Origin of the sequence: Planktothricoides raciborskii GIHE-MW2 (assembly GCF_040564635.1) — a bacterium.
In the GTDB taxonomy this organism is placed as follows: domain Bacteria; phylum Cyanobacteriota; class Cyanobacteriia; order Cyanobacteriales; family Laspinemataceae; genus Planktothricoides; species Planktothricoides raciborskii.
In genome coordinates, this window is sequence record NZ_CP159837.1 from 2126789 (window position 1) to 2184459 (window position 57671).

The window sequence follows — 57671 nt, forward strand, 5'->3', positions numbered from 1 at the left end:
CGCTTTTCAGTCCTTGATTTACTGTTTAGCCTGGGCAATGCCTTGGTTATACAGCCTTGAGCAAGCTGAAAAGTCTTGTTTGCCGATACTGTTCATTATCATAATGCCCTGGAAGCCAATCATGGTTAAAACCGCTTGTTGCTGTCATGCAATGATGAATCAGAGGATGTTTCTGGGGGCGGGGGAGCGGGGGGATGACTCGGCTTCGGGGAATTATGGCAAATCCGGCAAAGAGGTATTTTCCTTGACAGAGGTTGACTCCCCTCGGCAGCGAGTAGCTGAAACCCTTGTCTAGCGAAGAATCCAGCATTTACACAACTCAGCGAAACCAATAAAATACAAAAAACATTTACAGACGTATTGCAAATGTTTTTAAATTCATGTATAGTTCGATTTACAGATTGACAAGCACCTTGTCGCCCCAATGTACTGTCTAGAAACTGGAGGCCATCACCCTGAGCAAGGGGCGGCTGCTGGAGGTGATTTCGGTGGCGAATATGCGGCGATCGCAGCAAGATTCCCTGTACATCGAAGCTGGTGAAGAGGTAGGGAGTGGCGGGTAGGCAATTAGAAGTGAAAAGAAAAGTTGAAATTCAGTAGATACACACCAGTAGACAAACACAGGAGTCTCAAGACAATGTTTAAGCAACTGCGGATCTGGAAAATACAGATCGTTTCCTTTATTGTCGCGGCGCTGGCCGTGGTGACGCTGCCCGGACTGGTGCATCCCAGTCAGGCGGCCACGACGATTGATTTTGTTACTCCCCAGTGGGTGGCGGAGCATTCCCAGGATGCCAACCTGCGGATTTTGGATGTGCGGATTAATCCACTGGAATACATCAATGCCCACGTTCCGGGGGCGGTGAACATTGCCGACAATACCTTCCGTGGCCCCAACGGTCGCCTGCCGGTGCAGTTTTGGGAACAGCAGAAGATTGAATCCCTGTTCCAAGATGCCGGGGTGAACAACAACAGCCATCTGGTGATTTATTCCGACGGCAACAGCATCCTGGGCAGCACCCAGGTGGCCTACCTGCTGGAGCGGGTTGGTCATTCCGGTCAGGTCTCTATCTTGAATGGCGGATTCAAAGCCTACCGAGATGCCAACCTACCCGTGACCAAAGAGTTCCCGCAGTACCAGCGAGGCAACTTTACCCTACGCGACAACTCCGCCATCCGGGTTTCCCTAGACGAAGTGCGATCGATTGTGAATAACCGTAGCGCCCAAGTCACCTTCATTGATCCTCGTCCTGCCGCCCTGTTTGCCGGAGAAGAGAATCTGTTCATCCGCAATGGCCACATCCCTGGCGCGAAGAATATCCCCTGGCCTACCTTCACCTTGGGTGAAGACAACTTCCACCAAATCAAGACCCTGGATGAAATCCGCGCCCTGCTCGCCCGCCGCAATGTTACCCCCAACGACACGATCATTATGACGTGCAGCACCGGGCGGGAAGCTTCTCTGCAATATGTGGTGCTCAAGCACGTGCTGGGTTATCCCAACGTGCGACTGTATGAAGGCTCATGGACAGAGTATTCGTCCCAGCCCGATCTGCCCGTGGCCACCGGACGCGATCCTAACGTCTAGGCCAGCTAGACCTTAGAGGGGGTAGGCTGGTTGACTGACAAAAGTCTATCGCCCTCACCCCCAACATCTCTCCCAGAGGGAAAGGACTTTTGAGGATCTGGCTAACAAGTTTTGCCAGTCAATCCGCCAATCGGGTAAGTGAGGTCTGGGTGATGTCAAGGGTTATTCAACAGTTCGCTAAGTGGATACCGTGTTTGACGTTGAAACCTGAAAATCACCTACCCGCTCCCCATTGAATGCCATATCTCTGTTCCGCTTCCAAAAAAAATGAATAACGAAGATATCATCTAAGCCTTTCTCACTTCCCTGGAACAACAGCAGAACCCTCTTACCCCAGAAGAGCAAAGCAAAATCAAATAGGCAAAATTTTACAAAAAAACGCCGATTTTGGTTTAGAAAAACTCGACAAATTCGCCCGTAAATCTTCACTCCTCCAAACCATCTATATAGCAGTCCGTGCAGGATTTATGAAGCTGCTCCCCTCTTCCATTTTGGGCAGGCGTCGGTTGGGGGTGAGGGTCAATTCCACAACTTATATAGGATTGCTATAGTAAGTAGTTATTCTAATACAGAAAAACATGATTAATTCACCATACAAAATTAACGAAGAAGAAATTAGAAAAATTCCCAAAAGACCGCCTAGATTTTTAACCAGAAGAGAGTTTTTGTATGAAGATAACAACTTTTTTTGGTTAATCCAAAAAGGAGTTGTTCGTACTATAAGTTATGCAGATGACAATACAGTTGTCTGCACAGGTATTTGGCTGGTTGATGATATTGTTGGTAAACCTTTATCGCGAATTTCTCCCTATTTAATAGAAGCATTAACTCCAGTTCAAATGATGCCAATTCCGAAAATTTATTGGCAACCTTCATCTGAATTAATTTTAAACTACTGGCAAAATACTGAGGATTTACTTATGGCTCGTGGCAATCACAGCGCTTGGTTTATTTTGCTGAATGTTCTCAACTGGTTATCTCAGCGTTTTGCACATCGTGTCAGTGAGGGATATTTAATTGATGTGTCGTTGACCCATCAAGATTTAGCCGAATTATGCGGAATGACTCGAGTGACAGTTACTCGTTTACTCAAACAATTTGAATCGGAAGGATTAATTTCTAGAAATTCTAAAAGAATTGTCCTCAAAGAGGACTACAGCACTTGGTACTATCAAATTTGATTGGTATATAGCAATTGTCATAGTTATGAAGTACAAAAAAACCTGTCATTCCCGCCTTCGCGGGAATCCAGAAAACCTCTGTAATTCCGACAATAACCGCTATAACCTCAAGTTTTTAGGACTTACGCAACGAATCTATATCTGGGGTATTGGTGCGTTACCGCTCGGAACAACACCCTACCAATAGCGTTTTGCGTAAGTTCTGGTTTTGTTGAATATTTGAGCGGAGCGCTTTTGGGTCAGGAAGAAGCGTTTTTGGTGTCACCGGCCCGACAAATTCTCGGAGAGGGAGGTATTTTCCTTGACAGAGGTTGACTTTCCACAGCAGCGAGTAGCTGAAACCCTTGTATAGCAAAGAATATAGCGGTTACACAACTCGAAAAACACAAAATACTAAAAAAAACATGAATGTATTGCAAATGTTTTTTAATTCGTGTATAGTACATTTACAGATTGAAAAGCACGTTGTCGCCCTAATTTTAGACCTGGCGCAACATCAGTCCCGAAATCCATAATCAGGAGTCTTGAATATGGTGAAATGGTTTTTAGACAACAGTCTCGCCATCGGTAGGACTCCCCTAGTCCTTTTAAACCGTGTAGTCGGTGATAGTAGGGCGACTGTTCTGGCTAAAATTGAAGGCCGTAACCCAGCCTATTCGGTTAAATGCCGCATTGGTGCGTCGATGATTTGGGATGCAGAACGACGAGGCTTATTAGGACCCGGTAAAGAAATAGTTGAACCCACCAGTGGTAATACAGGAATTGCCTTAGCTTTTGTGGCTGCGGCTAAAAAAATTCCCATTACCTTAACAATGCCTGAAACGATGAGTTTGGAACGACGGAAATTGCTGCGGGCTTATGGAGCAAATCTAATTTTAACCGAAGGCTCAAAAGGCATGGTGGGGGCAGTAGAAAAAGCTGAGGAAATTGCCGCTTCTAATCCCGATCGCTATGTTTTATTGCAACAGTTTCGTAACCCAGCAAATCCCCGGATCCATGAGCAGACCACGGGGCCAGAAATCTGGGAAGAAACCGCAGGAGCGATCGATATTCTGGTTTCAGGAGTAGGTACAGGCGGAACAATTACCGGCGTATCCCGATATATTAAACACACTCAAGGTAAGCCCATATTATCCGTAGCAGTAGAACCCGAAGCCAGCCCAGTTATATCCCAAACCCTTGCCGGAATTCCAGTTAAACCAGGCCCGCATAAAATCCAGGGCATTGGTGCAGGTTTTGTCCCAGAAGTGCTGGATTTATCAATAATTGATGCCGTAGAAACTGTGACGAATGAAGAAGCAATTCTCTACGCTCAACGGTTAGCTAGAGAAGAAGGAATTTTATCAGGTATTTCCTGCGGAGCAGCGACAGCAGTGGCAGCCAGACTTGCTAAAAGACCAGAAAATCAGGACAAAACTATTGTGGTTATTTTGCCTGACTCTGGTGAACGTTATCTCAGTACCCCCCTGTTCCAAGGAGTATTTAACGAGGAAGGTTTAGCAGTCTGATTTGCTTTCAGATATCCCAAGATTTACCCCAGTCGTCGCTGAGAAGAAACAATGACCAATGATAGCTATATTGCCCTAACTTATAGCCCCATTAGCAAAACCGCATGGGATATTGATCCGGTGATTACAGCCTTATCCCAGCCTCGAAAGCAGGCTTTTCAGACTTGTTCACAAGAGCGAAATTACGTTCCTTTGCCATCCCGAAAAATCTTATTTCGGATGGTCGATAAACTCAGGGCGGCTTTATTTCCCTTCCACTTTGGCAATCCCGATCTCCGAGAAACTTCTATTCGTTATTTTATCGGTCATACTCTCAATGAAGCTTTGCAATTACTCGAACATCAAATCCACCGCGAGCAGTGGTTAATTGCTTCAGAAAATCAGGTAGAAGAATCTAAAATTCGGGTCAAAGCTAGGTCAATAGTTCAGGCTTTTGCCGAGCAAATAACAGAAATAAAAACACTGCTAGAAACTGATGTTGTTGCTGCTTATGATGGCGATCCAGCGGCGAAAAATTTAGACGAAGTGCTGTTTTGCTATCCTGGGATTACGGCAATTACTTATCATAGAATCGCTCATGCTTTGTATCGTCTTGAATCGCCTTTATTAGCGAGAATTATTGCTGAAATAGGTCATTCAGAAACGGGAATAGATATTCATCCTGGGGCTACTATTGGCAATAGTTTCTTTATCGATCACGGTACAGGAGTAGTAATTGGTGAAACGACTATAATTGGCGATCGCGTCAGGATTTATCAAGCCGTTACTTTGGGGGCAAAAAGTTTTCCTCGCGACGAATCTGGCAGTTTAATCAAAGGCAATCCCCGTCATCCAATTATCGAAGACGATGTAGTGATTTATTCCGGGGCAACAATTCTCGGTCGAGTCACCATAGGTCAAGGAGCAACCATAGGCGGCAATGTTTGGCTAACCCGTAGTGTACCAGCCGGAGCGTTTGTCTCCCAAGCTCAATTACGGGAGGAAATTTTTGCGGCAGGGGCAGGCATTTAACTCCCCTCTCAAGTTACCCGCCAGATCATATAGCGGTTATTGTCCCTTCGGAAGTACAGAGGTTTTCTGGATTCCCGCCTGCGCGGGAATGACAGGTTTTTTTGTACTTCATAAGTATGACAATTGCTATATAGCTATAAAGAGGAAATCTATAAAGAGGAAATAAGATATCCCCGCCTATAAACCCTCGTGAAATCACTGCAAAACCCTGCGAAATCTTCAGGTTTTTATTTAGACCCGAAATAACCAGAAGAAACCTGGTTTCTTTGTTGCTTCCCACAGATGCACTGTGATATCGACAGCAGAAACCCGGTTTCTAGAGAGTGATTTGAGCGAGAGATTTAACCTCATTCATTTAATCAATCGGAGTTACAATCGATGACTAGCACCAATAACCCTGAACTGCAATTAGCGGTTAATGATGTCGCAGCGCGTCAGTTGGCTAATGCCACAAAAACAGTTCCTCAATTAGACACAATTAGTCCCCGTTGGTTTGTGCGTCTGCTGCACTGGACTCCTGTTGAAGCCGGGATCTATCGTCTGAACAAAGTCAAAAATCCTTCTCAAGTCGAAGTGGCTTGCTCAGAACGAGATGAGCGAGAGTTGCCTGAAACCTTTGTGGATTATCAAGAACAGCCGCGAGAATATTTTCTCAGCGCTGTTAATACGGTTGTCGATGTTCACACTCGTGTTTCTAACCTTTATAGCAGTCCCCACGATCAGATCCATGAACAGTTGCGCTTGACGATTGAAATTTTGAAAGAACGTCAAGAAAATGAACTGATTAATAATGCTGAATACGGGTTGCTCAATAACATTGTTGACAGTCAAAAAGTACAGCCCCGAGGTCTAGCCCCTACTCCAGACGATCTTGATGAGTTATTGGTGAAAGTGTGGAAAGAACCCGCCTTTTTCCTGGCTCATCCTAAAGCGATCGCTGCCTTTGGTCGGGAAGCTACCCGCCGTGGCGTTCCCCCCGCTACCGTTTCTTTATTTGGTTCTCAATTCATCACCTGGCGCGGAGTGCCCTTAATTCCTTCCGATAAACTCGCGGTGAATAATGAGGGCAAAACCAATATTTTACTGCTGCGGGTCGGCGAAAGTCGTCAAGGAGTGGTTGGCTTGTATCAACCGAATTTGCCCGGTCAACAGGGACCCGGACTGTCCGTGCGCTTTATGGGAATTAGCCGCAAAGCGATCGCCTCTTATCTCGTCTCCCTGTACTGCTCTTTAGCCGTCCTGACCGACGATGCGGCTGCCGTTCTTCAGAACGTTGATGTCAACCAGTACCACACCTACTAATGACTACCCCCAATCTTTACCCGGAAAATTCCCTGACAGAAGGGCCTGCGAAACCCAACCCTAGTCCTTCTGTCGCTAATGTTGGGGGAGATGGCATCAACCCCTTATTTAAAGCGGACACTTTTGAGCAACTGGCGAATGCTTTTATTCAAGAAGTGAAGCGCAGCGGCATTGATGTGCAATTACCCGACGCCCTAAATATCCCTCAATCGGTTCAGGATATTAGTGGTCCGGGCTCCAATATTCATCAACAAAATCTCGATGGGAAATTACCGTCAGTATCCACACCTCACTTACCTGTTGGGGAGCCGCAATTCTATTTTAGCGATCCCGGTGTTGATCTGCCCCACCCCCCCCATTCCGTAGAGGAAGTACGCGCTGCTGCATCCCATATTCCCAAAAAAATTCCCCAGGCGATCGCGACTCCCGCAACTCCTACAGTTCCGAATCTATCCTTAGCATCGGTTCCCACACCATCTATCCCAACTGTCACCCCCAACTTCTATTTTTTAGAACATTTAAGTCAAGGGGTAGAAAGACAAAAACCGGATCAGAACATCCCTAAAACTGTTGAGGATTATTCCCCACAGAATTACAGGCAAAATTCACCGATTGACCCATTTTTTGTGCCTCTGGCGGCGGTGACAAAACAGGATATTTTCGATGTCGAAACCATCCGCCGTGATTTTCCCATTTTGCAAGAAAAAGTCAACGGTAAACCCCTGATCTGGTTTGATAATGCGGCAACGACTCAAAAACCTCAAGCCGTCATCGATCGCCTAGTTCATTATTACTCCCATGAAAACTCCAACATTCACCGCGCCGCCCATGAATTAGCAGCCCGGTCAACAGATGCCTACGAAGCCTCTAGGGAGACAGTGCGCCATTTTATCAATGCCTCCTCGGTCAACGAAATTATCTTTGTACGAGGAACCACAGAAGCCATAAACTTGGTGGCGAAAAGTTGGGGAGAACAAAACATCAAAGCTGGGGATGAAATTGTTCTAAGTCATTTAGAACACCATGCTAATATTGTGCCTTGGCAACAGTTAGCAACTCGGACCGGAGCCAAGTTGCGTATTGCACCCGTAGACGATCGCGGACAAATTTTGTTGGAAGAGTATCAACAACTGCTCAATCCTCGCACAAAATTGGTAGCTTTTTCCCAAGTTTCTAATGCTTTGGGAACCATTACTCCGGCGGCAAAAATGATTGCCCTGGCTCACCAAGTTGGTGCCAAAGTGTTATTAGATGGCGCTCAGTCCGTCTCTCATATTCCCATTGACGTGCAACAACTCGGTTGCGACTGGTTTGTTTTTTCCGGTCATAAAATCTTCGGACCCACTGGCATTGGGGTGGTTTATGGTCACGAAGACTTATTAAACGCCAGTCCCCCCTGGCAGAGTGGCGGCAACATGATTGTTGATGTCACTTTCGAGCGCACTGTTTATCAAAATAGTCCAGCCCGATTTGAAGCTGGGACGGGGAATATTGCTGATGCGGTGGGATTAGCCACAGCCCTTGATTATGTTCAACAGATTGGTTTACCAAATATTGCCCGTTATGAGCATGAATTGCTCGAATATGCGACCACGGGTTTAAATACTATTCCCGGTCTGCATTTAATTGGTACTGCCCCAGAAAAAGCTGCTGTCCTTTCCTTTGTTTTGGATGGGTTCTCGGCGGAAACTGTAGGACAAGCACTCAACCAAGAAGGCATCGCGGTGCGTGCGGGTCATCATTGCGCCCAACCAATTTTGCGACGGTTTGGTTTAGAGGCAACTGTGCGTCCGTCCTTGGCTTTTTATAATACTAAATCTGAGGTAGATGCGCTGGTTCATGCTTTGGAACGAATCCGACAAAAACAATTAGGCTAATTAGCAAAGATCCCAGGTTTCTTCATTAGTCAATTTTTTTGATAGAAACCTGGTTTCTTTTCTCCGGTTTTTTTGAAGCTGCTTAAATTACATCAAGTCCATGGATTTTTTGATGATCCACACAGCGCTGTCATTCCCGCGAAAGCGGGAATCCATCTTAACGAGATAGGATTGTTTTTATAACCGATCGCAGGGACTTGATATCAGAAAATAATTTGCTTTAAACAGGGGGATCAATATGATTTCAGATGCTTCTCTTACCGTGGCTATTGTCGGCGCGGGATTTAGTGGAACAATGGTGGCTGTCCACTTGTTAAAAAATACTGATAGACCTCTGACAATAAAGCTAATAGATTCTAACGATATTGGCAAAGGAGTTGCTTATAGTACCACAAGCAATAGCCATTTACTCAATGTTCCGGCAGCAGGAATGAGTGCTTTTCCTGATGATTCAAGTCATCTACTCCGTTGGCTCAAGTTTAATTATCATACCCTAAAAGATTCGCTGCCAACTCCACCGAATCCGAGTCTTTTTATTCCTCGTCGAGTTTATGGACTATATATTCAGTCGGTTTTAGAAGAAGCCGAAGCCACCGCCTCAAGTTATGTCAAACTCGAACGGATTATTGATGAAGTTGTCGGGATACAGCCTCAAAATAGGGGAGCAATTGTTTACCTCAAAAATCAAGATAATTTTGCCGCTGATAAAATAGTTTTAGCGATCGGTAATGGGGCAACTCCTCGTCCTTTTTCTTTAGGTAAGTTTCAGCCTGATGCAACCAATATTTCACTACAACCACCCTATATACGCAATGCTTGGTCAAAGGATGCGTTAACCGGGCTAGAGGTGGATGATTCTGTATTATTGATTGGTACAGGATTAACAATGGTGGATATGGTGATGTCTCTGCGCGATCGCCATCACCAAAGTAAAATTTATGCCGTTTCCCGTCATGGTTTATTGCCTTTGTCTCATCAGCCTAGCCAACCCTACCCGACTTTTTTAACTAGAAATACGGCACCCAAAACAATTAGGGGTTTATTAAAGTGTATTCGTTCTGAGATTAAAACAGCCACAGAAATAGGTTATAATTGGCACTCTGTCATCGATTCGCTTCGTCCGGTGACTCAGGAATTGTGGCAACAATTACCAACCGTTGAAAAGCAAAGATTTTTGCGTCATGTCACCCGTTACTGGGATATTCATCGCCATCGATTTTCTTCGGAAATTGGCGAAATTATTGAAAATTTAATTACGGAAAAAAAACTAATTTTAAAAACTGGAAAAATTTGTGATTGTCGCGAGACAATTAACGGTATATATGTGACTATTTCTCGGCAACAGCATAAGTCAATCATAGAGGTTAAAAGATTAATTAATTGTACAGGAATACAAGTAGATTATTCAGCCGCAAAACAACCCTTGATTGCTCATTTAAGAAGTCAAGGATTAATCTGTCCTAATCCTCTGGGGGGACTATATACTTTACCTAATGGGGCTATATTAGATGCCCAAGGTCAAGGTTCTAGTTTACTTTATACCCTTGGACCTCCCCGGAAAGGAGATTTATGGGAAACTACAGCTATCAGGGAAATACGGCAACAAGCCCAATTATTAGCAACAACTATATTAAATTCTCTACCTTTATAGATGCGGATTGGCGCGAATTTATCTACATCTAATCAGAAAAAAAATACCAGTAAATTAACTTGATTTAATTGCGGCGTTGCACAATTATCGAATCCGTGGGGTCAATTTCCACAGATATCAGCGCTCTTAAACAAGCAGAAATTGCCTTAAAAGAAGCGAAAGAAGCCGCCGAAAGTGCTAACCGGGCAAAAAGTGAATTTTTGGCCAATATCAGTGACTAAATTCGCACTCCTCTGAATGCTATTCTGGCATTTACGGACTTACTGCCAAGAAAAATAACCGGATCAGAATATCGCAATTATTTAAACAGTATTACTAGCAGCGGCAAAATGTTGCTGGCGTTAATTAATGATATTCTAGACTTGGTCAAAATTGAAGCAAATCAACTATAAATTTAGCCATAATTCTTGGATATCCGCCAATTAATCCAAGAAATTCAGCAGATATTTAAACCCATCGCTGAACAAAAAAACGTTTTTATGTGGAGATTGCCGAGTCAGTTCCTCTAGGTATTTTATTTGATGAAGTGCGGCTGCGGCAAATTCTGTTTAATGTAGTAGGTAATGGGTTGAAATTTACTGACGGGCGATCGCTATGCGAGTAAACGCTAAAAACCTGGTAAATCCGGGTAATTATCTGAATCAAATTACTTTAGAAATCCAGATAGCAGATACGGGAATTGGTATCGCCCTAGATCAGCAAGAGCGAATTTTTGAAGCTTTCATTCAAAGTGATGGTCAAAGCACCCGAAAATATGGCGGCACAGGCTTAGGTTTAGCCATTACCAAACCCCTGACCCATCTATTAGGCGACAGGGCAGCATTCACCTCACCAGTGAATTAGGCAAAGGCAGCACATTTTCTTTCTGTTTTCCCCAAGTCACCGTGTTGAGTAATTCACGGGATATCTTGCCAGTTAAAGTAATCAAGCCAGTAATCAAGCCAGTAATCAAGCCAGTAATCAAGCCATAAATTAAGCCAGATTTAGATCGGTTAGATCCGTTAGATCCGTTTCACAAAGCAAAAGTTTTAGTCCTCGATGATAGCCAGTCTAATCTAAAATCAATTGCCAGATATTTTAGGGACACTAAACATTAACTTATTTTGGTCACCAATGGCCAAGAAGCTATTCATCAAGTTAACTTAAACCCTCCGGATCTAATTTTATTAGACCTGTGGATGCCAGACATGAACGGGCTAGAAGTTGCAGGGGTGATAAGAAATTATCCCGGATGTCAGCATATTCCGATTATTTTTATCACTGAGGATTATACTCAACCAGATGAATTATTAATCGACCAAAAAACTTATGGGTTGATTCGCCAACCCGTCAGCATTGAGCAATTAATCCTAAATTTTTAGATATTTTGGCAGTCGGATAATTATGCTGAATTTATTCCCGAAGCCAGCGACGAAGAAACCGGGTAATCGCCGGTTAATTATGTATTAATTGAATCTTCATATGCTACCGAAAAACCTTGAATGGATGTTTCAGAATTACTCGAAACTATCAAAAGTATGGGAAATTTTTTTGGCCATAACTCTGCCGTAATCAAAAGAAACGAGATATTAAAGCTAAAGCTTTTGTGTCTAATTTATAATATTTAGCCAAAAATAATAAAAAATAAAAAAAATAAATAGCTTAGCCAATAAATTAGCAAAAAAACGCTAAAATTGCCTGAAAATAAATGCATAAACCTTGCATAAAAATTTAAATATGTTCAAGTTAAATTATTTGAAAAAACTTTTATAAAAATATAAAAATAGTAATTTTAACGCAAAATAATACATTTAATTTCTGGTAGTAGGGGCTGTTCGCTTTAACGCCCCTATATAATTGTATTAATTTTAATTTAAATAACGAATATTATATATATTTGCTTCTACTTTAGCAGTTAATAATATAGCTTTTAAAATATTTTTTGCTCTTTTTTTGCCAAAGCATATCGGCAAAATATCGGTAATTAAAACCATAGAAAAAAAATCAAGATGCAACAATACGCGAGTTGAGCAACGTTTTTTAATTTTATCGGTGGCAACATTTTAGGCCGGTGTGTCGATTCTGATTTATACCGAAATATCCGACCCGGGCTGGCAGTTTTTTCGGTTTTATCTGGGGGATGTGGTGGCGGTGATGTTTTTATTTTTTCTGCTGAGGGTTTTTTTGGGGCGGATCAATGGTTCTCCGAGGGACGATTGTGGGCGCGATTCCCTCCCCTCGCCTGAGCTTTCGCCCGATCGCACTGTTGATCGAATTCGCCCAATTATTTGGGCTAACTCCGCAAAATCAGCATTGGATCGCCCAAATTGCCTTGGGGTCGCCCGCTCGAACTCTGGGACTTGGTGGCTTATGTGGTGGGATTAGCTGTGGCTATGGCGATCGAGTGGCAGATACTCAAATATCATCCGTAAATTTTGCCAAAATATTTGCCAAAATATTTGCCAGGATAAAACCCGATACGGCGATCGCCATCAAGCGGGAAAAGGGTAAGATGAATTATCAGACAAAATATCAGGAGGTGCGATCGATACAAAACCTTACGGTTTAGGCACAGCTTAAAATATCTGGTAAACTAGAAATTACTACACTTGTGAGCAAAAATGCGCGACTATGACGGCGATTCATCGTGATGAAATTTATATGCCATAAAATGCAGCCTAAAGCACTAATGAAACCATCATGGAACCCGCCAAATCCCTCCAAATAAACTGTCTTTGACTGCCGACTAAGCCCCCAAAAGAGAAGGAACCCACAGAACCATGATCAATTTGTATCGCCACTCGGCCACCATTGAAGCCCCGAACTTGCCTGTTTCTTATGGAGATGTGCAAGACGCCGCCCGTTATTTAATGGTGCAAGCAAAGCACACTCCGGTAATGATCTCACGCACGGTCAATAAGATGACTCAAAGTGAGGTGTTTTTTAAGTGTGAAAACTTCCAACGGACTGGATCGTTTAAGTTTCGCGGCGCTTATAATGCCCTAGTGCAGCTATCTTATGAGCAAAAGCATCGGGGAGTGTTGACCTATTCTTCGGGGAATCATGCCCAAGCGTTGGCTTTGGCAGGGCAGTTGTTAGGCATTCGCCCCGTGATTGTGATGCCAGAGGATGCCCCAGATGTGAAAAAAATGGCTACCCAAGGATATGGGGCTGAGGTGATTTTCTATAATCCACAGAAAACGACTCGCGAAGAGTTTGCCCAAGAAATTGCCGAAGCCCGAGGTTTGACGATTATTCCTCCTTATGATGATAAAGCGGTGATTGCGGGTCAGGGGACGGTGGCCAAAGAGTTGATCGAACAAGTCGGTCAGTTAGATATTTTATTAGTGTGCTGTGGCGGTGGGGGGCTACTTTCCGGCTGCGCGATCGCCGCCCATACCCTCTCCCCTTCTTGCCGAGTGATTGGCGTAGAACCGGCAAAAGCTGATGATGCTACCCGGTCGTTTTATAGCAAAACATTGCAGACGGTACGCAACCCAGAGACGATAGCCGATGGCGCCCGGACTCCCTCTTTGGGCAAGCTGACGTTTCCCTTGGTTCAGCATTATGTCGATGAAATGATTACGGTTTCTGAATCCGCGATCGCCCGGGCAATGTTTTTCCTCTGGGAACGGATGAAGTTAGTGGTAGAACCTACCGGGGCGATCGCCACTGCGGCTTTATTAGAGGGAATGATTTCTTCCCCTGAAGAACGCATTGGGGTGATTATCAGTGGCGGCAATGTGGACTTAGCCAAAATTCAGTCATACCGTCAACTGATCGATGAACCAGATCCTTTCCTGGGCGATTTCATCTAAAAAACTTCTCAAAAATTACTTAGCAGCCTCACATAGCCGAAAAAATAAAATCCCTCCAGGGGATGAATGGAGGGATCGGGGCTAGAAGATGTCAAACACTTTCAGTCTACTTTTATTCTCTTTGATATTTGATTTTTTTGCTAGAGGGCAATTACACATGAGGGGTCTAACCCCTCACTTGTCCCCAACTAAACTAAGATAGACAAAACCCAAACAAAAAACCGGGTTGCGGCGATTCTTTTGGCTTCGGCGGCCAAGATTTTCTCCAGAAACCCGGTTTCTGTACCATCTCGGTAGATATGGCTATAAACTTTGAATGGTTTGTCAATTAGTTTAGTTTTTATGACTTATTGCTTAGGTATCATCACTCGTGCTGGATTGGTCATCGCGTCTGACTCTCGCACCAATGCGGGAGTAGACTATATTTCTACTTATCAGAAATTGTTTGATTTTTCTGTCCCTGGGGAACGAGTATTGATTTTGTGTTCTTCCGGGAATCTGTCGATTACTCAGGGGATCATCACGATTTTGGAAAAAGACATTCAGGGAAACGAGGCGAACAATCTCCACAATATTCCCACGATGTACGAAGTGGCTCGATATATTGGCAGTAAATTGAGAGAAATTCAAAATGAAGACCGCCCTTGGTTAGAAAAAGATCGAATTGATTTTAGTTGCTCGCTCTTATTAGGGGGGCAAATTAAAGGACAACCACCAGAACTCTATTTAATTTATAGTCAAGGGAATTGTATTCACGCCACGCGAGATACGACATTTCTGCAAATTGGGGAAACAAAATACGGCAAACCGATTCTCGATCGCACCCTGACCTTTGAGACGGATTTAGCAGCGGCAGCCAAATGTGCCTTATTGTCCATTGATTCTACGATGAAATCTAATATTTCTGTGGGGCCGCCCATTGATTTAATCATGTATCAAACGGATTCATTTGTGATTAAACATCAGTTACGATTAGCATTAGGAGATCCCTATTTAGCTAAAATTCGCAAGTTATGGGAAAACTCGGTCAAAGAAGCCTTCGATCGGATGCCCGATATTGAATGGCAATATAAACGGGAGAGTGACGAAAATATTTTGATAGATTAAACTTGCTAAAGCGGAAATAATTAGGCAGAGGCGATCGCTTTTATTCAGGGTGGGCATTGCCCACCACCAACCATCGGTTAATGGGATCTCATACTTCAAAGCAGGGCATTACCCATCCTAATTTTTTTATAACTAATATCAATTACGGCAAAATACTCCTGAATCATCAGATAGAATCACCTAAGAATTTTTTTAGGGCTTTTAGGTTTATTTTTGCTTGGGGTTGAATATGTTCAATATCCAGTCCGCCTAATCAATCATAAACTTGAGGATTGACACAATTGGGCAAGCGATCGCCTTGGAGTCCGGCGATTAAATTTGCAGCGGCCATCATCGCCATTTTCTCTCTGGTGGGACGGGATGCACTGCCAATATGGGGCGTAATAATTAAATTATCCAAAGTTAATAATGGACTATCGTTCGGAATCGGCTCTGGTTCCGTCACATCGATCGCCGCCCCAGCAATTGTCCCCTGAACCAAGGCGCGATAAAGAGCATCAGAATCGACAATCTGCCCGCGAGCAGTATTAATTAAAATTGCCGATGATTTCATTAATTGAAATTGGCGATCGCTCAATAAATGATAAGTTTGGTCAGACAAAGAAGTATGCAAGCTGACAAAATCTGAAGCTTGCAACAAGTCTTCTAACTCCACAAATTCCACCCCGAGAGATCGCTCCAACTCTGGGTCTTGGCGATGGCGACTAGAATACAAAATTCGCATCTCAAAGCCCTTGGCTCGCCGCGCCATTGCTTGACCAATGCGTCCTAAACCAATAATCCCCAAGGTCGCCCCAGAGACATCAGGGCCAAGTAATAACTGAGGTTCCCAAGTTTGCCAACCCCCCGACCGAGTAAAGCGATCGCCCTCCACCACTCTTCGGGCAGCGGCCATCAATAACGCCCAAGCAAAATCAGCGGTGGCATCGGTCAACACCCCTGGGGTATAGCCCACGGGAATTTTTCGCGCCGTCGCGGTGGGAATATGGATATTGTCGTAACCCACTGCCATGAGACTAATCACTTTTAGCATAAGACCGGCATCGATCAGGGGTTGATCGATGCGATCGGTCAGCAAACATAGAAGCCCATCAACTTGGGGAATTTTGGCTTGTAACACCGAATAAGAAGGAGGCAGAGTTTCTGGCCAAACCTCCAAATCAGCGATCGCCTCCAATGGGGGGAGAGCAACTTTAGGAATGCGGCGAGTCACAAAAACTTTGAATTTTGGCATAGTTAGTCAAGACTCATCAAGGGATTCTTAGGGATTATTCGGGAAATTCTCCTCAGTAAAATCTTTCAGATTTTCCTGAAAATCGTTATGATTTAAAATTTCCCTCAATTCTAACGCAGCTTTTTGAATCACTCCTAAATATTTAAGCTTTTTCTCATCAGACCATTGTTGATATGACAACTCCATCAACTCCGCACAAGACAGAATTTTAGTTAACGGGGTGCGTAACTCATGGGATACCTGAGACATAAAGCGCTTTTGCAGTGCCTGAATATCTTGGAATTGCTGGTTTCCACACTGACTATTTTTACCGCTGCACATAACCTAAAGTTCCTTACTGAAAGTTCCTTCATCATCCTCACTTCGATCGTAAGAGACTCCTCTGGATAAAGCAGTGAGGTTCGTCTTGCGGAATCGTGAATATGATCGATCTTCAGGGTGACGGGGTGGCAAGCGATTGGGTGAGGTAACCGGACTAAATTCTGTGACTGATGTCACGGTTTCACCCAGGTATTTGTACGGAACACTCGATTAAATAGACTGGGTAAACTCCCAACGGCAGCATCCCCAGCATGGTCATCTTCGGGATGATATAGTCCCAAATTCTTCTATGGTCTAGGTTGTAGAGGGGTGAGGATGGCAAACTGTGTCGGGAAAAATCAGCTTTTAGATTCAGGAGATAACCTCCTGGAGGCAGCTATACCCATCAGGGATGCGATCGATCTTCAGGGTGACGGGGTAGCAACCCACTAAGTGAGGGCAGCAGACGAAATCTTGTGATTGATATCACAGGCATAATGGCAAAATCGGGATGCGCCCCCAGGCATTCGCAATAAACTCAGATCCGTAGACATAAACAAAAAGAGAAGAGAACTTAAGTTCTCTTCTCTGGATTTTGAGCTTGATTTTGATTGGGGGGTTTCCCCCTGCAACTTTTTCCGAAGCATTTGCCGTTGTTTTTTCAGTTGCCGCTGCCGGGCACTACCGCCTTTACCTTTGGAGTTTCTCCCTTGATAGCGAGGAGACTCCCAACTTTTTAGCCTTTGAGCCATGTTTCACCTCTCACCTATTAGAATATTGGGTTTATGTATTTTATATATATTTATTTATATATATTGATTAATATTGATCAATTAAATATTATCAATTAAATATATTTAAATATATATTAAATAGCCCTAGATAATTAACCAACTAATTAGCCAACTAATTTAATCTATAACTAACCTATAAACAATAATAAACCGTCTATTGCTTATTTGTCAAGGAATTACCCAGGTGTTTGAGGTTTCTTTTTAGTTTTGCCTCCGGGAGAAACTTTGCTGGAGACGTTGCCAGAACCAGAGATATCTATGTAGGGGCGGCGTTGCATTCCGGCAGTTACTTATGGTGAAAAGCAAAAACCTATTACCGGAATGCAACGCCCCTACAAAAAATATCAATTGCCCATCCATTAACCGATCCGTTGCCCCATCCGCTGCCCATCCATTAACCCATCCGTTGCCCATCCATTAACCCATCCGTTGCCCCATCCGTTGCCACATCCATTAACCCATTATCGGTGCGTTACGACTACTATTAAAACTAACTAAAACGAGAAACCGCAATGCGGAAACCTCTAACCGGGCTGCGATAACCCGGACTGAGATAGAGTCGTAGTGCAGAGCGACAATACCCCGGAGAACTGTACCAAAATCCACCGCGCAACACCTTAGAATTCTTGTGTCCCAGAATTTTTTTCAGCCAAGCTAACCAACCATTAGCTGAATTGTAATTATCGCCGTCATTTAGCCACGGTCGGCCATCATTTGGGGCACCATTGTAGCTATCATGCCAGTCATCTAGGCACCATTCCCAGACATTTCCGTGCATATCGTATAAACCCCAGGAATTTGCCACATTTAAACTGCCCACCGCCGTAGTTTCTCCGCGATAAACTCCGGTTTTTCCTTGACCGTAAATATAATTGCCGTCATAATTAGCCAATTCTGAAGAAATAGTTTCACCAAAATGGAACGGCGTAGTAGTTCCAGCCCGACAAGCATATTCCCATTCCGCTTCACTAGGGAGACGGTAATGTTTCCCGGTTTTCTCGCTTAACCGGGCACAAAATTCGATGCATTCATACCAACTGACTCGTTCTACTGGGCGGCGATCGCCTTTGAATTGTGACGGTTCGGGGTCGAGATTGAGGGTGATTTTCGGCAACATGGCTACTGCCCGCCATTGGGCCTGGGTGACTTGGGTTCGTCCCATGAAAAACTCTGGAACGCTGACAAAATGTTGGGGCTTTTCATATTTAGAATGTTCCGGTTCGTTGTCTGGGGAACCCATCAGAAAACTCCCCGAAGGAATGTTCACCATTGGCAATTCTATGCCATTAATAGGTTCAATATAACCTCGATTGCTGGCACTGTTGCGGCTGCTGATATTGCCGTGGCGATCGAGATCGACAACTTTGTAATAAAAGGTTTCGGCAGCGGATTTGGCAACGGATTTGGCAGCGGATTTGGCAACGGATGGGACAACGAATGGGGCAACGGATGGTTTGAGGGCTTGGAGAACTTCGGTAGCGGATTGATAGCGATCGCCTACTCGATAAGAAAGCATTCGATCCAAAACATTGGCTAACTCATCGCTAACGGTGACTTTCTCCCGCCAAACCCATTCCATCTGCATCGGATTAAATAACTCGTCAGTATTTCCAGAAACTAACAGATTGGGGGGAATTTCTTGCGATCCGAGAGTAATCTGAGAAATCGGACTTCTCACGGGCAAACAACCCGTTAACAACCGAATACAAGTAACCGCCAAACTATACAAATCGCTGGCAGGAAACACTTTTCCCTGCATTTGTTCTGGGGCGGCATAGCCGGGAGAACCCGTCACCGTACCCAAGCGATTGACAATCGTAGCGGTTAATTGCTTGGATACGCCAAAATCAATTAGCACTAAAGTGCCGTTTCGATCCCGAATAATATTCTCCGGTTTAATATCCCGGTGAATCACATTTTGTCCGTGGCAAAAGTCTAATACAGGCAGTAAATCATTAAGTAATTGTTTGATTTTTTTCTGGCTAAACTTGCCTTTTTGTTGCAATTCTTTGAGCAAATCTTGGCCGTCAATAAACTGCTGAACGAGATAAAAACGTCCATCTTGTTGTTCAAAAGACAATAGTTCGGGGATTTGGGGATGGTAACCCAAATCCCGCAATCTCTCAGCTTCTTGTTTGAATAATTTCTCGGCTTTTTTAATCGCCGAATTGTTTTGTTGTTGCGGTAAAAATTGTTTGATTACACAAACGGTATCCAGCCGCTTTTCATCGATCGCTTTGAAAGTCCGACCAAAACCACCCTGACCAATATAATTAATCGCCCGATAGCGATCGCCAATTAAAAGTTTATTGCCACATTTTTGGCAAAACTTGCTATTGGCTGGATTGGAGTGCAAACAATTCGGGTTAAAACATTGACTCATCGGTAAAATCTCTTAACCTTGAGAGGGTTAAACGCAACACAAGAAACCGGGTTTCTGGTTCACTTTCCTATGTTAACGGCGATCGCCACATAAGTAGACAGGCAGAAATAAATGCACCACATACCATATCAGAAAAAAACTGTCATTCCCGCGAAGGCGGGAATCCACAGCCTATCGGCGGGGAACGAAAAGTGCAATTAATTATGTTCACCTACTTACATAAACCCGGTTTATGGGGTTTTCTGGGGCAAGAAGCAGCGATCGCGATAAAAAGCTTTAGGGGCGAAGCATAAAGCCTGACGGCATAGCTTCGCTTACCGAGCGATTAATTCTGGGGAAAAACGGATAATTTATGACCCGAATGCGAAAGCCCTAGCTTGAGATAAAAGAAACCGGGTTTCTGTGGTGGATATCCCCAGTTATCTGTTTTCAGCGAAAAAGAAACCCGGTTTCTGGGGGTGGGAAGCGATCGCGATAAAAACCTGTAGGGGCAAAGCATAAAGCCTGACGGCATAGCTTCGCTTACCGAGCGATTAATTCTGGAAAAAAACGGATAATTTATTCCCAATCATGCGAAAGCCCTAGCTTGAGATAAAAGAAACCGGGTTTCTGTGGTGGATATCCCCAGTTATCTGTTTTCAGCGAAAAAGAAACCCGGTTTCTGGGGGTGGGAAGCGATCGCCCCAGGTTTCGGAATTCCTACTAACCGGGGCGATCGCTCTTGTAATATTTAGTTTTTATTTTTTGGTTCAGAAAGTCCTGAAGAGATGATTTCGCTGACTTTTATAGATTTCAAATTTCCTCATCAGCAATTTGTAGTATCGACCGATACAATTGAGGACTAACACGGAAGTCAGCTTCTTGAATTAACCGATCGCCGCTAGGTTAGTAATCGGTGATGTATCGCTGATAATAATCACAATAACCCGAGCGATCGCAACGTTTTGATGTCTGATTGAAAATCCTCAACATCGTAGTTGAGAAAGATATCCCGCTTCGCCAGTTCATGCTGAAATTCAATGACAGTTAAACCTGTCCATGCACGGACTTTTCCACTGCTAATTTTTTTTTGCTTATAAAGCAGCAGCGCAAGTTCTAGTTTTAATTCATCCTCTGTCATTTGACTGGCTTTGAGGATATCGTCAGGAATGACTACACTCATAAGTGACTCACGAATTGCCAACAGTGATTTCATTATCGCAGAGATTTCCCAAATTGCGATCGCCCACCCAGAAACCCGGTTTCTTTTCGGAAATCCCACAGCTATCTCTATAATCCACCTCAGAAACCGGGTTTCTTTTCCCTCATCGAAAATGTTGTGCGATCGCCCACCCAGAAACCCGGTTTCTTTTCGGGGATACCACAGCTATCTCTATAATCCACCTCAGAAACCGGGTTTCTTATTCCTAACCGATACGCCGAAAAGAAACCCGGTTTCTAAACTCTGGGTTCGGCGAAAAGAAACCGGGTTTCTTGTTCGCTTTCCTCAGTTAACTTTGATAGCCACAAAAGAAACCCGGTTTCTGGTTTCTGACTCGAAGCGCCGAGAAAAGGGAAAGAGGGAAAAAGAGTAAAGGGAAATTAAGTTCTCGGCAGGGAGATCCCAATACGGAAGCCAAAACTGCCGCCGCGATAGCCAGGATCGATGCAGCTACGAAGCGCCGAACGGCAATTCCAGGGACTGTAGTACCAGAATCCGCCACGCAACAGCTTATTATTTTTATGGGTGAAAATTTTTTTCAGCCAAGGGATCCAATTACGCTCAAAACGATAATCATTATCATAATCATTCAGCCACGCCAACCCATTAGTCGGGGCGCCAGTATAGCTGTCGTGCCAATCATCTAAACACCACTCCCAGAGATTGCCATGCATATCGTACAAGCCCCAGGCATTAGCAGCCTTGAGGCTACCTACGGGAATAGTTTGACCGCGATATTCTCCTTTCTTGCCGCTACCGTAAACATAATTGCCGTGGTAGTTAGCCACCTCTGGAGAAATAGTTTCCCCAAAGTGAAAGGGGGTAGTAGTGCCAGCACGACAGGCATATTCCCATTCCGCTTCACTGGGTAGGCGGTAATTTTTCCCAGTCTTTTGGCTTAACCGGGCACAGAACTCGATGCAGTCGTACCAACTGACCTGTTCTACGGGGTGGTTTTTACCTTTAAAATATGATGGGTCAGGCGGAAGATCCTGGACAATTTTCGGCAATTTGGAGACTTCCCACCATAGTTCTTGGGTAACTTGAGTCCGTCCCATGAAAAACTCTGGAACGTCAACCCAGTGTTGGGGACTTTCGTTGTCTTGGCGTTCCGCTTCTCTGGTCGGAGAACCCATGGCAAATTTGCCCGCAGGAATATTGACCATTTCAAATTCGATGTTGCCGATTCGTTCTGTGTAGCCTCGATTGCTGCCTTTTTCTCGGCTGCTGATGTTGCCGTTGCGGTCCAGTTTAACCACTTCATAATGGAATGTTTTGGCAGCGGATGGGTGGTTTGCTGGGGCAGGGGAGGGAGCAACGGATAGTATGGTGGGGGTTGCTGAAATAACCGTTGATGGAACTGATGGTTGGGTCGGTTTGGCAACGGATGGGGTGGCAACGGATGGGCTGAGGGCTTGGAGAACATCGGTAGCAGATTGATAGCGATCGCCCACTCGGAACGAAAGCATTTTATCCAAAACCTGTGCTAACTCATTGCTAACCGTGGCTTTTTGACGCCAGACCCATTCCATTTGCATGGGGTTAAATAACTCATCAGTAATCATGCCGTTACGTTCGGTGAGCAAACATCCGGTTAACAGCCGAATACAGGTGACAGCCAAACTATATAGATCGCTGGCAGGAAAGACTTGCCCCTGCATTTGTTCCGGCGCCGCATAACCGGGAGAACCTGTCACCGTACCGATACGACTGAGTACCGAGGCGGTTAATTGCTTGGACACCCCAAAGTCAATCAGCACTAGCTTGCCGTTTTTGGCCCGAATAATATTATCCGGTTTAATATCCCGGTGAATCACTTGTCGCTGATGGCAAAAATCCAACACTGGCAGCAGGTCATTCAGCAGTTGCCGAATTTGCGCCTCGTTAAATTTGCCTCGTTGCTGCAATTCTTTGAATAAATCTTGCCCGTCGATGAACTGCTGCACTAAATAGAAACGTGCATCTTGTTCTTCAAAGGATAATAAATCGGGAATTTGCGGATGGTTCCCCAAGTCCCGCAGTCTCACCGCTTCCTGTTTAAATAATTCCTCAGCTTTCTGAAGGGCTGGGCTTCCTTGTTGTTGGGGCAAAAATTGCTTAATTACACAGGGAGTATCCAGCCGTTTTTCATCGATCGCTTTGAAAGTGCGACCAAACCCACCCTCACCGATATAATTAATCGCCCGATAGCGATCGCCCAGCAGCAGTTTATTGCCACATTTTTGGCAAAACTTGGGACTTGCGGGGTTGCGGTGCAAGCAATTGGGGTTAAAACATTGACTCATCGGTTCGACGTTTCTCGCTATGTTCCTGAGAACAGTATAAATCCACGAGTAATAGTTGGTAAAAGTATAGTCAAATATAGACAGAATGAATTTCATTGCAGAAATTCCCTTCGCTTTTACTTTGAGAGATTAATTCTCCTTGGGTGAACTACGCACCTCTCTATCCCATAGCGGTTAAACGCATTTGGGAATGCTTTTCGTAAAATATTGTAGGAACCTATAACATCAGATTGAATAAGAAGCCCCCGATCTGTACGATATAAACCTCGTTTAACTCTTTTTCCTAAAAAAACGGGTTTTTCAGTGATATTTCCATAAACTGTGAGAGGGTCTAAATTCAAAAAATTAGAAGCTGAAGTATAGGATTATTCTTGAAAAAATATCTTAATTCCTACTAATTGACATTTATACATAATCAGGTCAATTAATCGAGCATGAGGAAGGGTGACAAATTTTTGATTCTTGACTTTTCCTAAGTTCACTTCTTGTTTCCAACCGTCATTTTTCCCAATCACTAAAGTGGCGATTTGTTTGTCAACTAAAAAATTGACTAAATAACGACTAGCGGGCGTGAAGATAATTATCTATTTTCTGATTACGGCAACGGGTTAAACGGCGAATTCGGTGATAACTTTGCTGATGATTTTTTAACAGAGATTGTAACTTAGCTCTTGGTTATAAAATTGATTTAGGCTTTTTAACGGTCTGCCATTAATCAACAAAGGAGTAAACTCCGGTTGATTTGAAGTTACAGCCATCAAATTATCTATGCCTAAATCTATCGCTGCTATATGGTCATTTGGGGTTAATAACTGTTCTTTTGTCTTGGTGCGCGTTCCCTGGCGCCGTGAGACGGCGCGGGGTCGCACCGCTTCTTCATAAATCACCTCGATTACATAACAATCACATTTCGGAACGATTCTCACTTCTGCTATCCGGTTAGCCACCTGACTTGTCAACGAAATCCTAGTTTCTGATAGCTTGACTAATCCTTTTCTACAAGCTACTTTGCTTATGGCTTGAATCGTGTAAACCAAGGGATTTCTTCCTTTTTTCGGATCTTTATATCCAGGGACTTTCGGCCTCCCTAAAAATTTATCGGGATGCTTTTTCAACTCAGAATTCGCCGCGAAAAAAAATTTCCTGTTTCGCTCTAATCCTTTTAAAACTTGCTGCGATTCGCGGGTAAGGCTTTGTATTGCTCTGTTTCTTTCATCAGAGAAGCCATAAGATTATAATTTAGATACCCATGACCATAAATAAAGTTTTGACGAATTAGATAGTTAGCTGAGTTGTAAAGATTTTTAGACTGCTAAGACAAGGGATCTATCTCACTCAGGCCAAAAACGATGTCCTTTTTTGATAATATGTCTTTCCGCTAGTAACATTATTGTCCGTTTGATTTTAACTCGGCTATAATCTTTTCGGTTTTTCGTTTCGACCTTGTTAATCCATAAATTCTTGAACAAAAGGAAGTAATAATGGCGATTAAGTCTTCCATCAATTCATCTTGTTTATCCTCCCTTTGATTAACAATCTCAACTTTTTTATCTAATTCTTTTAGGAGAATCTCTATATAATTAGTTCCAAAACTAGCTAGACTATCTTTATGTTCTACAATCAAAATATTGTAGTTTTGGTCAAGATTTTTGCCAATTGTTTTCGATTGTAATTTAAACCACTTTCAATCTCTTTGACAATTTTATAAATTTTGTAGCCTCTGGCAATTGCATAATCTTTTAACCGCTCCGCTTGTCGATCTAGATTATCTTTGTTTTGGCCACTGGAGACTCTGGCATAAATACAAGCTATCAAGTCAGGTTTCAAGTTGTCCGAAATCGCCTCCGAAGTTATAATAATCGTACCAGACGGCAATTGATGACCTATCAAATTTCCTTGTTTCCACCACCTCCAGGCAGTTCGATAACTGATTCCTGATTTTTTGGCATAGTCTGATAGTTTCATGTCTATATATTACCATACATGACTATATCTGACTATATTTTTATTAAAACTTTACAATACTCCATTGCTGGAGAGCCAACGTGGGGTTACTTCGTCCCCAAGAGAAGGTTATTTTGCTTTTAGGCTGTCCATCTATCCGGATACTTTTGGGACTTCGTAACGGATGAATCAAATATTTCTCCATCTTTTTCCTAGTGAATTCCTAGGATTTCTCCAGTCACTTTTTGTGCGTGGCGTGTCAAGCAGTTTCGCCACTTAGTTATTAGGAGGGTTCAAGACGATGGTTCCCATAACGCTATCCATGAGCAATTGACTCAGATGCCGACTTTTTTGACCATCTGCTTAGGTCTTATCGGCTTCGGGAGAGCTCGCTTCACAAGATTGATAGGTATTCCGCTCCGTGGGGCTGATGTCGATGTCGATGACAAAAGTGGATTGCTCCACAGAAGTCTTTGTCTGTGGGACTGTCCCACACATCTCAAGAGTTATCCTTCTTTCAGACCGCTGAAAGAAAGACCCCGCGCACGTTTTGAATATTATTCTCCACTTTTCGCTCTAACGAATCGCACATTTAAAATGACTATATTTTATAAAAAATTTTGCTAGTGGGCGATCGCCCACTAGCAAAACAAAACAATATCAACGATATCAACAATATCAACGACGTTGCAGCCATAAACTGAAAGCTGCACCAAATCCAAAGATCGGCAAGAGAATTAAGCTTAACTCGACAAATCGCCGTTCAATGGGCGCCATTACAATCCGTCGGTTGGTAATGGTTTGGGGACGAATGGAAAGTAATTCTTCTTGTTGTCCAGTTAACCAGTTTACCGAATTGAGAAACACATCTCCATTTAACTGCAATTCAAATAAGCCATTGATCATAAATTCGGAATTTCCCAATACAACCATTCTGGCTTCGGGTAGGGTTTGATTGGTAGTATTTGGTTGTTGATTGGTTGGCTGAGTTTCTGTTTCCGCAGGAGTTTCCGTTTCGGTTTCGGTAGTTTCCGTTTCCGCAGGAGTTTCGGCAGTTTCCGTTTCCGTTTCGGGAGTTGCGGTTTCCGCAGGAGTTTCGGTTTCGGTTTCCGCAGGAGTTTCGGTTTCCGTTTCCGTTTCGGGAGTTGCGGTTTCCGTTTCCGCAGGAGTTTCGGTTTCCGTTTCCGTTTCGGGAGTTGCGGTTTCCGTTTCGGGAGTTGCGGTTTCGGGAGTTGCCGTGGCAATGGTGCGATTCCGCGAAGCGGATCGCTGCTGCGAATCGCCTCTAACCAAAGCTACCCCTAAATAGAGTGGTCCTGGACGATCTTTCTGGGGATCGAAGGATAAATTCGGGTTATCCGGTTCACTTTCCGCCCAACTTGGTTGATTAGTAATCAGAAATGGGGTGGCTTCAATGCCTTCGATTTCTTTAAATTGAATCGGTCGAGCTAAAGGGTAAAAAGAAAAACCATTGCCAAAGTCTCTAGTAATCGGATGGTTGCCATAATTGGTAATTAAAGGAGCCGCTTGCCTTAAGCCAAAAGCCTGACCATTTCCCGTGTCATCGATCGCCAATGCTTGGTCTAGGATCACTCCCCATTCTTCTAATAGAGAATTGAGTCCAGGATCGGTTTTTGGATCGATCGCGAGTAACAGATGACCACCGCGATTGAGATAGGCTTTAATCTCCTGGACTTCTCCGGGAGCCAGGGCGCGTTTTGGCCCGATGATTGCCAGTAAAGTGGCATCTTCGGGTACAGTTTTGCTTTCGATTAAATTAATTGGTGCATTGGCAATATTTTGGGCTTGTAAGCTATTAATCGCCTGAGAAATACTGCCCCCCCTAGGGTCTAAAGACCGTTCCCCATGACCTTGGAGAAAATAAACTTTGCGGCGATCGCCTGTTAACCTAAGCAAACCATTGGTTAGCTGTTCTTCCACCAGTGGAGTTCGTTGATTCACCGACTGGACAAACTCCCGCAATTCTCCATCACTGGAAGCCACATAAACATCGCCGACATTTCTGACTTCAAACTTATTTGCTAAAGTGGGTTGTTCATAAGGATTGACAAACTCAACCAATAACTTATCATTAGAAATTCGGCTATATTTGCCTAATAATTCTCTGGTTTGGGCATCCGGTGTTTGCGTAAACACCAAAACCTTTACCTGTGAAGGCAAATTTTGGACAACTTGTTCGGTTTTTGGCGCTAGACTAAACTGTCGATTTTCCGTTAAGTCAATCTGATAAGAATACCGCAGCCCAAAAAAGTTAATTAATCCCAAGATAATTAAAATCGCGATCGTGGAAATAAAAGCATTGGCACCCGCCTCCGTAGAGCGTTTTCCCCAAAATCCCTCTCCCGACTTATCCTGAAAGATTAGCCATAACAAAAAACAAACAATCCCCGCAATAATAAAGCCAACTGGAATTGGTCCCCAATCGAGTAAAACATACCCAGAAGATAGACCAATAATCATCAAGCACGGGGCAGCAAATAATAATGTATATTTCAAATATTTTGCCAAGGTTTTACCCTTCATAATGTTTACAGATTTTCTCCCACGGTAGCGAATGATTAAGAACGGCCAAATCTCAGGGCTTCAATATATTGAGCAGTGAGAAATACTCCTAAAATAATATAACTCACTAACATCATTACACTACTGGTGTCCCAGACCCCTCGAATCAGATTGGCGTAATGTTTTTGCACCGATAAATAAGCGAGGACTTCTCCTACTCTCGATAAAATAGATAAATCTAAAGTAGTTAACCAATTTCCCAGAGATTCCAGGGAAGCCAATAATAGGACTAAAGCAAAGGTGAGAATGGCGGCAAAAATTGTACTCTCACTCAAGCAAGAGATAAACATTCCCAAAGAAAGAATACTGGCAGCGAGCAGAAGTAAGGCAAAATGAGCTAAGATCGGCACGGCTGGAGCTATTGGCGGCTGTGCGGCATTAAAAGCGATGATTTCGCACAATAATAGCGGTGCCACCATGACGGTATAAAAGGTAAAAACTCCGAGGAGTTTTCCCAGGGCAACTCCCCAGTTAGTAATCGGTGAAGTGGCTAACAGTTCTAAGGTGCCGCGCTTGCGTTCTTCGGCATAAAGCCCCATTGAAAGAATGGGTAAAATAAATAACGAAAGGGATGAAATAACCTGCAAAAAAATTTGCAGAAATTCATAAGGGACATCGATAGAATTGGGAACCGATAGCCCCATTTGGGCGTATTGTTCGCGACATTGAGCCCCACAAGCATCAATCTGTGCGGCTTGGGCGATCGCTCCCGTGGGGCCGAAAAGGATTAACCAAAATAATAGCCCAGTTAATAACCAAAAGACTCCAGCGATCGCATACGCTAAAGGAGAGACAAAATAGCTCTGTAACTCGCGGCGATAAATTGCCCCAAGACTGCCAATAAAAATCCGCATCTATTCTTCTCCTAATTCCTTGGGTCGTTCGACCAAATTACTCTCTGATGTTTCCGCTGTTTCGGATGTTTCCGCTGTTTTCGATGTTTCCGCTGTTTTCGATGTTTCGGATATTTCTGATGTTGCCGCAATATTTTCCGAACTTTCAGCGGTTATTTCGGTAATAACTTCTAACTTAGTATCAGAGTTTTCGCTGCTTGTCTCTAACTTAGTATCAGAGTTTTCGCTGCTTGTCTCTAACTTAGTATCAGAGTTTTCGCTGCTTTGTTCTACTTTATTTTCCTCAAAATATTCGCGAATTTTTGGTAATTTTTTATCGGATTTTTTCCCGATTATTTCTAACTTTTTATCCGCAGTTTCGCTAGTTTCGCTGATGGTTTGTGTCTCTAATTTTTCCTCTGTTTTTTCGGTTATGGGGGTTAAAATTTGATCCTTGACATATGATTCTGACTCAGCGGATATCTCTGGTTTTTCCGGGGCGTTCGCCTCAGATTTTTCTGACTGAATCTGAGTTTTGGGGGAATTTTTATGAGACGTTTTCTGAGATTTTTTCTCCGGTAGTTGTTTCCCTTTTGCCACAGGTTGTTTATCAACTGGTTGGCGATCGCCTTTTTTAAACCAGTTCCACAAAAACGCCAGAGGATTTGGTCTTTTTTTCGGAGAAGATTCTGTTTCTACCGGCGCATCATCCCACCATCCCAGAGAAGAAGGCAACGGGGGATATTTTTCCTCAACTGCCTGTGAATTCACCTGAGAGAAATCTATCGGAGTGACTGGGTTCTCCGCGATCGGTTCATCCCACCACTCTTGAGAAGAGGGTAAAACGGAAACTTTTTCATCCTGGACATTATTGGCAGGCATATCTGCTGAGGTCAAGCGTAAAAATACATCTTCTAAACTGGTGCCCAGACGTCGCATTTCATACAATTTCACCTCCACCAAAGACAAAATGTTGGCAATTTCTGGGGCGATTTCCACGTCTGGTGCCGTCGTCACGCGCCAGCGATAGCGATTGGCTGGCATATGTTCATTAGACAGCAACTCCACCGCCGTGACCCCAGAGACATCTTGAATTACCTGTTTAATTAGCTGGGGATTTTTGGCTTCTAATTCCACTTCATATGCGGATTTCGCCTGGGTTTGCTCCATCAGATTTTCCAGAGAATCACTGGCCACCACAATCCCGCGATTAATAATCGCCACTTGGGAGCAGGTCATGCTGACCTCTGGCAAAATATGGGTGGATAAAATAATCGTGTGATCTCCCGCAAGGCTTTTAATCAAGTTGCGGACTTCGATAATTTGTCGGGGATCGAGTCCGACGGTGGGTTCATCCAGGATAATCACAGGTGGGTTGTGGACGATCGCTTGAGCAATACCGACCCGTTGACGAAAACCTTTGGAAAGTTTACGAATCGTGACTTGGCGCTTTTCCTCTAAGCCACAGCGGGCGATCGCCTGGTTCACCTGGGTGGGGCGATCGCCAGCGGAAACCCGCTTTAACCGCGCCACAAAATTCAAATATCCCTCCACGGTCATCTCTGGATATAACGGCGGTATTTCCGGCAAATAACCGATTTTTTGCCGCACGGCCATTGAATTCTCATGCACGTCATAACCGGCAATTCTGGCCGTTCCCGTAGTTGCTGGCAAATAGCCCGTTAAAATTCGCATAGTTGTCGTTTTCCCCGCCCCATTGGGGCCGAGAAACCCCAGAATTTCTCCTGGTTCCACCGCAAAGGAGACATCCTGAATTGCGGTGGTCGATCCATAAGTTTTACTCAGATGCTCAACTGAAATCATGGGCGAAATCTGGTTTATGGTTGATCGATCGGTTGCCAGTATAACCAGCGGAAAGTGTCACCAGCGAAAATGGAAATCTCCCTGAAATCCAGGGTTCTCCCACTCTCCGATCATTTTTTCTTCAAAGTATAGACCAATTAGTCGTGACTTGATCGCTTAGATGACCGATCTGATATTTAGTTGCGACTTGTCCTGCATATTCTTGTCCTGCATAATTTTTTATCGCTTCTATGGCGTGAGTCGGTTTGGGACTTACAAATCTGCGGAAAACTGCGATCGCGAAGTCTATGGATTACACTCAAAAGATTCTACTTGATTCATCGGTGAAAACAGTGTTTGAGAATTGCTCCTCAGTGCCATCTAATCGTTGATAGTTATCACCTGACTGCCAGAAATTTTCCCGACTTTAGATATGTCAAAAACCGATTTAACTCAAATCAACCCTCCCGCAATTACCGATCGCACCTCAGATAGATAGCATTGATAACATTGACAACATTGATATTTAAACCAGTTACTTAGAAAACACAGATTTTGGATGGTCAAACCATCACCTTTTGTTTGTTTAGGGTCGAACTCAAAGGCGATCGCCCGCTCCAGGCATCCGTTAACTTTTGTTAAATCTCTTTTACATTGTGTTTGGTGTATCCACAATTATGCTATAATCATCGGTGGTTTATCGATTTCGGTGCCAGATTTTGTTTTCAGTGACAAGCTTTTCGCTAATCGTCTCAACAGGCTGATCTCCGAAATCTCCATCTACAAAACCTTGATTTTTGGAGATAACAGATGTCAATTTATGTCGGCAACTTATCCTACAAAGTAACCTCAGAGGATTTAACTGCCGTATTTGCCGAATATGGAAAGGTGACACGAGTTCACCTGCCCACAGACCGTGAAACCCGACGTATGCGCGGTTTTGGCTTCGTAGAAATGGAGTCAGACGCCCAAGAAGCAGCCGCGATCGATGCCCTCGATGGCGCCGAGTGGATGGGTCGTCAGATGAAAGTGAACAAAGCCAAACCTCCTGAAACCGGAGGATCTTATGGCGGTAGTCGTGGCGGTGGTGGCGGTGGTCGCCGCAAAGACAATTTCTCTCGTCGCAACTAAATACTTCAATTGATCAAATCTTTAAAACAAGAAAATTACTGATTGTCAATTAATATTCAAAAGGGTTCAATCCGTCATGGTTGAGCCCTTTTAATCTTATTGGTCATTGGTGGGGCCCGTACCCTTCCCGTTGCCCGTTCCCCTAACCAATAACCAACAACCAATAAATATAAGATTTTTTCTCAGCTTGATCTGGAAAATTCACATTGCCTCGTACAATTAACTTGGCGGATTGCATGAATATATTGCATGAATATTAGGAGGCTACTGGATGCCAATTGCCGTTGGAGTGATTCAAACCGATGGGTTTCCCCCTGTTTTGGCCGCCGCCGATGCGATGGTTAAAGCCGGGCGAGTCACCTTAGTGTATTATGGCCTAGCGGAAAAAGCCCAGTTTCTGGTGGCAATTCGCGGCCCTGTTTCCGAAGTGAAGGTGGCGATGGACGCTGGAATTGAAGCCGGGAATAAGGTTGGTCCTGACAAGGTACTGACTCATTATATTGTTCCCAATCCCCCAGAAAATATCGTGTCGGTTTTGCCGATTGACTATACGCCTAAGAGTGAACCATTCCGATGATGGGGCAAAATTACGATCGCGATCGTCCTCATCATCCTCATCATCCTCATCGGTGATTTCCTAGAAAATTTTTATCCGTGCGATTGCTACTTCATGTTTTGATAAAAAAAGCAGCGATTAGTTCGTACAATTATTCGTTGGCAACAAGTTCATTGAGTCAGGAGATTTAAAAATGTCCCCACAACAAGCAGTTGGCTCCCTTGAAACGAAAGGGTTTCCCGGTGTTTTAGCGGCAGCCGACGCAATGGTAAAAGCAGGGCGTGTAACCCTGGTCGGTTATCTGCGTTGCGGTTCCGCTCGTTTTATGGTGGTGATCCGAGGAGATGTCTCCGAAGTGAAAACGGCTATGGATGCGGGAATTGCCGCCGCAGAAAATACTTTTGGTTCCGCCTTGGAAAGTTGGGTGATTATTCCCCGTCCCCATGAAAACGTGGTGGCAGTTTTACCGATCGACTTTAGTGCGGATGTGCAAGTGTTCCGGGATGCGGTGGAAGGCATCACAATTCCAGGAAGACCCAGTAATCGGCCTTAGTTTAATTGATTGAGATTACTTTAACTGAGTTAGACTGGGGTGCCAGTAATAGAAACAATTAGCTTTCTTTGCAGATTCATGGCATTGGGAGCATTGCGATTATATCAAGATACCCGTAGGGGCGAAGCATTCGCGGATCTATCTCCACTACAAACCTTGCATTTGTCTACGCGAATGCTTCGCCTCTGCTCCCAGAGAATTTTGGGATATCGATCCCCAGGGCGGGATCTTGGCATCTTTGCCGACAAAGTTAACCGATATTTTTTTGCCAGTTAGTCGTTGCGATTTGAGCGACTCTGGGAAATTTGTTCTAGCCACCTTTGACCTAGGCGATACCATCGTTTTACTTTCAGATCCAAGGAGTAACCACGACGAGTGGCGCAGACGAAAGTCCCGGCAATGCGATCGTGGAATGCTTGCTTGGCAAAGGGATCGGTGTTGACTAGGCTACAGTCGATCGCTAGGGGTAATAAGAGGAATAATCCAATTCCGGATCCGGGGCGAATGTATTCTAAACCGATATAGACTAGAAGCACTTCGATGCCCATTAAGCCTTCTCGTTTAAATAAGTCCACCAGTTCTGGGACTCGGCCAAAACGAGTATCGACTACTTTCATGTCCAAAGCCCAGCGACCTAAGCTTTGGCCTTGATTCATGGTGACTAGAATGATTCGCATTCCTAGCCAGAGGAGCAAAAATAATAAGGCTTCATCAATACCGACTCCCGGTTCACTGCTGGAGGTGGCGAGGGAACTGACTAGGGACACCGCCCAGTAGTCAATGAATAAGGCAGCCCCTCGCCGCCATATCTGAACTTTTGGCAAACGGGCGATCGCTCGGTCATTATCCATAAAATATCCGCTGATCCGGTGAAGGGCGATTGCTAGTCGCTGGGAACCCCAAAAAATTTTTGAACTGAAGTCCGCGACTCAAATTCCTATTGTATGACAGGGATTCTGATGAAGCAACCGCTATATTTGACTATATTTTAATTTTAAATTTGTTTACCTTCGCCGATTTATGGGCGGCGGCTGATGATTTTTTGTTTTGGACGGAAATCGGTTTTACACTAAGAAGTGGTGAAGGCTAGATCTTTTCCAGGAATTCGTGAGGTGGCGCGATTCTAAGAAGCGGCTTCTGAAAGGGAATCGAGATTGCGCCCCTCGGCGAAGGAAAAAATAGACTGGTTGAGGTTTCGCCCGATCCATTGATTTCAATACATAGAAAGCCATGCTAGTCCTGTTTAAGGTCATTCGGCAAAATCAAAACTCCGCCCCCAGAGTTCAGAGTTACACTCTCGACGTGCAACCGGGCAATACCATTCTCGACTGTCTTAATCGGATCAAATGGGAGCAAGATGGCACCCTGGCGTTCCGAAAGAATTGTCGCAATACGATTTGCGGCAGTTGTGGCATGAGGATTAATGGTCGTCCTGCCCTTGCTTGTAAAGAAAATATTGGCGCTGAACTGGAAAGACTGCAAAATATTGCCATTGCCGAGCAAAGTGCCAGGGAAAATGGAACATCTGTGAGTTCCCCCAGTATTCCAGAAATTACGATCACACCAATGGGCAATATGCCCGTGATTAAGGATCTGGTGGTGGATATGACCAGTTTCTGGAATAATCTCGAAGCGGTGGAGCCTTATGTGAGTACGAAGGCGCGTCTGGTGCCAGAACGGGAGTTCCTCCAAACTCCCGAAGAACGCGATCGCCTCAATGATATGGGTAACTGTATTCTTTGTGGTGCTTGTTATTCTGACTGCAATGCCAGAGAGGTGAATCCCAATTTTGTTGGGCCCCATGCTTTGGCGAAAGCTTACCGAATGGTGGCGGATAACCGGGATGCCAAGACCGAAGAGCGCTTAGAAACTTATGATAATTTAGAAAGCGGGATTTGGGCTTGCACCCGTTGCTTTAATTGCAATTCTGCTTGTCCAATGGAAGTGTCTCCCCTGGATCAAATTAGCAAAATTAAAGGGGAAATTCTGGCTCGCAAGGATGCCAGCGCCAGTCGGCCCGTGCGTCACCGCAAAGTGTTGTTAGAACTGGTGAAGCAAGGGGGTTGGGTGGATGAACGGAAGTTTGCGGTGATGGTGATTGGTAACTATTTCCGGGATGTGAAAGGTTTACTGAGTCTGGGACCCGTGGGGTTACGCATGGTGACAAACCGGAAGTTTCCCTTGACTTTTGAACCGTCCGCAGGCACCGAAGAAGTGCGATCGCTGATTTCATCAGTCCAAGAATTAGAATCAAAATCCGATCCAAAAGTTTAGGACGCATTAGGAAACATTAGGAAACATTATGAGTTCAGAAAAACCCTCTAAACCAGCGATCGAAACTGAAGAGTCGGCGATCGAACCAGATCCTGCCTTTGGTTGGAATCTCTATGCCGAACGCATCAATGGCCGATTTGCCATGATTGGGTTTGTCGCACTATTGGTCTTAGAATTCTTCACTCACCAGGATTTCTTTACCTGGGTTGGGTTGCGCTAATTCCGCAGAAAACACCCAGAAACCCGATTTCTTCAAGAAACTTCAAAAAACCCGGTTTCTTTAATAAACCGGGTTTCTGAATATTTTATCTGGTAATCGGTTATAAATTGCTTCAGATTACAATCATGTTTCAGCGATATGAATCCAGCGGGCAGATCATATATCATGGTGAGGCTACCCAGATATTAGCACAAGAAATTACCTCAGAATCTATTGACCTAATTTTTATCGATCCTCCTTATAATATCGGCAAACAATTTGCTAATTTTACTGATAAATGGGCATCGGAAGCAGATTATTTAGAATGGGCTTATCAGTGGCTTGATGAATCCATTCGGGTGTTAAAGCCGAACGGCACTTTATATTTAATGGCAAGTACCCAAGCCATGCCCTATTTTGACCTTTATTTGAGAAAAAAATTAACCATTCTCAGTCGCATCGTTTGGCATTATGATAGTTCGGGAGTTCAGGCCAAAAAATATTTTGGTTCTATGTATGAACCCATCCTGCATTGCGTGAAAAATAAGCAGGACTATGTTTTTAATGGGGATGCGATTAAGGTAGAAGCAAAAACCGGGGCAAAACGCAAGTTAATTGACTATAGAAAAGCGATTCCCACTCCTTATAATAGCGAAAAAGTTCCGGGCAATGTGTGGAATTTTCCTCGCGTCCGCTATCGCATGGCGGAATATGAAAATCACCCATCCCAAAAGCCAGAATCTTTACTAGAAAGAATTATTTTAGCCAGCAGCAATGAAGGGGATTTGATTCTCGATCCTTTTGCCGGGACTTTTACCACTGCCGCTGTAGGGAAGCGTTTAGGACGCTGTTCGATTAGTATCGAGTCTCAGGAGGAATATTTAAAGATTGGTTTAAGACGGGTTTTCGAGGTAGATAAAACCCCGGTTTTTTGAAGGAATTACAGAAACCCGGTTTCTTTAAGAAACCGGGGTTTTTTTCTTAGGCGATCGCGCTAAATTGCTAAATCTAAAGGTAAATCGCTAATGTCCCTTAATCTGTTACCATTTACCAAAATTTTGAGCATCTCTGCCGCATCTTCCCAGTTACCACGATCCACCGCCGCCATTAACTCATAAAGGCCAAAATGGTAAACACAGTCGATATCTCCAGTCCCCAGGGCAATTGAAGCAATTCGACTGGGCAAAGGTTCGGCGGTCACGACGACAATATGAAGCGATCGCCCCTTTCTATTTCTGATTAAGTTCAGTGCTTCTGTGCGGGAATTTTGGCTGCGATCGCTGCGAATTGTCCATTTGCAGGAAATACTGGCATGGAGAAGAGGACTTTGATTATTTTTCTCCCGCAAACTGGCATAAGTCACCGATTCATCGTCTAATAAGTTGCAATTTTTATTGATAAAATTATCAGCTTCTGGCAGGCGAAACAGGACAATATCTGGTGTAATCATGTAATCGCTTCCCAACGCCGCCGCAATTTCTGGATTAGAGCGATCCGCCCGATCCAAAATCAGTAAATGGGCATATTGTTCAAACTGGGAAATAAATAATTTTTGGCGTTTGCCTACTGTCTCTATTTGCCAATTTCCTGGTCTGAGATGATTGATATGAGAAAAACAATCTTTAACGAATTCAAGCACTAGATCCTCAAATAATTTCCCAGATGTTTGTCCAGATACATCTTCTACACTGATGTCACACGAACCCAATATTTGTGTCATCATTTATTGAGCAATTTCACAGCTAATTTTGCTATGTTTATCGGCAAAGCTAGGAACATTTGAATTCCGCAAACGCACAATATTTCTAAGGACATCGTTATGAAATTTTTTTCTTGCTTCAGAAAAATAAGCACTCATATCACCTTCAACTCCTCTGGAAAACGATTATTTTCTAACGGAGCATTTATCCCCACCAATAAACTATACACACAATCGGCAATTTTTGCCGCTAATAAAGGCGGGACTGCATTGCCAATTTGTTTGGCAATTTCTATTTTGCTACCGCAAAATACAAAGTGGTCTGGAAATGATTGTAATCTCGCTGCTTCACGATGGGTGATCGGTCGATGTTGTTCTGGATGTAAGTAACGTCCTTTTTCAGGTTTAAAGAATTCAGTTCTGATAGTGACGCTCGGTTTATCCCACCACAAACGACCAAATAAATCAGTCCCACCGGATTTTTTTCTCAACCAACATTCTGGGGTTAATTCTGGGGCAAGACGTTGTAAGTCAAAGCGGTTCATTCCTTCTTTAGGAATGGCTTGGTAACGGGCTAAACTCAAGGGAGTTGGGTTTCGGCCAAAGTGCAAATTTAATGGTGGGGGAAATTTGTTAATTTCTGTGCTTTCTGGGGCAGGTAAATCAGCGATCGCATCCCTGACCGTTTGCCAATATTTCGGTTTACTCACATAGCCATTATCGCAATCAAACAGGGAAAATAAAACTCTTTCTGCTGGATTATAGTGAGTTTTTAGTGGCGGAAAAAAATGCGCTGGATCTGTAAAACGACAACCAATAATAAAAGCTCTATATCGCAACTGCGGCACTCCAAAATCTGCGGCACATAATTTTTGCCAAGCAAGTTTAAATCCCCTATCATTTGCCTCACGCATTATTTGTTCGTGTTCCCAAGAACCCAATAATTCCGGCACATTTTCCATGACAAATGTGTCAGCATTTGCCCGCTCGACCACTTCCATAAATGGTCGCCATAGTTCTTTTCTTTCGTCAGTTTTGCGCTTTTTATTGAGCAAGCTAAATCCTTGGCAAGGAGAGCCACCGATCACTACATCGGCTTTGGGAATCTGCATTTTTGAATGATTCAAGATATCAACGATATCACCTAAGACACAATGGTTGCCAAAGTTAGCGTTATAGGTAGCAACGGCACTTTTATTATTGTCATTTGCCCAAACAGGTTGAAACTTATCCCTTAAATTAGGGTTGTGAGTGAACCCCAGGGTAAAGCCTCCTGCCCCGGAAAATAGGTCAATGATTCGGTAGCGACAAGTCTGGTTAATTGCCATTAGTTTCAGCGATATAGGTTAATTCGTGATTACATTTTATTTTAGCTTTACGGCGATTTTTTTTCAATTTATGTCATAAGATTATCTATATTTCTCCGATATAAAAAAAGAAACCCGGTTTGGTAGGAGTTACCGGGTTTGTAGGACACGATTAATCAGTTTGTTCAGGATTTTCTGCGGCTAATTCAGATAGCTGCTGATGCATAAACTCTTGAAATTCTCCTAAAGAGGCGATCGTAATTGCCCGCTTATGCAGAATTTTTAGCACTCCCTCATTGTTGATTTGATTAATCGTCTCTACCAAAGACTCTGGCACCGAATCAAATCGAGTTTCCAGAATTTCTATTACAGATTCTCGACCCTTTTCTAGAATTCCTTCTTGCCGTCCTTCGGCCAATCCTTCTTGGCGTCCTTTTGCGATCGCAAAGCGTTCCAGGGGAGTAATGTAAGGCATTTTCGTATCCTCCTCATAATTTGTCATTTCTAAGGTGAAAGATTGCTCCACAGAAACCGGGTTTTTATCCAGCTAGTCTGTTTCGGCATGAGCATCTATTAAAAAACCCGGTTTCTTTAGTCATCATCCAGTTAATTAGGCGAAATAGTTCTAGGATATCTTGACGGCTATAACCTCTTTGATAAAGGCTTTTTGCTACCGTCAGTTTCCATTGTAAACGCCCTTCTGGATTTCGGTGAGTCGCTTGAGTTTTTAAATGTGCCATCACCATCACCGCAAAGGGATTGGTACTCGACTCTAGCATTGACCACTGCGATTCATAATCTAACAATTTCACTACCGGAAACTGTAAGCCCATTTGACTATCCCAAATTTTATACTGATAGTTATTGGGTCGCCAAGAAGGGCGCTCGTCTGCTAAGATGACTAAGGTAGCAACCGGCAGCCGATAGCGGTCAAAAATCCGGTAATTGTAGACGAACATTCTTTCGGCAAAGTCGGATTCATATTGACTTTGGATTTCAATATGCACCAAGATTAAGGTTTCTTTGCCGTCTCGCAGCCAAACTTTTACCAGTTGATCTGCCAGACGTTTTCCTAGTTCCGCATCACGGACTATTTGTTGAAATTCTTTGTCCAGAAATTCATAGCCTTTGTCCCAATCAATGTCTGCGTAAGCTTGAGGAAAAAAGAAGGCAATGAATTGTTCAAAGTATAAGTCCAACGCTTCTTTCCAAGGACTATCATATTCCGCCGTTGCCAGAGAATTATTCATAAATATTAAATCGAAAATTGTCTTTGATATATTTTATAATATATTGAATCTGTTTCGGGTAAATACAATAGTATTTTTATTTAATTTTTTGATTAAAATATAATTACAAAATTACAAATTTTTTCGGTTTTTTGTAAAATTTTAAAAAAATTATACAAAGCCACCGTAGGGACACGGCATTGCCGTGTCCTTGCAGCATTGCTATTTTATAAAATAGTTGTTAAATTGTATAAATTGTCTCTGGGCTTTGGTTCGTTACACTCCGCTTCGCTGCGTTAACGCACCCTACCAACTGGAATATCTTCTAAGCCAAAAGTCATCATAGCTTCGCCGGTGAGATGTTCTCGCAACATTCGGCTTTTTTGCCGTTTTACCATTTTTTCATAGAAGTTGCGGACATCTCGACCATTGCCAAAATTATGGCCTCGATTTTGATACATTTCCATAAATATTTTTTGCAGGGCTTGGGAGACTTCTGGGGGACAAATGCGCTGGGCATTTTCGCAGAAACCGAGAAAGATTTGATGCAGTTCTTCGCCATTATAATCAGGGAATTTGATTTGATCAGCCAAACGAGATTCTAGACCAGAATTGGCTTTTAAAAATTGCGCCATTTCGCGAGAGTATCCTGCGAGAATGACGACGAGGCGATCGCGCTGATTTTCCATCATTGGTACTAAAGTATCAATGGCTTCTCGACCAAAATCATTGCCAGAATCACAGCGAGAAAGGGCATAAGCTTCATCAATAAATAACACTCCATCTAAAGCTTTTGCGATCGCCTCTGTGGTTTTTTGGGCAGTTTGTCCCACATAACCTGCGACTAAATCAGCGCGAGTGACTTCCACAAATTGTCCTTTGCGTAAGATGCCCAAAGCTTTAAAAATTCGCCCCAATAATCGGGCAACGGTAGTTTTTCCCGTCCCCGGATTGCCGGTAAATAATAAGTGTCTAGTTTCCGGTTCATCATCAACGGTTAAACCTGCTTCTCTTAGCCTTTGATTGGCTAATTCGGTTTCGACAATTTCCCGAATTACTGCTTTAACAGAGTATAATCCGGTGAGTCGGTCAAGTTCTTGTAATAATTCCTCAATGCTATCTTGATTTTTTTGTCCTTGGCTGGCGATTTGTTGATAATTTTCCGGTAAATCTATGGGTTTAAATGGTTCAGTTAAGGGGTCAAGGTTTTGGCTGATGACTCGGACAGACCGCCGTTCATCTATTTGATGAAAGAGATTTTCTACTAAGCCCGCATTGCCAAAACTGCGATCGCGATCAAGGTAAAGTTGGGTAAATAGATTATTCAGAGCATTTTCTAACTCTGAAGCGAGAGAAACTTGCACCCGGTTGACCCGTTGGCGGAAAATTTCTAACAACTCCTGGGGGGTGTAATCTTCAAAGATAATTTCTGTGGCTAACCGTCGCCTTAAACCAGGATTAGAGTTCAAAAATTCATCCATTTCTTGCGGATATCCCGCTACAATTACCGCAAGGCGATCGCGGTCATCTTCCATGCGTTTGACCAGGGTATCAATGGCTTCTTGCCCAAAGTCATTGTTTCCCCCTTGGGAGAGGGCATAAGCTTCATCAATAAATAATACTCCATCCATTGCGCGATCGATGATTTCATTGGTTTGAATATTGGTTTGTCCCACATATCCTGCGACTAAATCTCGTCCCCCAATTTCTATCACATGACCCCGTTGTAATAATCCTAAATCGCGATAAATTTCCCCAATTAATCGGGCAACGGTGGTTTTCCCCGTTCCGGGATTACCTTTAAAAATTAGATGCAAGCGTAAGGGTTCGGAGATTTGCCCTTGTTGGCGGCGTTGTTGCTGAATTTGTAGCGATCGCATTCTGCGTTGAATGGCTGATTTAACTCCAGGCAAACCCACCATTGCTTCTAACCGTTCTAAGGCAGGGCGATCGCTCACATCCGCACTTAACCAATGGTGTTTTTTAGCAGTTTCTAGGGAAATTTCTTCACAGTCCGAGAAGCGATCGTACCAATAATTTAACGGGCGATTTTCCGCCGCAATCCAAATAGGTAATTGGGCGCGATCGCCCCAGTTAACTGCCTTGCGGTATTTGAGGCGAAAATAATCTTGTAATGCCCGAATTTCGGTGGCATTGGGGGCAGCCAACCGGACAATATTAAATACCTGGCTGCCGGTTTGGTTTCTATTTTCAGCATAATTTGCCAAAAATGTCAAGCCTATTTGTTGACAAAAATACTGTAATTTGCTGCGGGTTTCGTGATGAAAAATTAAGATACAAATATTGCGATTATTGGGGGGTAAACGAGACCATTCAACGAAGCGACCAAATAGTTCGCGACGGTTGTCAAAGTGGGCTAAGTCTTCCGCATTAGAAAAGATAATCGCTGAAGGTTGTTTTGTGTCTTGAATAACGCTTTCCAAATAGGAGATAATTTGGGTATCTTGGAGGCGTGATGCTCCCCCCGTACTCCCCTTAAAAAGGGGGGAGTTATGGGTTACGGTATTTCCTGGGGAGGGCGGCGTTGCATTCGGGGCGTCAATTATTGGTTTTGAATCAGAGATGGTTTGCCCAAATGCAACGCCCCTACCTTCATTTTTTTTGCCTAAAAGACGGCGTTTTTTGCCCAGGGGTCCTGGGGTGACTTGCATGGTTTTTTCTGGGTTTTCGGTAGGGGTAGATTTTTGATTGGGGGAAGATGGGATGCGAGTGCGATCGCGGGATTCCGCATCGAGAAAATAAAGCTTTTTTACCCCAGAATAAAATAGGATACGCTGATAATTTTGGCTTTTAAGATATTGATGGATAACTTGCTCAATATCTTGTAACAAAAGCTGTGCATTGCAGAATGTGTCGCTAGTGTTGGTTCCGTAAAGCACTAAGAAGCGATCGCCTGCTTTTAAGTTTAATCCTGATGTAACTCTGGCAACAGTCATTATTCTATATATTGTTTCTAGGTGAGATGTAAATAATCAATACGTTGCGTTACGGAGCACGATCAAATTTCGTGGATATCCGATAAATTTTGAATGCCTAATAGACCCTAACATAGTCAACAGTCACTATTATGTAGAATCGCACATTAATTTATATTTTACCATAATCGTTAGAATAAGCATCAAAAGCAGAATCAGCACTCAGAATAGGGATTTCCTCAACCATTGCCTGGGCAATCAGTATGCGATCGAACGGGTCACGATGATGAAAAGGGAGAGTAGCTACCACAAAACTATGGCGTAGTTGAATATCCAAAATTTCAAAATCGTTGATACTTATTTGCCATAATATAAATATCTCAAATGGCAGATTAAAACTCAGTTTTCCGGTACTATGCTTAATCCCCATTTCCCAGATAATAGCTATACTGAGTAGCTTTTCGTTTTGATCATCTTCAATTAATTTTTTTAACCTGTGACTAAGTTTTGGGTTATCAATAACAAACCAAATAAAGGTATGAGTATCTAATAAAAATCTCATTACATATACTCCTGAAAATCTGCGATCGGTTCATCAAAATCATCAGATAATGTCACCATACCTTTGGCACTACCCGCTTTAGACCGACGAGGATCCTTGGGTAACATAGACACTATTTTGATTACAGCAAATTCATTATTTAAAACTAAAGTTTCTGGTAAAATTATCAACACTTCTTCGCCAGCGATCGCCTGAGCGAATAAGTGAGTTAGCGGATTCATAAAGTTATCACCGTTATTCTCAATAAAAAAAACGGGTAGCAAAACGATACCTTTAGCATTATCAAACTGAAAATACCCGAGAGAATTATGTAAACTATTTGGTAGGATTCGCACCAGTTTTAGCAGAGGCTGATTATCATGTGTCATCACCACTTCTTCTTCATCTTTACTAACCACTGCTACCAAGTGATTTAACTGATTTAGCGCTTCATTTATCTCGATTAGTAACATAGTTTTCACCTCTAAGCTAGGGATTATTTTTTTACATTAAGTGATTAATGCAGGAATAACAGGAAATCCTCATAAACATAATAATTGCTGCATTTCACTGGCTTTGATTATTACCCAGTTGCTCTTGAATAAAAACCCAAACAACTTGGGGCAATCCCTTAATCTGATCCACCAAAACTTGTGGCCCGATGCCAAAACATAACTGCAACACCAGCACGATCGCCGCAATCAGAATCGCCGTTTTTACCGTAGTTTTGACAATATTGATCAGTAAAGTAAAGACTAACCAAGAAACCAATAAAGCTGCAATCAACAAAACAATTTGAACGACCATTTATTTAACACCTATTGACAAATAATTTTTGATTTTATATTATCTGTAGAGACGCCAGATTATAATATCGCGTCTCCACTTCGGTTAATTATCCGTTAATTTCTTTGCATTTGTAGCAATTGTATTCGAGTCATTGCTCGTTGATAAAGTTCAGGATTTTGCTGTTGCCTAAAGATTTCCGCCGCTTGTTGGAAATCTCGCATCGCATTGGCGCGATCGCCCTGTAATGCGAAAACACTGCCTCGATTATAATAAGCCGCACCATTACTAGGGTCACGGCCTAAAGCTTGATTTAAATCATTCAAAGCCCGATTAAAATCTTTTAATGCGGCATAAGCTGCGCTGCGACCAATATAAGCTTGGACATAGTTATTATTCAGTTTCAAAGCACGGCTGTAATCATCGATCGCCGCTTCGTGATTTCCTTGGGCTGACTGAGCACTTGCCCGACCAATATAAGCGGGAACAAAACCAGCATCGAGGCGTAACGCTTGGCTATAATCGGCGATCGCGGCTTGCTGATTTCCTTGGGCTGACAACAGATTAGCCCTCGCTTGATACCCTTGCACATAATTAGGATTCAACTGTAGGGCTTGGCTAAAATCTTCAATTGCCCCGCGTACATCTCCTTGACGATATCGTTGTAAACCTCGGTTGACAAAATCTGCCTCGTTTCTTTGAGCAATAATTTGGGCAATAATTTGTGGCGTAGATTGGGCTAAAACCACTGCGGGCATCCCCATAAAAGCCGTGGTGAGGCTGAAAATTGCCACATTCTCCCATATCCGTTTCATCCCTTTACCTCCTGTTTGCACTTCTAGACTTCTATGATAGCGATCGCCTAAACAAACTGCAAGAAGCGGTTCAACCTGCTGTAAAATAAGTAAAATTAAGTTGAACCCAAGCAATAATCGAAGGTACGGCATAACTTAAAATTAGAGCAGAAATATATATTTTTCCATTGGGAAGATTATAAACTGCTAAAAGCTGATATTTGTTATTATAATACCCTATATGCCATGATGTTATTTTGTGGATAGCAACTAGATGGTAAGGTTAAAATATTATTACTGATTATTATTGGTTGCCGATAATGTTTTAGTAACTAACCCAGTGATATTAATTAATCTTCTATATTTAAATATTTTCACAGGCGATGATTGATTATAAGGCATCCAACCTGGGTAGTAAGTGAAATCGCTATTTTCAGTAGTCGCTAAACCTAAATTTGTTTGGGTGGTGGCAACAGTAGTTCCTCCCGTACCGCCATTGGCGATCGCAATGATCAACAGTTCCCGATACTTCACTGCTTTTTCCCCAAGCGCCACAATGCGGTAAAAATCACCGCTAAAACTGCCGATTTGATGCCATATAAAAACTGATAAACTGCGGGTAAGGCGCCAAATTTGACATATCCCTATGCCAAAACTGCCATGATTAATACAGCCGGGAACACAAAACAAGTTCCGGCGACAATTAATCCTAAACCACCGGCATATATATAGCCAACATGAATCGCCATTTCTGTCGAATTTGATCCAGGAATTAAGTTGGTGGCACCTACCAGATCCAGAAATTGTTCTTGGGTTAACCATTGCCGTCGATGAACTACTTCATCTTCCATCATGGCAATATGTGCCGCTGGGCCGCCAAATCCAATAATGCCGAGTTTGAGAAATACTTGTGCGAGTTCTAAGAGTTTAGAGAGGTTCATTTGATTCTTATTTCAAGGGCGATCGCCTGTTGTTCTGTAGTCGGCAAATCATCTTTTTGAGAAGTTTTTCAGCTAGAGTATTCATTACCAAAAATCAGGTTTTAAGGTCAATTCTAATTTTATTTCAAGTTTGGGACTTGGCGTGGGGTTCAGAAACCGGGTTTCTAGCAAAATCTCTGATTTGTAGCAGAAACTCTGGCAGAAACTCGGTTTCTTGAATCCTCAAATCTCCTCTAACCAAGTTTCAATGGCAGATAATAGATTAGATTGATTCGGCGGAAAACCTTTTAACGAGGCTTCTAGGCTAGTTACCCCAGTTTTTGGCAAAAGGCGATTCTCCTGGGTCAACGCTTCGCGATCGCTTCTGGGGTGGGTTGGGTCGGGGTGGAAATTCGCCCCCGAAGAGGATGGCACGGTGGGGGAGGAGGTGGGGCGCGTTTTAGGGTTTTGAGGTGGCGATCGCATTTCCGGCGGGGTGGCGGGTTCCGGGGGGTTTTCCTCTGCGAGAGAGGCTATGTTTTGGGTTCAGTATCCGTGCTTTCTAAGCCTAACCATAAGCGTAAAATTGTTTCAATTTGTGACAACTGCTCTGGATCTAATTCACCTAATTTTTTCAGAAGTTTTGCATGAGGAATGGTAATCAGGTTTTGTACGTCGAAAACTCCGGGCTTGAGAAACCGGGTTTTCATCTCAACTTCAAAACGTGAACCTCTAGGACTGGTGGTGTGCGGAATCAATGTTGTTAATGCTCTATCCTGCATGAGGGCAGGAATACTCACCACAAGACAGGGCCTAACCTTGGCGGTGTAACCTAAATCCGCAAGCCAGACTTCTCCCCGGTTAGGACTACCCATGATCTGCCTCTTGCTCATCTAAGGCTAAAAACAGTTCTTCTGCATTGAGGACTAAATCCTCATCGGTCAAAGGGGGAACGTCAAAATTGATAACGCGCTTGAGTATTTCTGCTGCGATCGCCTGTTGTTCTGTAGTCGGCAAATCATCAAAGTTTTTGAGAATTTCTTGAGCTAGGGTATTCATAACAGTTCAGTCCGCTTCGTTACCCAAAATCAGGTTTTAAGGTCAATTCCAATTTTATCCTAAGTTTCAGGGAGAACCCCAGTTACTTAAATCTCCTCTAACCAGGTTTCGATCGCCGATATCAGATTAGGTTGATTCGGCGGAAAGCCTTTTAACGGGGCTTCTAGGGGTGCGTCCGTGAGGAAGGCTACAGCGATTACCCCGGTCAGTTTTTGGCAAAAGGCGATCGCTTCTGGGGTGGGTTTGGTAGGGGTGGAAATTCGCCCCCGAAGAGGATGGCACCGTGGGGGAGGAGGTGGGGCGCGTTTTAGGGTTTTGAGGTGGCGATCGCATTTCGGCGGGGTCTTCCTCGGGACAAGTGATTTCCCAAATCAGGGGGACATTGAGTCAGAAAAATGTTAATATAAGTAAATCTGTACGACAATAAATCTGAACATAAAATCAACCACTAGCGATGAAAAAGTCCATCGAACTCAATGAAGAATTGGTGAAAGAAGGATTGCGCTTAACCAATATTCAGACAGAACAAGAATTAATTAACTTTGCTTTATCCGAATTAGTCAAAAACCGCAAAAAACGAAATTTACTCGATTTGAGCGGACAGATTCAATTCTCAACAGATTACGACTATAAAGCCTTACGGTTAAACCGAAATGTTTTTGATTGATACATCAGTTTGGATTGCTGTTTTCCGAGACAAGACGGGTACGGTTCGTCAATCTTTATCAGAAATTATTAAGGATCAACCCATTTTGTTGAGCCGATCTACTCAAATGGAACTGTTGCAAGGTTGCCGAGATGAACGTGAGTGGAGGTTATTAGAAACCTATCTGCAAGACCAAGACTATATCGAATCCACTCCTCATACTTGGGTCGCGGCTGCCCGAATTTATTACGATTTACAACGACAGGGATTAACGGTTAGAAGTAGTATTGATTGTTGTATTGCTCAACTGGCGATCGCACATTAGTTGATCTTAATTCATAATGACCGTGATTTTGAGACAATTGCAACCGTAACCAGCCTTAATAGGTTACGCTTTCGACCTGACAATAATTAATTATCAAGTCTCCTCTAACCCTATTCTAACCTAAAAAATGCCAGTCCTCAAATCTCCTCTAACCAGGTTTCAATGGCAGATAAAAGATTAGATTGATTCGGCGGAAAGCCTTTTAACGGGGCTTCTAGGGGTGCGTCCGTGAGGAAGGCTACGGCTACGGTGTCGGTCAGTTTACGGCAAAAGGCGATGAGTTCTGGGGTGGGATGTTCGCAGTTGGTCAGCAGGATGGCTAGTTTGGGTGGGCTGAGGGTGAATTTCAGTTCGTCTAGTTCACCGCAGAGGTCAGCAGGGGTGCTGGGTTTGGGATAGGGTTGATTGGGCAGGGCTTGTTTCCAAATCAGTCTGCACAGGGTTTTGGCGATTTCACTGGGGGCGGTTTCGTCCGCGAGAGGGTGGGCGTTGAGGCAATAAATGGGCAGGTGTTGCAGGGATTCGCAGGTGAGCGTTTTTGCTATATATAGTCTGTAGATATAAAAGTCGCATCTGGGTAAAGTAACCATAAAAGAAACAGCTAAATATAAAATTTCAGCTATCTTGGATGGCCAAGCAATTTTCTGGACTTAATCAACTTGTTGCATCAAATTTAAAAAGGCTAAGAAAAAAATTGGGAATCTCCCAAGAAGATTTCGCGGAAAAATGTGGTTTGCATCGAACTTATATTGGTGCGATCGAAAGAAGTGAACGCAATATTACTTTACAGACTCTGGATAAAATTGCCGAAAGTTTAGGTGTTTCCCCACAGGATTTACTCAAAGATAACTCAGATGTTTAATAAATTTAGAAATTCACAATACTCTATTTACAAGAGAGCCAGAAAATACTTTATACAAAACTATAATCAACTGATCGATATTGAGAAGTTTGTATCGATAAAATTTTATGAAATAGTTAACAATAATCTTCAACAGATAGTCAGTGATTTCAATGAGGCCAGCAATCTTTATCCGTTTTGGCAAAACTATCCACCGGACGACAGAGGTAGATCCCCCATAGGCGATCAGTATCCCTGGATAGAAGTTGGTGAACACACTATTGGATACAAATTACCAAGACTTTTAGAACCTTATTTTCGTATTCGAGATATTGGTTTACCTAGTGGTTCTGATCTGAGGCTAGTTCTTACGCATTCAGAAATTAATAAACTTACAAATAGTTTTACAGATACTTGTTGGTTATTTCTGGATATTAAGTCGGTTGGACCTAGAGACGATCAAAACCATGCTGTAATGTCACCAAATCAGATTTCCGGCAGTGGTAGATGGGATTCTGCGGATAGTGGTGTTGTTAATGATGTGATAGTTGCAAAGGGTAAACGAAAAAGTCAAGCTTTTTATTGTAGCATTCCTCCAATTTATATTCTCAGCGATGGAACGATGATCCCAGTTATCATACTGATCGTCAAACCTGTATACAGAATGTTATCCCTTGAAGAAAATTCAAAAGATGGAGGACAACCACTGGGGAGAATTAGCTTGGCAACAGTTCCCAATGGACTCCTCTTGCAAGAAAATCCCAACTATTTACAGCAATATCCTAATTTGTTCTTCCCAGGGAAAGATGATCGAAGCACAAATTATCTAAAAAAGCGTTGTAGAATTAGTTTTGACGTTTTAAAATCTATAGACAATTGGAGATTTAAAGAAATTGTTTTACCCTAAGCAAGATTTAGCTGTAGCTGCACAGGTTTTAGCGTTTTTATGCGATCTTCCGCTAACTTAACATACGCAGATTCTTTTTCTATGCCTATGTATAAACGATTCGTTTTAATGGCAGCTACAGCAGTGGTGCCACTCCCCATAAATGGATCGATTACCAAATCACCTTCTGAACTGAACAAGCGAATTATGCGTGTGGCTAATTCCTCTGGAAATTTTGCTTCATGATCGTCATTGTTTCTAACACTATTGATGTGCCAAACTCCCCTTGACCCCCAATCTTTCCACTCTTGTTCAGAAAGCTTTCTTCTATCAATCACATACTCACCTGGTTTCCAATATATATATATATCTTCATACTCACTGACTGCCTTTAGTGTGTTGTTTGTCCACTGACTATTTGCCCATGCGGGATCTTTTAACCAAACTCGTTTGTCATACAAATAAATTCCTACATCTTGAGCATACTTTTCCAGGTAATGACCTACTAGCTTCACTCTCGTCTGAGTCTGGTGTTTGCCACCGCGAATATTGTTTCCGTTTAATCTTCTGTCAATGGTTTGTTCACTACAGCCTAGCAAGTTTGCTAACTGATAACGATTATAATTAGGATATTTGTTGATAGCTTCTATTACCATATCTCTTGTTACTTGGCATTTTTGTCTAGAAATATTTAGGGCTTGTATTTTAGGCATATTTTCATCTTTAAAACATAAAATATCTGCAATATTTATCACCATAAAACCTCCTGGTTTTAAAATTAAATGATGGTTATATATGACTTTTTTTAGCATAATTTGCCAAGATTCAAATGTTTCATTTTTTTCATATTTTTTGCCCACAAAGTATGGAGGAGACCATAAACTAAGAGCGACACTATCAGGCTCAATTTCAAGCATTTTCTGCTCCGATCTCCCGTAATAAATTGCATTGGGTGTTAGATATTGCATATTTTTATGTCCCGTCATCGCTTAAATGCTATAGAAAATCATTATTGTTGTCAAGTTTTTTGTTCGGGTGTGAGTCCGGTCATATCAATAGTTTAAGTCATTTTTAGCTGGGGGCTAGGGTTTGCCGGTATTTTAGCTGAGTCAGAAACCGGGTTTCTTTTCAAATCTCTGCAAGGCAATCAAAAGAGCCGCATAAACCCCGTTTTTTGGCGGTAACTAAGAAACCGGGTTTTTTAATTTAAGTTTGGGTTAGTAGCAAAAATTATCGCCGTAACCCGGTTTCTGGTCGGGGAATCGGATATATTACTTAAAATACTTGGTATTCCCATCGATCGCATCTAAGTAGGTGAACATAATTAATTGCACTTTTCGTTCCCCACCGATAGACTGTGGATTCCCGCATTCGCGGGAATGACAGTTTTTCTTCTCATGGGGTCTACGGTGCATTTATTTCTGCTCGTAAACTTATCACAGTCATCTATCACACCCATTCATTGCCCTATGGTTGCCCCAAATTCCTCACCCCTACCTCGTCCTCTGGGTTTAGCGGTTGCCGGGGGACTGTTGCCCCCAGAAACCCCAATTCTCGATTATGCTACTGCCGAATTACGTCATCCAGCAGATATCGTCTATTTTGGTTATCTGCTGAATTCCTTAAATTCTGCCGCAAAACGCCAAAAAGCTTTGGTCAATGCGTGGCAATTAACCCAGGATATTTTAATTGTTGCCGCTGAAGTCATGTTAAAAGAACGCGGGGAAAAATATCTGGCTTACGGTGGGGAAAAACCCCGCGAACTTAACCCAAATTATCATTACTATCAGCCCGTAGAACTGAAACATTATATTGAACAAACCCTAGGGGTTGAAGCCACTCCTTTATCCCTAGGAGTTTATGCGGTATTTAGAAATAGCGATCGCCGAGAAATATTCTCCCAGTCTGTTTGGCGATCGCCTCTCACTCCTCCCAAAATAAAACCGGGAATTTCCGGCTTTAAAGACCATGCAGAAATACTCCAACCCTTAATTGATTTTTACTTAAACCGGGGACGATTACCCCTCAGCCAAGAATTGCCCACAGAACCAGCCTTAATTAATCAATTTGGCAGTATAACCGATGCTTTTGCCGCTATTTTAGCCGCCACCGATGCCTCGGACTGGCAAAAAATTACCAGCCAACGCAGCCAAGACTTATTAATTTATCTGGCCAGCGACTTTCTCATCAAAGAAAAAGCCGATGAAAAAGCCGATAATCTGCCGATTAAACTGGTGGCAAAACTCACCAATTACCCCAGATTAATCGCTAATGATATTATTACATTTTTTCTCGACTTTGACAAGGCCATAGCGGAAATTAATCAACTGATTCACGATTTAAAAGAACCGCGATCGCTTATCAATGCTTGCCAAACCAGTGGATTAGGCAAAATAGGCAAAAAATTACCCACTGCCTTATATATTCATACTACCGCCCTGCATCAACTTAACCCGATTTTGCGACTTTATGAAGCCCAAGTGCGGCGGCAAATTGGCCAAATTGATGGGGCAACTTTAATCAAATTTAACTTAGATGAACCGAAAATATCTTACTTATTTTATCCCGACTTTGACACCGACCCGCATCCGCCCTTAAAAGCAAGCTTGCAAGTAAATTTACCGGATTTTGCTCTAACTTATTTAGATTATCAAGCCATTGAAAACCCGCCCATTTTGCATCGAAAAGAAACCTTTGTCACTCCAGAATATCCTCTTTATCGAGTATTTGCCCAACTCACCAAACAAGAAGAAAGATTAGGATTACTTAGTAGTCCCAAAATTGGCACCCAAAAAGGTTGGCAGCGGTGTTTACAAACTTATGGGGTGAAAATATCCGGTCATCAGGTAATACATTGCCCGGAAATAAAAGATACTTTACCCAGTATTATTCCCAAAATTGAACGGCATCGAGCGGCTATTGTGCGCCGTGACTTTTCTCGACCGATGCGATTAGCATTAGACGCGGGAATATTCACCCCAAAAACCACATTTTTTGATTATGGTTGTGGTTATGGTGGGGATATTGAACGCATCCAAGCGCAAGGCTATTTTAGTCAGGGTTGGGATCCGTATTATCGCCCCGATAATGCTTTTATTTCAGCGGATGTAGTAAACTTAGGTTATGTAATTAATGTGATTGAAGACCCCGCAGAACGGAGAGAAGCTTTAATCAATGCGTGGCAGTTGACCCAAAAGGTTTTAATTGTTTCTTCTTTGGTCTTAATTGACGATCGCGAACGGGGTCAGGTGGTCTATGGAGATGGGGTGATTACTCGTCGGAATACTTTCCAAAAATATTATGAGCAAGAAGAGTTAAAATTTTATATTGAACAAGTGCTAAATGCGGAAGCAATTCCCGCAGCTTTGGGGATTTATTTTGTGTTTCGTGACCCAGAAATGGCGCAACGAATTCGCGCTTATCGGTTTCGCAGTCGCACCACTACTCCGCGAATTTCTGCCTATTTGCGAAAGTTTGCGGACTATCAAGAAATGTTGCAACCTTTGATGGCTTTTGTGAGCGATCGCGGTAGGTTGCCAGTCAAAGGAGAGTTGCCAGAAGAAGCAGAAATTCTGGGAGTTTTTGGCACCCTACGGCGGGCATTTCAAATCATTATTCAAGCGACCAATTCAGCGGAATGGGATGCGATCGCGGAAAAACGCCGCAAAGATTTATTAACCTATTTAGCGGTAAGTAATTTTGGCAAAACCCAGAAATTTAATCAGTTTAATCCAGAAATTCAGGATGATATTAAATACTTCTTCGTATCTTATGCCAATGCTAAGGCGATCGCCGAACATATCATCTATAGTTTAAATGATATCAACCTAGTGCGTCAATGTTGCCAAAATAGTCAACTTGGCTATATTTCGGGCAATGGTTTTTATGTTCATATTAGTGCGATCGAGCAGTTAGAACCATTGCTGAGAATTTATGAAGGATTAGTCAGTCGGGTAATTGGTCGCATGGATGAAGCAACGGTGGTTAAATTTCATCTACATAGTTCCAAAATATCCTACTTATTTTATCCAGACTTTGACGAAAATCCTCATCCTATTTTACACCGACGGATGAAAATTAATTTAAAAAATTTAGAAGTGACTCACTATGATTATGAACATTTACCAAACCCTCTGATTCTAACGCGGAAAGATCGGTTAGTTTCCGCTGATTATCCCCTGTATGAGAAATTTAGATCCCTAACTCAACAAGAGGAAAACCGGGGACTGTTAGAGAATTCTGATCTAATGTATAAACGCCAACATTGGCAGAATATTCTGGAAAAAAATTGTGCGGAAATTCGCAAACATCGGGTATATTGGCGTCAAGATGCTGACCCGTATCAGGTGAAACTTTTAAAATCTCAGCAAAAAGCAAGGCAGCGAAAAAATCAGTCAATGAAATCAATAGAAAATAAAATTGACTGAGGGCGAAGCATTGGCGTATATATATTGTGGTTTCAAGCTTCAGATATCGGCGCCAATGCTTCGCCCCTACAATTTTGCTGGGTAAGGGCGAAGCATTGGCGTATATATATTGTGGTTTCAAGCTTCAGATATCGGCGCCAATGCTTCGCCCCTACAATTTTGCTGGGTAAGGGCGAAGCATTGGCGTATATATATTGTGGTTTCAAGCTTCAGATATCGGCGCCAATGCTTCGCCCCTACAATTTTGCTGGGTAAGGGCGAAGCATTGGCGTATATATATTGTGGTTTCAAGCTTCAGATATCGGCGCCAATGCTTCGCCCCTACAAGCTGTTTACTGATTTGAACAAATTGTTATTTTATATAACATTAACTTTGCACCCAAAGCCGTCCTTCATGCAGGGGAAACGAATGCTTACGATTACGCCATTTAATATTGCGATCGCGCGTCTTTTCAAACCGATAAGACTGAAAACCTGCCGCCAAAGCCAATTGACCCAGCCACCGTTCCACTGGGACATAAACCCCATAAGGTGCTGAGTCACCCACCACAAAACAGATCCGGCAAGGACTGGCGGTGACAAGCCTTAACGTATGCCAAACTTTAGCTAAATCACTAAAATAAGCCGCTATCATCAGATGATAAGGCTTTTTTCCCCCGTGATTTGCGCGTTCTGCCGCCAATTGTTCACAAATTGGCCCCATTTCATCAAGCAACGGTACAAGGTTAAGATCGGCCAGTAAATCATCTAACTGTTCGCGATCGCCTGCAATATGTTGAGTACAAGATCGAACTAAATATTTTCTCACCGTTTGTTGCAGGTCTTTCCATCGCTCAACTTCCCCCCAAAATGACATTTCCAAACGGGTAGCATCCGCATAATCATAATTATTAGTATAAGGAGGAGAAGTCAGGACAAAATTTGCCCAGCCATTCGGAATAGAGGGACAAAATCTGGCATCTTCTTGATACAATTGTGCGGCGACATTTGCCGGATGCCCCTGAGTTTGCCCCATATCGATCGCCATATTTTGAATTTGTTTTTTGTATGCAACCAGCGGATCTAAAGATTTGGCCTTTTTTTGATTTGGTAATACATATTGCCAAGTGGCAGTTCCCACGGGGGAAGAGACTCGCAGAATTGCGGTAATCGCTAACCAGTGTAATTCGGAGATGGGACTGCCATCAGCCAGATGCTGCCACGCTTGTTTCAAAGCATCTAATTGAATTAAAATATCAGGGGGATAACACTTTTGAATCAGCGGCGGATAGTTAAAGGAAGAACCGGGTAATTTTTGGGCAAGAGACTGTATTTTTTTTCCGGTTTCTAGAAATTGTTCTACTGACTCTACATAAGCCAGTTTTGCCCGAGCAATTTTGGCAACAAATGGATGGGCTTCCACTCCCAACGAGGCAACACCGCAGCGTTTTCCGACAATTAAAGTTGTCCCAGAACCGGCAAAAGGATCGAGTAATTTCACCTCACCTTGTTGCAAGGCAATGTTAATTTCTTGCTCAACCCATTGAGCCGAAAAACCCGCTGAATAGCGAAACCATCGGTGAACCGGCAAACTCATATTATCTACAAAGGAGGAACTCCGTTCATGGATGGCCGGATTTGTCGATTCTGGGAATACTTCTGGAAATAGAGATAATTGTTGCCCATGCATGAAGATAATCCTCTTTTAAAAGGAGTAAAGTAAGTAGGGTGGGCAATATTTTGTTCAAATTGCCCACCCTAAGATTAGCTAAGATTAGCTTAATTCTCGGAAATTTGCCGCCAACGTTCTTGAATTTCCGTAATCGTAAATACCGCTTGAAACTTTAACCCTTCTTGTTGATATAACTCGGCCCCTCCTTGCAGTCGATCCACCAAAGAAATCACGCGATCGACTTGATAACCGGCTTCTTTCAGACGATTAACGGCTTTCATAGCGGAGGCGCCGGTAGTGACCACATCCTCTAAAACCACAATTTTTGCCCCTGGTTCTGGGGTTGGGCCTTCGATATAGGCCATTGTGCCATGTCCTTTGGCTTCTTTGCGGATAATTAAGGCGGGAATTGGCCGTTTTTCCAAGGCAGAAACGATACTCACCGCCGAGACGATCGGATCGGCCCCCAGGGTGAGCCCCGCGATCGCCTGGGTATCCGTGGGCAACATAGCGAACAATACCCGACCTGTGGCTAAGGCCCCTTCCGGGTGCAGTGTCACCAGTTTACCGTTGATATAGTAACGGCTGGGTTGTCCTGAAGAGAGGACAAAGTCTCCTTCTTTATAGGCATATTGGCAAATTAAATCAAGCAATGCAGCGCGAACTTGATTTAACTCAGTGGATGGGGTGTCGGTAGAATAAGTCATCTGTCTGATAAGTCTGATAATTTGAGTCTAAAGCTAAGGCTTTATTATAGGTTAGCAGGGGTTGACGGCTTGATTAATTTTTCCCCCACGAGAAAAACCCACTTCGGGATTTTTTCCGCTAGTATCGAGAAAAACATGGGTGTGAAATTATGCAAATTCACTGGAAAAGTTGCCTAGGTGCCTTATGCGTCTTAAGTGCCGCGACAATGTTAATGCCTACAGAGGCGATCGCCCAATCAAATTCTCCCAACAGAAAGGTTCGTTCGATTCCTGACGCCTTTGAAAGTTCATTCTACGGTTTCCGAGGGCGCTATGGTTTTAGAACCTCGATCTTTGGGGAAGTTGCCCAACGATTTTTTTTCTATCCTGATAACTCTATTGTTGGGGATAGCAACCGGGTCGCGGATACTTACAGAGAGGTGATGGATGTGCAAACCATGAGCGATCCGTTCATTCGTACCCCGGATCTAGAGAGTCCCTTTAATCGTTCTTTGTTAACCGATCCACCGACTCGATAGCTGTAACCCCAGGGCGAAGCATTACCGCAGTAAATTTAGGATTTTCACCAATAACTTATATGCGGTAATGCTTCGCCCTTACCGAATTATATTTACACAAAAAACCTGAAAAAATAACCACAAATATCCGTAGGGGCGAAGCATTGCCGCAGTAAATTTAGGATTTTCACCAATAACTTATATGCGGCAATGCTTCGCCATTACTGGTTTTTTTTAACATAAAAACGCTGTAAATCAACATATTTTATATGGTTTAAACATATAAAAATCAATAAAAAATAAAAACATAAAAAACATTTAATTAATCTTTTTGACAGTCACGAGCAATTTCAATACAAGTGGTTAAATTGGCATCAGTTTTAATCCCTTCAGGATTAATATGAGTGGCAGTGGCTTGATACCCTTGTTGTTGCAAACCTTGGATTAGTCGATCGCGTTTGGGAATATCCATTTTTCCCCTGCGACCAATTTCCCCCAGGGTGTAAAAATAAGGAGGTAATTCTGCTTCTTCCATCAGAATTTTTAATAATTCAATTCGCTTTAACCAGTGGTTTTCTTGGGCTGTTGCTTGGGCTGTTGCTTGGGCTTTTTCTTGGGCTAAAGCCTGCATTTTTAATAAAAAGGGGCGATCGTGCAACGACCCCAACCATATTGGCCCACTTAGGGTCAGGGGTTCGCCGTCATGGGGACAAGTGACCCGCCCTAATTGTCGCCAGGTGACGGTTTGATAGTCGCCGCAGTGGTGACAATAACCCAGAAATCCGTAGTTTTCGGGGGTCAAAGACTCTGAGGGCAGTAACCGCAGCATCACCCGATAGGTTTGACCGGCAAACAGGGCAAATATCGGCTGAATGCCCAATCCTTTGGTCGCCGCTTGTTGTAAGGTACTGCCAATGAGTAGACGTAAAGCTTGTTCTTGGGCGGCTGGGTGCGATCGCGCACAGGCGCCGTAAACCCGAACGCTTTTTTCTGGTAAATGCCCGGTGGCTGTGCGTCCGTCCGTACTGGTGATATAAAGTAATCCGTTAATCTTGGTGGCCCATAAGCTGGTACTGAGGTAGGGAACCGCTGACCCAAAGCAGTCTACGTCTACTACATCGTAATAGTTACTTTGATTGTAGCAGTCAAAAAATACCCGGTTGGCGTCGAGGTGGGTCAGTTGACAGGCTCCTTGAGCGATCGCCTCATAGAGATTTTCCCGCAAAATGTCGCTATTGTCTGGGTTTCCTTCGTTAGCCCAGATACTATCTGCCCCACTTTCCAACCAATAACGGAGCGATCGCACCCCACAACCGGCCATTGCA

The 57671-nt window shown here is 43.2% G+C and carries 62 protein-coding genes and 1 pseudogene (1 of these 63 cut by a window edge); 28 read left to right on the plus strand and 35 right to left on the minus strand.

Going from position 1 to position 57671, the window contains the following annotated elements; translation table 11 throughout:
• The first annotated feature begins 637 nt into the window (after positions 1-637).
• The 14 genes from ABWT76_RS08890 to ABWT76_RS08955 all read left to right on the plus strand — a co-directional run bounded on the left by ABWT76_RS08890 (position 638) and on the right by ABWT76_RS08955 (position 15022).
• Positions 638-1588 (plus strand): sulfurtransferase, encoded by a 951-nt coding sequence (locus ABWT76_RS08890; protein WP_054465619.1) that lies wholly within the window; start codon positions 638-640, stop codon positions 1586-1588.
• A gap of 578 nt (positions 1589-2166) precedes the next feature.
• Positions 2167-2769: a Crp/Fnr family transcriptional regulator gene (locus tag ABWT76_RS08895; protein WP_054465620.1), complete on the plus strand. Its 603-nt coding sequence runs from the start codon at positions 2167-2169 to the stop codon at positions 2767-2769.
• A 530-nt stretch (positions 2770-3299) separates the two neighbouring features.
• Positions 3300-4277: a cysteine synthase A gene (gene cysK / locus ABWT76_RS08900; protein ID WP_354635969.1), complete on the plus strand. Its 978-nt coding sequence runs from the start codon at positions 3300-3302 to the stop codon at positions 4275-4277.
• A gap of 51 nt (positions 4278-4328) precedes the next feature.
• The gene (epsC, locus tag ABWT76_RS08905; protein ID WP_054465622.1) at positions 4329-5288 is read left to right on the plus strand and encodes a serine O-acetyltransferase EpsC; all 960 of its coding nucleotides are present in this window, start codon (positions 4329-4331) and stop codon (positions 5286-5288) included.
• Between the two features lie 378 nt (positions 5289-5666).
• Entirely contained in the window at positions 5667-6590 is a 924-nt protein-coding gene (locus ABWT76_RS08910) for a family 2A encapsulin nanocompartment shell protein (protein ID WP_354635970.1), read from the plus strand.
• A complete protein-coding gene (locus ABWT76_RS08915; RefSeq protein ID WP_354635971.1) occupies positions 6590-8467 on the plus strand; it encodes a family 2A encapsulin nanocompartment cargo protein cysteine desulfurase in 1878 nt (625 codons plus the stop codon). The genes ABWT76_RS08910 and ABWT76_RS08915 overlap by 1 nt, the downstream gene beginning before the upstream one ends.
• 238 nt (positions 8468-8705) lie before the next feature.
• Complete coding sequence (locus ABWT76_RS08920; RefSeq protein WP_242049672.1) at positions 8706-10118, plus strand: FAD/NAD(P)-binding protein; 1413 nt, start codon at positions 8706-8708, stop codon at positions 10116-10118.
• Positions 10119-10186: 68 nt separating this feature from the next.
• Complete coding sequence (locus ABWT76_RS08925; protein ID WP_156331625.1) at positions 10187-10339, plus strand: hypothetical protein; 153 nt, start codon at positions 10187-10189, stop codon at positions 10337-10339.
• 12 nt (positions 10340-10351) lie between these two features.
• Positions 10352-10510 carry a histidine kinase dimerization/phospho-acceptor domain-containing protein gene (locus ABWT76_RS08930; protein WP_199317230.1) on the plus strand — a complete coding sequence of 53 codons (159 nt, stop codon included), beginning with the start codon at positions 10352-10354 and terminating at the stop codon, positions 10508-10510.
• Between the two features lie 202 nt (positions 10511-10712).
• Positions 10713-10961 (plus strand): ATP-binding protein, encoded by a 249-nt coding sequence (locus tag ABWT76_RS08935; protein ID WP_054465625.1) that lies wholly within the window; start codon positions 10713-10715, stop codon positions 10959-10961.
• A gap of 260 nt (positions 10962-11221) precedes the next feature.
• Positions 11222-11479 carry a PleD family two-component system response regulator gene (locus ABWT76_RS08940; RefSeq protein ID WP_190877000.1) on the plus strand — a complete coding sequence of 86 codons (258 nt, stop codon included), beginning with the start codon at positions 11222-11224 and terminating at the stop codon, positions 11477-11479.
• A gap of 836 nt (positions 11480-12315) precedes the next feature.
• A complete protein-coding gene (locus ABWT76_RS08945; RefSeq protein ID WP_156331626.1) occupies positions 12316-12666 on the plus strand; it encodes a hypothetical protein in 351 nt (116 codons plus the stop codon).
• A gap of 211 nt (positions 12667-12877) precedes the next feature.
• Positions 12878-13915, plus strand: coding sequence for a threo-3-hydroxy-L-aspartate ammonia-lyase (locus tag ABWT76_RS08950; RefSeq protein WP_054465628.1), 1038 nt, complete (start codon positions 12878-12880; stop codon positions 13913-13915).
• Between the two features lie 342 nt (positions 13916-14257).
• Positions 14258-15022, plus strand: a complete 765-nt coding sequence (locus ABWT76_RS08955) for a proteasome-type protease (RefSeq protein WP_054465629.1) — start codon at positions 14258-14260, stop codon at positions 15020-15022.
• 253 nt (positions 15023-15275) lie between these two features.
• On the opposite strand, the gene ABWT76_RS08960 is transcribed toward ABWT76_RS08955, so the two are convergent.
• From ABWT76_RS08960 to ABWT76_RS08985, 6 genes are all read right to left on the minus strand, one after another.
• The gene (locus ABWT76_RS08960; RefSeq protein ID WP_054465630.1) at positions 15276-16256 is read right to left on the minus strand and encodes a D-glycerate dehydrogenase; all 981 of its coding nucleotides are present in this window, start codon (positions 16254-16256) and stop codon (positions 15276-15278) included.
• Between the two features lie 27 nt (positions 16257-16283).
• Positions 16284-16577 carry a histidine kinase dimerization/phospho-acceptor domain-containing protein gene (locus ABWT76_RS08965; RefSeq protein ID WP_054465631.1) on the minus strand — a complete coding sequence of 98 codons (294 nt, stop codon included), beginning with the start codon at positions 16575-16577 and terminating at the stop codon, positions 16284-16286.
• A gap of 3 nt (positions 16578-16580) precedes the next feature.
• Positions 16581-16754, minus strand: a complete 174-nt coding sequence (locus ABWT76_RS08970; RefSeq protein ID WP_156331627.1) for a hypothetical protein — start codon at positions 16752-16754, stop codon at positions 16581-16583.
• Between the two features lie 251 nt (positions 16755-17005).
• On the minus strand, positions 17006-17308 hold the full coding sequence (locus tag ABWT76_RS08975) for a hypothetical protein (protein ID WP_354635972.1): 303 nt from the start codon (positions 17306-17308) through the stop codon (positions 17006-17008).
• A 532-nt stretch (positions 17309-17840) separates the two neighbouring features.
• Entirely contained in the window at positions 17841-19733 is a 1893-nt protein-coding gene (locus ABWT76_RS08980; protein ID WP_354635973.1) for an SUMF1/EgtB/PvdO family nonheme iron enzyme, read from the minus strand.
• Positions 19734-20649: 916 nt separating this feature from the next.
• Positions 20650-20895, minus strand: a complete 246-nt coding sequence (locus tag ABWT76_RS08985) for a UPF0175 family protein (protein ID WP_054465634.1) — start codon at positions 20893-20895, stop codon at positions 20650-20652.
• Here ABWT76_RS08985 and ABWT76_RS08990 point away from each other — a divergent pair.
• Positions 20882-21307, plus strand: coding sequence for a hypothetical protein (locus tag ABWT76_RS08990; protein ID WP_054465635.1), 426 nt, complete (start codon positions 20882-20884; stop codon positions 21305-21307). The genes ABWT76_RS08985 and ABWT76_RS08990 overlap by 14 nt on opposite strands.
• Before the next feature lie 7 nt (positions 21308-21314).
• Here ABWT76_RS08990 and ABWT76_RS08995 read toward each other — a convergent pair whose 3' ends face one another.
• The 8 genes and pseudogenes from ABWT76_RS08995 to ABWT76_RS09030 all read right to left on the minus strand — a co-directional run.
• A complete protein-coding gene (locus ABWT76_RS08995; RefSeq protein ID WP_354635974.1) occupies positions 21315-23315 on the minus strand; it encodes an SUMF1/EgtB/PvdO family nonheme iron enzyme in 2001 nt (666 codons plus the stop codon).
• A gap of 269 nt (positions 23316-23584) precedes the next feature.
• Positions 23585-23734 (minus strand): hypothetical protein, encoded by a 150-nt coding sequence (locus ABWT76_RS09000; protein ID WP_231636700.1) that lies wholly within the window; start codon positions 23732-23734, stop codon positions 23585-23587.
• Positions 23735-23866: 132 nt separating this feature from the next.
• A complete protein-coding gene (locus ABWT76_RS09005) occupies positions 23867-24334 on the minus strand; it encodes a hypothetical protein (protein WP_231636701.1) in 468 nt (155 codons plus the stop codon).
• Positions 24335-24606: 272 nt separating this feature from the next.
• Positions 24607-24843, minus strand: a complete 237-nt coding sequence (locus ABWT76_RS09010) for a hypothetical protein (RefSeq protein WP_354635975.1) — start codon at positions 24841-24843, stop codon at positions 24607-24609.
• Positions 24840-25184 carry a recombinase family protein gene (locus ABWT76_RS09015; RefSeq protein WP_197285246.1) on the minus strand — a complete coding sequence of 115 codons (345 nt, stop codon included), beginning with the start codon at positions 25182-25184 and terminating at the stop codon, positions 24840-24842. Before ABWT76_RS09015 ends, ABWT76_RS09010 begins: the two co-directional genes overlap by 4 nt.
• Positions 25185-25841: 657 nt before the next feature.
• Complete coding sequence (locus tag ABWT76_RS09020) at positions 25842-27707, minus strand: Gldg family protein (RefSeq protein WP_190877011.1); 1866 nt, start codon at positions 27705-27707, stop codon at positions 25842-25844.
• 35 nt (positions 27708-27742) lie between these two features.
• The gene (locus ABWT76_RS09025; RefSeq protein WP_054465638.1) at positions 27743-28600 is read right to left on the minus strand and encodes an ABC transporter permease; all 858 of its coding nucleotides are present in this window, start codon (positions 28598-28600) and stop codon (positions 27743-27745) included.
• 780 nt (positions 28601-29380) lie between these two features.
• Positions 29381-30403, minus strand: a pseudogene (locus tag ABWT76_RS09030) (ABC transporter ATP-binding protein); the annotation flags it as partial.
• 789 nt (positions 30404-31192) lie between these two features.
• Between ABWT76_RS09030 and ABWT76_RS09035 the strand changes: the two are divergent.
• The 3 genes from ABWT76_RS09035 (at position 31193) to ABWT76_RS09045 (ending at position 32622) form a co-directional block, all read left to right on the plus strand.
• Entirely contained in the window at positions 31193-31513 is a 321-nt protein-coding gene (locus ABWT76_RS09035; protein WP_054465639.1) for an RNA-binding protein, read from the plus strand.
• A 271-nt stretch (positions 31514-31784) separates the two neighbouring features.
• On the plus strand, positions 31785-32090 hold the full coding sequence (locus tag ABWT76_RS09040) for a carbon dioxide-concentrating mechanism protein CcmK (RefSeq protein WP_054465640.1): 306 nt from the start codon (positions 31785-31787) through the stop codon (positions 32088-32090).
• 172 nt (positions 32091-32262) lie between these two features.
• Positions 32263-32622 (plus strand): carbon dioxide-concentrating mechanism protein CcmK, encoded by a 360-nt coding sequence (locus ABWT76_RS09045; RefSeq protein WP_054465641.1) that lies wholly within the window; start codon positions 32263-32265, stop codon positions 32620-32622.
• 272 nt (positions 32623-32894) lie between these two features.
• Here the strand turns inward: ABWT76_RS09045 and ABWT76_RS09050 are convergent, their stop codons facing one another.
• Positions 32895-33473 carry an RDD family protein gene (locus ABWT76_RS09050; protein ID WP_054465643.1) on the minus strand — a complete coding sequence of 193 codons (579 nt, stop codon included), beginning with the start codon at positions 33471-33473 and terminating at the stop codon, positions 32895-32897.
• Between the two features lie 379 nt (positions 33474-33852).
• Here ABWT76_RS09050 and ABWT76_RS09055 point away from each other — a divergent pair, with 379 nt between their 5' ends.
• From ABWT76_RS09055 to yhdJ, 3 genes are all read left to right on the plus strand, one after another.
• Positions 33853-34896, plus strand: a complete 1044-nt coding sequence (locus ABWT76_RS09055) for a succinate dehydrogenase/fumarate reductase iron-sulfur subunit (RefSeq protein ID WP_054465644.1) — start codon at positions 33853-33855, stop codon at positions 34894-34896.
• 28 nt (positions 34897-34924) lie between these two features.
• Entirely contained in the window at positions 34925-35116 is a 192-nt protein-coding gene (locus ABWT76_RS09060) for a chlorophyll a/b-binding protein (protein WP_054465645.1), read from the plus strand.
• Positions 35117-35241: 125 nt separating this feature from the next.
• Positions 35242-36030, plus strand: coding sequence for an adenine-specific DNA-methyltransferase (gene yhdJ / locus ABWT76_RS09065; protein ID WP_354635976.1), 789 nt, complete (start codon positions 35242-35244; stop codon positions 36028-36030).
• A 59-nt stretch (positions 36031-36089) separates the two neighbouring features.
• On the opposite strand, the gene ABWT76_RS09070 is transcribed toward yhdJ, so the two are convergent.
• From ABWT76_RS09070 to ABWT76_RS30655, 15 genes are all read right to left on the minus strand, one after another.
• Positions 36090-36818, minus strand: coding sequence for an NgoMIV family type II restriction endonuclease (locus ABWT76_RS09070; protein ID WP_354635977.1), 729 nt, complete (start codon positions 36816-36818; stop codon positions 36090-36092).
• 131 nt (positions 36819-36949) lie between these two features.
• Positions 36950-38122, minus strand: coding sequence for a DNA cytosine methyltransferase (locus tag ABWT76_RS09075; protein WP_354635978.1), 1173 nt, complete (start codon positions 38120-38122; stop codon positions 36950-36952).
• 151 nt (positions 38123-38273) lie between these two features.
• Positions 38274-38576 carry a hypothetical protein gene (locus ABWT76_RS09080; protein WP_354635979.1) on the minus strand — a complete coding sequence of 101 codons (303 nt, stop codon included), beginning with the start codon at positions 38574-38576 and terminating at the stop codon, positions 38274-38276.
• A 64-nt stretch (positions 38577-38640) separates the two neighbouring features.
• Positions 38641-39351, minus strand: coding sequence for a hypothetical protein (locus ABWT76_RS09085; protein ID WP_354635980.1), 711 nt, complete (start codon positions 39349-39351; stop codon positions 38641-38643).
• 275 nt (positions 39352-39626) lie between these two features.
• A complete protein-coding gene (locus ABWT76_RS09090; protein ID WP_354635981.1) occupies positions 39627-42287 on the minus strand; it encodes an AAA family ATPase in 2661 nt (886 codons plus the stop codon).
• Between the two features lie 151 nt (positions 42288-42438).
• Positions 42439-42828: a type II toxin-antitoxin system VapC family toxin gene (locus tag ABWT76_RS09095; RefSeq protein ID WP_354635982.1), complete on the minus strand. Its 390-nt coding sequence runs from the start codon at positions 42826-42828 to the stop codon at positions 42439-42441.
• Positions 42828-43280, minus strand: a complete 453-nt coding sequence (locus ABWT76_RS09100; RefSeq protein WP_354635983.1) for a DUF2281 domain-containing protein — start codon at positions 43278-43280, stop codon at positions 42828-42830. The genes ABWT76_RS09095 and ABWT76_RS09100 overlap by 1 nt, the downstream gene beginning before the upstream one ends.
• 94 nt (positions 43281-43374) lie before the next feature.
• A complete protein-coding gene (locus ABWT76_RS09105) occupies positions 43375-43614 on the minus strand; it encodes a hypothetical protein (RefSeq protein ID WP_354635984.1) in 240 nt (79 codons plus the stop codon).
• Positions 43615-43709: 95 nt separating this feature from the next.
• Positions 43710-44540, minus strand: coding sequence for a tetratricopeptide repeat protein (locus ABWT76_RS09110; protein WP_054465654.1), 831 nt, complete (start codon positions 44538-44540; stop codon positions 43710-43712).
• Positions 44541-44681: 141 nt separating this feature from the next.
• Positions 44682-44921, minus strand: coding sequence for a hypothetical protein (locus tag ABWT76_RS09115; RefSeq protein WP_231636703.1), 240 nt, complete (start codon positions 44919-44921; stop codon positions 44682-44684).
• A 110-nt stretch (positions 44922-45031) separates the two neighbouring features.
• Positions 45032-45328 (minus strand): chromate transporter, encoded by a 297-nt coding sequence (locus tag ABWT76_RS09120; protein ID WP_231636704.1) that lies wholly within the window; start codon positions 45326-45328, stop codon positions 45032-45034.
• A gap of 222 nt (positions 45329-45550) precedes the next feature.
• On the minus strand, positions 45551-45793 hold the full coding sequence (locus tag ABWT76_RS09125; protein ID WP_054465655.1) for a hypothetical protein: 243 nt from the start codon (positions 45791-45793) through the stop codon (positions 45551-45553).
• Positions 45794-45840: 47 nt separating this feature from the next.
• Positions 45841-46182, minus strand: a complete 342-nt coding sequence (locus tag ABWT76_RS09130) for a type II toxin-antitoxin system PemK/MazF family toxin (protein WP_354635985.1) — start codon at positions 46180-46182, stop codon at positions 45841-45843.
• Positions 46175-46366 (minus strand): hypothetical protein, encoded by a 192-nt coding sequence (locus ABWT76_RS09135; protein ID WP_054465657.1) that lies wholly within the window; start codon positions 46364-46366, stop codon positions 46175-46177. Before ABWT76_RS09135 ends, ABWT76_RS09130 begins: the two co-directional genes overlap by 8 nt.
• An 86-nt stretch (positions 46367-46452) precedes the next feature.
• A complete protein-coding gene (locus tag ABWT76_RS30655; protein WP_375339731.1) occupies positions 46453-46626 on the minus strand; it encodes a hypothetical protein in 174 nt (57 codons plus the stop codon).
• On the opposite strand from ABWT76_RS30655, the gene ABWT76_RS09140 reads away from it, so the two are divergent.
• From ABWT76_RS09140 to ABWT76_RS09150, 3 genes are read left to right on the plus strand one after another with little or no spacing between them, the layout of a single operon-like run.
• The gene (locus ABWT76_RS09140) at positions 46544-46768 is read left to right on the plus strand and encodes a hypothetical protein (protein WP_156331629.1); all 225 of its coding nucleotides are present in this window, start codon (positions 46544-46546) and stop codon (positions 46766-46768) included. The two genes, ABWT76_RS30655 and ABWT76_RS09140, sit on opposite strands and share 83 nt — an antisense overlap.
• Positions 46769-46820: 52 nt before the next feature.
• Positions 46821-47033, plus strand: a complete 213-nt coding sequence (locus tag ABWT76_RS09145; RefSeq protein ID WP_017303248.1) for a type II toxin-antitoxin system VapB family antitoxin — start codon at positions 46821-46823, stop codon at positions 47031-47033.
• Complete coding sequence (locus ABWT76_RS09150) at positions 47020-47337, plus strand: PIN domain-containing protein (RefSeq protein WP_231636706.1); 318 nt, start codon at positions 47020-47022, stop codon at positions 47335-47337. The genes ABWT76_RS09145 and ABWT76_RS09150 overlap by 14 nt, the downstream gene beginning before the upstream one ends.
• Before the next feature lie 137 nt (positions 47338-47474).
• Here ABWT76_RS09150 and ABWT76_RS09155 read toward each other — a convergent pair whose 3' ends face one another.
• Entirely contained in the window at positions 47475-47927 is a 453-nt protein-coding gene (locus tag ABWT76_RS09155; protein WP_054465658.1) for a hypothetical protein, read from the minus strand.
• Between the two features lie 38 nt (positions 47928-47965).
• Here ABWT76_RS09155 and ABWT76_RS09160 point away from each other — a divergent pair, with 38 nt between their 5' ends.
• Together ABWT76_RS09160 and ABWT76_RS09165 are read left to right on the plus strand one after the other, a co-directional pair.
• Positions 47966-48199 carry a helix-turn-helix domain-containing protein gene (locus ABWT76_RS09160; protein WP_054465659.1) on the plus strand — a complete coding sequence of 78 codons (234 nt, stop codon included), beginning with the start codon at positions 47966-47968 and terminating at the stop codon, positions 48197-48199.
• Entirely contained in the window at positions 48192-49085 is an 894-nt protein-coding gene (locus tag ABWT76_RS09165) for a BglI family type II restriction endonuclease (RefSeq protein ID WP_054465660.1), read from the plus strand. The genes ABWT76_RS09160 and ABWT76_RS09165 overlap by 8 nt, the downstream gene beginning before the upstream one ends.
• On the opposite strand, the gene ABWT76_RS09170 is transcribed toward ABWT76_RS09165, so the two are convergent.
• Positions 49082-49981: a site-specific DNA-methyltransferase gene (locus ABWT76_RS09170; RefSeq protein ID WP_231636707.1), complete on the minus strand. Its 900-nt coding sequence runs from the start codon at positions 49979-49981 to the stop codon at positions 49082-49084. The two genes, ABWT76_RS09165 and ABWT76_RS09170, sit on opposite strands and share 4 nt — an antisense overlap.
• Positions 49982-50443: 462 nt before the next feature.
• Between ABWT76_RS09170 and ABWT76_RS09175 the strand changes: the two genes are divergently transcribed.
• A complete protein-coding gene (locus tag ABWT76_RS09175; protein WP_354635986.1) occupies positions 50444-53491 on the plus strand; it encodes a DNA phosphorothioation-associated putative methyltransferase in 3048 nt (1015 codons plus the stop codon).
• Positions 53492-53858: 367 nt separating this feature from the next.
• On the opposite strand, the gene ABWT76_RS09180 is transcribed toward ABWT76_RS09175, so the two are convergent.
• Positions 53859-55160 carry a DNA modification methylase gene (locus tag ABWT76_RS09180; RefSeq protein ID WP_054465661.1) on the minus strand — a complete coding sequence of 434 codons (1302 nt, stop codon included), beginning with the start codon at positions 55158-55160 and terminating at the stop codon, positions 53859-53861.
• An 89-nt stretch (positions 55161-55249) separates the two neighbouring features.
• Complete coding sequence (gene pyrE / locus ABWT76_RS09185) at positions 55250-55849, minus strand: orotate phosphoribosyltransferase (protein WP_054465662.1); 600 nt, start codon at positions 55847-55849, stop codon at positions 55250-55252.
• A gap of 149 nt (positions 55850-55998) precedes the next feature.
• Between pyrE and ABWT76_RS09190 the strand changes: the two genes are divergently transcribed.
• Positions 55999-56367, plus strand: a complete 369-nt coding sequence (locus ABWT76_RS09190; RefSeq protein WP_054465663.1) for a hypothetical protein — start codon at positions 55999-56001, stop codon at positions 56365-56367.
• A gap of 301 nt (positions 56368-56668) precedes the next feature.
• Here ABWT76_RS09190 and ABWT76_RS09195 read toward each other — a convergent pair whose 3' ends face one another.
• Positions 56669-57671, minus strand: the 3' portion of a protein-coding gene (locus tag ABWT76_RS09195; RefSeq protein ID WP_354635987.1) for a tRNA (guanine-N1)-methyltransferase. 152 nt of this gene lie beyond the right edge of the window; the window shows 1003 of its 1155 coding nt (coding positions 153-1155); its start codon lies off the right edge, out of view — the gene reads right to left on this strand; the stop codon is at positions 56669-56671.

Coding starts and splice junctions, on each gene's coding strand:
- ABWT76_RS08890 (WP_054465619.1), top strand. CDS start 638: ATGTTTAAGCAACTGCGGATCTGGAAAATACAGATCGTTTCCTTTATT.
- ABWT76_RS08895 (WP_054465620.1), top strand. CDS start 2,167: ATGATTAATTCACCATACAAAATTAACGAAGAAGAAATTAGAAAAATT.
- cysK (WP_354635969.1), top strand. CDS start 3,300: ATGGTGAAATGGTTTTTAGACAACAGTCTCGCCATCGGTAGGACTCCC.
- epsC (WP_054465622.1), top strand. CDS start 4,329: ATGACCAATGATAGCTATATTGCCCTAACTTATAGCCCCATTAGCAAA.
- ABWT76_RS08910 (WP_354635970.1), top strand. CDS start 5,667: ATGACTAGCACCAATAACCCTGAACTGCAATTAGCGGTTAATGATGTC.
- ABWT76_RS08915 (WP_354635971.1), top strand. CDS start 6,590: ATGACTACCCCCAATCTTTACCCGGAAAATTCCCTGACAGAAGGGCCT.
- ABWT76_RS08920 (WP_242049672.1), top strand. CDS start 8,706: ATGATTTCAGATGCTTCTCTTACCGTGGCTATTGTCGGCGCGGGATTT.
- ABWT76_RS08935 (WP_054465625.1), top strand. CDS start 10,713: ATGCGAGTAAACGCTAAAAACCTGGTAAATCCGGGTAATTATCTGAAT.
- ABWT76_RS08950 (WP_054465628.1), top strand. CDS start 12,878: ATGATCAATTTGTATCGCCACTCGGCCACCATTGAAGCCCCGAACTTG.
- ABWT76_RS08955 (WP_054465629.1), top strand. CDS start 14,258: ATGACTTATTGCTTAGGTATCATCACTCGTGCTGGATTGGTCATCGCG.
- ABWT76_RS08960 (WP_054465630.1), bottom strand. CDS start 16,256: ATGCCAAAATTCAAAGTTTTTGTGACTCGCCGCATTCCTAAAGTTGCT.
- ABWT76_RS08965 (WP_054465631.1), bottom strand. CDS start 16,577: ATGTGCAGCGGTAAAAATAGTCAGTGTGGAAACCAGCAATTCCAAGAT.
- ABWT76_RS08975 (WP_354635972.1), bottom strand. CDS start 17,308: ATGGCTCAAAGGCTAAAAAGTTGGGAGTCTCCTCGCTATCAAGGGAGA.
- ABWT76_RS08980 (WP_354635973.1), bottom strand. CDS start 19,733: ATGAGTCAATGTTTTAACCCGAATTGTTTGCACTCCAATCCAGCCAAT.
- ABWT76_RS08990 (WP_054465635.1), top strand. CDS start 20,882: ATGACTACACTCATAAGTGACTCACGAATTGCCAACAGTGATTTCATT.
- ABWT76_RS08985 (WP_054465634.1), bottom strand. CDS start 20,895: ATGAGTGTAGTCATTCCTGACGATATCCTCAAAGCCAGTCAAATGACA.
- ABWT76_RS08995 (WP_354635974.1), bottom strand. CDS start 23,315: ATGAAATTCATTCTGTCTATATTTGACTATACTTTTACCAACTATTAC.
- ABWT76_RS09015 (WP_197285246.1), bottom strand. CDS start 25,184: ATGAAACTATCAGACTATGCCAAAAAATCAGGAATCAGTTATCGAACT.
- ABWT76_RS09020 (WP_190877011.1), bottom strand. CDS start 27,707: ATGAAGGGTAAAACCTTGGCAAAATATTTGAAATATACATTATTATTT.
- ABWT76_RS09025 (WP_054465638.1), bottom strand. CDS start 28,600: ATGCGGATTTTTATTGGCAGTCTTGGGGCAATTTATCGCCGCGAGTTA.
- ABWT76_RS09035 (WP_054465639.1), top strand. CDS start 31,193: ATGTCAATTTATGTCGGCAACTTATCCTACAAAGTAACCTCAGAGGAT.
- ABWT76_RS09040 (WP_054465640.1), top strand. CDS start 31,785: ATGCCAATTGCCGTTGGAGTGATTCAAACCGATGGGTTTCCCCCTGTT.
- ABWT76_RS09045 (WP_054465641.1), top strand. CDS start 32,263: ATGTCCCCACAACAAGCAGTTGGCTCCCTTGAAACGAAAGGGTTTCCC.
- ABWT76_RS09050 (WP_054465643.1), bottom strand. CDS start 33,473: ATGGATAATGACCGAGCGATCGCCCGTTTGCCAAAAGTTCAGATATGG.
- ABWT76_RS09055 (WP_054465644.1), top strand. CDS start 33,853: ATGCTAGTCCTGTTTAAGGTCATTCGGCAAAATCAAAACTCCGCCCCC.
- ABWT76_RS09060 (WP_054465645.1), top strand. CDS start 34,925: ATGAGTTCAGAAAAACCCTCTAAACCAGCGATCGAAACTGAAGAGTCG.
- yhdJ (WP_354635976.1), top strand. CDS start 35,242: ATGTTTCAGCGATATGAATCCAGCGGGCAGATCATATATCATGGTGAG.
- ABWT76_RS09070 (WP_354635977.1), bottom strand. CDS start 36,818: ATGATGACACAAATATTGGGTTCGTGTGACATCAGTGTAGAAGATGTA.
- ABWT76_RS09075 (WP_354635978.1), bottom strand. CDS start 38,122: ATGGCAATTAACCAGACTTGTCGCTACCGAATCATTGACCTATTTTCC.
- ABWT76_RS09080 (WP_354635979.1), bottom strand. CDS start 38,576: ATGCCTTACATTACTCCCCTGGAACGCTTTGCGATCGCAAAAGGACGC.
- ABWT76_RS09085 (WP_354635980.1), bottom strand. CDS start 39,351: ATGAATAATTCTCTGGCAACGGCGGAATATGATAGTCCTTGGAAAGAA.
- ABWT76_RS09090 (WP_354635981.1), bottom strand. CDS start 42,287: ATGACTGTTGCCAGAGTTACATCAGGATTAAACTTAAAAGCAGGCGAT.
- ABWT76_RS09095 (WP_354635982.1), bottom strand. CDS start 42,828: ATGAGATTTTTATTAGATACTCATACCTTTATTTGGTTTGTTATTGAT.
- ABWT76_RS09100 (WP_354635983.1), bottom strand. CDS start 43,280: ATGTTACTAATCGAGATAAATGAAGCGCTAAATCAGTTAAATCACTTG.
- ABWT76_RS09105 (WP_354635984.1), bottom strand. CDS start 43,614: ATGGTCGTTCAAATTGTTTTGTTGATTGCAGCTTTATTGGTTTCTTGG.
- ABWT76_RS09110 (WP_054465654.1), bottom strand. CDS start 44,540: ATGCCGTACCTTCGATTATTGCTTGGGTTCAACTTAATTTTACTTATT.
- ABWT76_RS09120 (WP_231636704.1), bottom strand. CDS start 45,328: ATGAACCTCTCTAAACTCTTAGAACTCGCACAAGTATTTCTCAAACTC.
- ABWT76_RS09125 (WP_054465655.1), bottom strand. CDS start 45,793: ATGCGATCGCCACCTCAAAACCCTAAAACGCGCCCCACCTCCTCCCCC.
- ABWT76_RS09130 (WP_354635985.1), bottom strand. CDS start 46,182: ATGGGTAGTCCTAACCGGGGAGAAGTCTGGCTTGCGGATTTAGGTTAC.
- ABWT76_RS09135 (WP_054465657.1), bottom strand. CDS start 46,366: ATGAATACCCTAGCTCAAGAAATTCTCAAAAACTTTGATGATTTGCCG.
- ABWT76_RS09145 (WP_017303248.1), top strand. CDS start 46,821: ATGAAAAAGTCCATCGAACTCAATGAAGAATTGGTGAAAGAAGGATTG.
- ABWT76_RS09150 (WP_231636706.1), top strand. CDS start 47,020: ATGTTTTTGATTGATACATCAGTTTGGATTGCTGTTTTCCGAGACAAG.
- ABWT76_RS09155 (WP_054465658.1), bottom strand. CDS start 47,927: ATGGTTACTTTACCCAGATGCGACTTTTATATCTACAGACTATATATA.
- ABWT76_RS09160 (WP_054465659.1), top strand. CDS start 47,966: ATGGCCAAGCAATTTTCTGGACTTAATCAACTTGTTGCATCAAATTTA.
- ABWT76_RS09165 (WP_054465660.1), top strand. CDS start 48,192: ATGTTTAATAAATTTAGAAATTCACAATACTCTATTTACAAGAGAGCC.
- ABWT76_RS09170 (WP_231636707.1), bottom strand. CDS start 49,981: ATGCTTGAAATTGAGCCTGATAGTGTCGCTCTTAGTTTATGGTCTCCT.
- ABWT76_RS09175 (WP_354635986.1), top strand. CDS start 50,444: ATGACAGTTTTTCTTCTCATGGGGTCTACGGTGCATTTATTTCTGCTC.
- ABWT76_RS09180 (WP_054465661.1), bottom strand. CDS start 55,160: ATGCATGGGCAACAATTATCTCTATTTCCAGAAGTATTCCCAGAATCG.
- pyrE (WP_054465662.1), bottom strand. CDS start 55,849: ATGACTTATTCTACCGACACCCCATCCACTGAGTTAAATCAAGTTCGC.
- ABWT76_RS09190 (WP_054465663.1), top strand. CDS start 55,999: ATGCAAATTCACTGGAAAAGTTGCCTAGGTGCCTTATGCGTCTTAAGT.